A 56,986-nucleotide genomic window follows, 5' to 3' on the forward strand; every position below is an offset into this window, starting at 1 on the left:
CCGACCATTCGAACCGACCATTCGAACCGACCATTCGAACCGACCATTCGAACCGACCATTCGAACCGACCATTCGAACCGACCATTCGAACCGACCATTCGAACCGACCATTCGAACCGACCATTCGAACCGACCATTCGAACCGACCATTCGAACCGACCATTCGAACCGACCATTCGAACCGACCATTCGATCGGCTATCGGGTAGGTCACGACCGTTGGTCGTGACCCGCTTTCACCGGGTCGGCGTGATCGTCTGCACCGGCAACCGCTCCGCCGGTGGCGGATTGGGAACCCAGATGGCCACGCCGGCCGCGCGCTTCTGCGTGGTCGGAATGCCGATGCCCACGCCGCCGCCACTATGCGAACCGTAGCTGCCGCCGCCTACGGACAGGCCGCCGCCTGAGCTGCTGGACTCCACGCCCATCAGGATCACCCCGTTGGCACCGAGCGCGGCCGCTTCCTTCTTCAGCCGCATCACCGCCGCATCGGTCTGGCCCTGGGTGCCGAAGCCTGCCGCACTGGTGGACTCCAGCTGGGCGATTTCAATCGAACCCGGCGGTGGCGTGGAATAGATCTGCACCAGCGCCGGATCGGTCGGTGCACGGCTCTGGCCCAGCATCACCTTGGAAGTGCTGGCGCAGCCGGTCACGGCCAGCAGCACGCCGAGCAGCGGAAGGAGTCGAATGTTCATGGGTTCACCCTTGTTCGGCCTGGTCGGCCTGCGCCTGGATCATCCGGGCCGGCCACTGAATCGGCGCCAACCCCGTTCTGGCGAACGTTAACACCGCCGGGGTGAGCCTGCCGCATCCCGATCTTGCCGCCGCCATCACGCGCCACTGGCACGGGGGTCGCTACGCTGCCGCCAGCATTTTCAGGTAAGGGGAGCGGGGCATGGGATTGATCAGTTTGTTGTGGGGCGTCGTGGCCCTGTTGTGGATGATCCTGGCCCTGATCCCGCTGCTGGGCTGGGGCAACTGGTTCCTGATCCCCTTCGCCGCAGTCGGTGCGGTCATCGGCGCGCTCGGCATCCTGTTCACCCACCCGACCAAACGCGGCCGCGCGTGGACCGGCCTGCTGCTCAACGCGGTCGTGGTGGTGGTGGGCATCGTGCGCCTGTCCATCGGCGGCGGGATCCTCTGACTGCGACACCCCGTCGCACCTGCCGGGATGTCGCGGGCAAGGGCGTAGAATGACCGCCCCATGATCATTCGTCCCCGCCCTCACGGCTGGCAGCTGCTGTACATCCTGCGCGGCTCCATCGTGCCTGCCATCGCGCCGAAGGTGGCCGCCATCTTCGTGCTGGCCGTCGCGGTCGCCACCTTCGCCGAACTGGCCCACCCGCCGGGCATCGAGCGCGTGTCGGTGGCGCCGTTCACGCTGCTGGGCCTGGTGCTGTCCATCTTCCTGAGCTTCCGCAACAACGCCTGCTTCGACCGCTGGTGGGAAGGGCGCAAGCTGTGGGGCCAGCTCATCTATGAATCGCGCAGCCTGGCGCGGCTGTGCAGCACGCTGCTGGCCGAAAAGCCGGCGCGCGCCGACCGCATCTGCCGCCTGGCCATCGCCTTCGCGCATGCACTGGCCGCGCGCCTGCGCGGGCAGGATGCCGCGCTGGCCGGGCTGCCCTGGGTGCCCGAGGCCGACCGCGAGCGCTACGCGCAGCGCCAGAACGTGCCGGACCAGCTGCTGGCGATGATCGCGGTGGAAACCACCGCCGCGCTGCATGCCGGCGAGATCGACAGCATCCTGTATGCCCAGTTCGAAACCCGCCTGCATGCGCTGTCCAGCATCCAGGCCGGCTGCGAACGCATCCTGCTCACCCCGCTGCCGTTTGCCTACACCCTGCTGCTGCACCGCTGCGCGTGGATGTTCTGCGTGCTGCTGCCGTTCGGCCTGGCCAGTTCGCTGGGCTGGGCCACTCCAGTGGTGTCAGCGGTGCTGGCCTATGCCTTCTTCGGGCTGGACCAGCTGGGCGAGGAAATGGAAGAACCGTTCGGGCTGGAACCCAACGACCTGCCGCTGGATGCGATGGTCCGCACCATCGAAATCGACCTGCTCGACAGCCTGGGCGTGCGCCCGCTGCCGGAACCCCTGCAACCGCAGCGCTACCTGCTGCAGTAACCGAATACCGTCTGGAGCATCCCATGGCCCACCCCGACTATCGCCCCCGCCGCATGCGCCACGACGAGTTCTCGCGCCGGCTGATGCGCGAAAACACGCTGACCACCGACGACCTGATCTATCCGGTGTTCGTGCACGAACTGGCCGGGCGAGCCCCGGTGGCGTCGATGCCGGGCGTGGAACGGCTGTCGATCGATGAGCTGCTGAAAGTGGCCGAGGAAGCGCTGGAACTGGGCATCCCGGTGATCGACCTGTTCCCGGTGATCGACCCGGCCGGCAAGAGCGTGGATGCGGCCGCCGCGTGGGACGAGAACGGCCTGGCACAGCGGGCGATCCGCGCGCTGAAGTCGCGGTTCCCCGAGCTGGGGGTGATGACCGACGTAGCGCTGGATCCGTACACCACCCACGGCCAGGACGGGATCATCGACGACAAGGGCTACGTGCTCAACGACATCACCGTGGCCGCGCTGGTCAAGCAGTCGCTCTCGCACGCCGAAGCCGGCGTGGACATCATTTCGCCGTCGGACATGATGGACGGCCGCATCGGCGCGATCCGCCGCGCGCTGGACGCCCAGAACCACGTCAACGTGCGCATCATGGCGTACTCGGCCAAGTATGCCTCTGCGTTCTACGGCCCGTTCCGCGACGCGGTGGGCAGCTCGGCCAGCCTCGGCAAGGCCGACAAGAAGACCTACCAGATGGACCCGGCCAACGGCGACGAGGCCATGCGCGAAATCGCGCTGGACCTGGAAGAGGGCGCGGACATGGTGATGGTCAAACCGGGCATGCCCTATCTGGACCTGGTGCGCCGGGTGAAGCAGCAGTTCGGCGTGCCGACGTTCGCGTACCAGGTCAGTGGCGAGTACGCGATGATGAAAGCGGCCTTCGCCAATGGCTGGCTGGACGAACGCGCCTGCGTGCTGGAGTCGCTGATCGGCTTCAAGCGGGCCGGTGCCGATGGCGTGCTGACCTATTTCGCACCACAGGTGGCGCGTTGGCTGCGCGAACGCTGACAATACGCGTCAACACGCAGACAGGAGCAGAATGATGCAGACGATGGGATGGGTGCAGTGGCTGACCTGGGGCACCGGCGTGCTGGTGTTCGCGGTGGTGATCGGCCTGGTCATCCGCGGCGTGCTGCGTGCCGCCCGCCGCGCGCCCGAGCAACCCTCGGCCGCCGCCCGCCTGGCCCGCGAAGCCAACCTGCCGCCGGCCGTGCAGGCCCAGCTGGCCGCGCTGAACCAGCGCAAGGACAACGGCGAGATCAGCGAAACCGAGTACGAGCAGCAGCGCGCCGCCTTGCTGCGCGCGCACTGAACATCGCGCAGCCACGCAGGGCGTGGCTCTACGCCGACCTATAACGGTAGAGCCACGCCCTGCGTGGCTGCACCCTCACCGACAGCCAGCAACGGCCGGTGTGCGCAACCGATACAGATCCAACCCGCCGGCCTTCGGCGACTTTGCCTGCCCGGCCACCACCATCTCGCTGGGCTTGGATGCATCCACCACCGGCGCGCCGGTCTGCCCGTCGGCGGTATTGAACGACAACCCCAGCGGCACCGCCGCCGCGCCGTAGTCGCAACCCACCTGCCACACCTGCGAATGCCCACCCGCCACGCGGGTGAACACAAGCGCCCCGCCATTGCCCAGCCAATCACCGCCCAGCTCGTCGGCCGCGCTGTTGAGCGGCGCCGGCAACGGCGTCGCCGCGTTGAACCCGCGGCCCTGCGCGGTCGCCACGAACAGATCGAACCCACCCTGGGTGCCCTTGCCATTGCGGGCAAACAGCAGCACCTGTCCATCCGGCCGCAGCGCCGGGCGGCGCTCGTCGGCCGCCGTGTTGACCGTCACCGGCATCGCCAGCACGGTGCCGAAGCTGCCGTCCTCGCGGATCATCACCCCATACAGGTCGAACCCACCGCGCCCGCTGCCGCCGTTGGAGGCGAAGTACAGCCAGGCCCCGTCGTGGCTGAAGAACGGATCCACCTCATCCCCGGCAGTGTTGAACGCCAGCGGCACCGGGTCCTGCCAGCGCCCGTCGCGCAGCGTGGCCTGCCACAGGTCCCAGCCGCCGGCGCCGCCGGGCCGGTCGCTGGCCCAGATGATGCGCTTGCCATCCGGCGCGATGGTCGCCTGGGCCTCGTTGGCCTTGGTCGACACCACCCCCATGCCTTCGATGCCGAACTCGGAAAGCGCCATCGCGCCCGGTGCGGAGAGTAAACTCAGGCTCAGCGCGAGCAGAGACAAGGGAGTGCGCATAGTCGCTTCCATTGGGGTTTGCGTTTCAATCCAGGCCCGGAGTTTAAGACACCCATGACCGCCCGTTACGCCGTATTCGGCCAGCCCATCGCCCACTCGCAGTCGCCGCACATCCATGCCGCGTTCGCCCGCCAGGAGGGCATCGCGCTGGATTACCGCGCCATTGAAGCGGCACCGGCCGATTTCCCGGCTGCGCTGGAGGCGTTCGCCGCCGACGGTGGCGTCGGTGCCAATGTCACCGCGCCGCTCAAGGAAATCGCCTTCGGGCTGTGCAAGACCTTTACCTCCCGCGCCATGCTGGCCCAGTCGGTCAACACGCTGCTGCGCAAGGGTGACGGCTGGCACGGCGACACCACCGATGGCGTGGGCCTGGTTCGCGACCTCACCGACCGCCACAGCCTGGACCTGCGCGGCCGCCGCGTGCTGCTGCTGGGTGCCGGTGGTTCGGCGCGCAGCGTGGCCCCGGCGCTGTTGGATGCCGGCATCCGCGAACTGGTGGTGGTCAACCGTACGCCCGAGCGTGCCGACGAGCTGAGCGATGCGATCGGCGAGCCCGGCCGCGTGCTGACACAGTACTGGGACCGCATGGACGAACTCGGCGACTTCGAGCTGATCGTCAACGCCACCTCTGCAGGCCGTGACCGCAATGAAGAGTTCAAGCTGCCGCTGTCACTGGTCAACAGCATGACCACCGCCGTGGACCTGAACTATGGCGAGGCCTCCTTCGCGTTCCTGGCCTGGGCCCGCGCGGCACAGTGCCGCAACATCGTCGACGGCCTCGGCATGCTGGTCGAACAAGCCGCCACCAGCTTCCAGCAATGGCACGAAGTGCGCCCGGAAACCGATCCGGTCTACGCCGAACTGCGCGCCCGCAACGCCCTGGCGGGTGAAGAGTGAGCAGCAGCATGGACCTGCTGCTCAGCCTGCTGGGCATGGTCGCGATGCGCCTGCCGGTGCTGATCGCGCTGGCGGTGTCGCTGGTGTGGGTGGTGGATACCCCGCGCGGCGCCATCCGCAGTGTCGCCCTGTGGGCGCTCGGCCTGCTGCTGGCCGGCACCCTGGGTGGGCTGGCGCTGAACATCGTCCCGACCTGGCTGGTCCAGACCGGCGACTACGGCAACGTGCAGATGCTGTCGTACTGGCTGCGCGGCGGCCACTTCGCGCTGGGCCTGGTGGATGCCCTGGCCACGGTGCTGCTGGTGTGGGCGATGACCCGCGCGCTGCGCAACCGCGCCAACCCGGCCGCCTGATCGGGCGAACCCGGTCACGGATCTGAACCGGCGCGGAAAAATCCGCGCCGGTGCCGGCCCCGGAGCATGAGAAAATACCCGCCTGATCCAGGCAGGACCTCCCCGGCGTGACCGAAAAAGTTGAAGCCCCGCGTGCGCTGAACGACGAGCTCAAGACCGTCATCCGCGATGCCTACGCCAAGCTGCAGGCCAATACCCCCGGCTTCAGCACGCGGCGTTCGCAGAGCCAGATGATCGGCGTGGTCTCGCGTGCGCTGTCGCAGAGCGGCGGGGTAGGGGTGGTCGAGGCGCCCACCGGCGTGGGTAAGAGCCTGGGCTACCTCACCGCCGGCGTGCCGATTGCGCTGGCCACCAAGAAAAAGCTGGTGATCAGCACCGGCACGGTGGCGCTGCAGTCGCAGCTGGTCGAGCGCGACATCCCGAACTTCCTCAAGGCCACCGGCCTGGAGGCGACCGTGGCGCTGGCCAAGGGTCGCACCCGCTACCTGTGCACGCGCAATGCCGCTGAAGCGCATGGCGATGGCGCGCAGGAAGGCATGTTCGAGGACGAACAGCCGCTGTTCGACCGCCCGCTGGCGCCGATTGAAATGGACCTGGCGCAGAAGCTGAGCAGGGACTTCGTCGAAGGCCGCTGGAATGGCGACCTGGACAACGCGCCCGACACCATCAGCCCCTCGCTGCGTTCGCGCATCACCACCCCGGCCTCCGGCTGTGCGGGGCGCAAGTGCGCCTACTCCGCCCAGTGCGCCGTGCTGCGCGCGCGCAACACCGTGCGCGACGCCCAGATCGTGGTCACCAATCACGCGTTGCTGCTGTCGGCCCTTTCCATTGGCGAAAGCGACAACGGCCAGCCGCTGATCGCCCCGCCCTCGGACATGCTGCTGGTGCTCGACGAAGGCCACCATATCGGCAACGTGGCCATCGACCAGGGCGCGGCCAGCCTGGCCCTGGATGAGATGGCCAAGCGCACCGGGCGCCTGCAGATCCTGATCGCCGCCGCCTACCGCGCGGTGGACAAGGACAAGCTGGGCAACCTGCTGCCCAATGAAGCCATCGACGTGGCCGCGCGGGTCAGCAAGCAGCTGCGCGCGTTCCGCGACGTGATCGACCGCAGCTGGCAACCGGACCCGACCGCGCAGGAACCGATGTGGCGCGCGCCGAACGGGCGCCTGCCGGACATCTGGATGGCCGATATCGAGGCCCTGGCCGATGACACCCGCGCGCTGTTCAACTGGGCCCACGCCGCGCAGTCGCAGGTGGCCAAGGGCAAGCCCGAAGACGCCGCGCGCGAGCGCCTGCAGCGCACGCTGGGCATGGCGCTGGAAATGATCGAACAGCAGCACAACCTGTGGACCGCCTGGCGCCGCGAAGACAAGGAAGGCCAGCCGCCGTTCGCGCGCTGGGTGACGCTGTCGCGCGATGGCGACCTGATCCTGCACGGCTCGCCCGTGTCGGCCGCCAACGTGTTGCGCAAGCTGCTGTGGGATGAAGTGGATTCAGTGGTGATGACCTCGGCCACGCTCACCGGCGGTGGCGATTTCCAGGCGCTGGCGATCGACAACGGCATTCCCAACGAAGCCGAGATGGTCTCGCTGGCGTCCCCGTTCGACCTGCCCAACCAGGCCGAGCTGATCGTGCCCAACTTCCCCGTCACACCCGACGACCGCGACCGGCACCCGAAGGAAGTAGCCAAGTACCTGGTCAAGGAACTGGACTGGAGCAAGGGCAGCATCGTGCTGTTCACCTCGCGCTGGAAGATGGAAAAGGTGGCCGAACTGATGCCCGCCGCGCAGCGCAAGCAGGTGCTGGTGCAGGGCGAAACGGCCAAGCAGAAGATGATCGACGAACACCTGCGGCGCACCTCGGCAGGCGAGGGCTCGGTGCTGTTCGGGCTGAATTCGTTCGGCGAAGGCCTGGACCTGCCCGGTGAAGCCTGCACCACGGTGGTGATCACCCAGGTACCGTTCGCGGTGCCGACCGATCCGCAGACCTCCACCCTGAGCGAATGGTTCGAAAGCCGCGGGTTGAACGCCTTCAACCTGATCGCCATCCCGCACGCGCTGCGTACGCTGACCCAGTTCGCCGGCCGCCTGATCCGCACCTCCACCGACACCGGCCGCGTCATCATCCTCGACTCGCGCCTGATCAGCCGCCGTTACGGCAAGCGCATCATCGATGCGTTGCCGCCGTTCAAGCGCGTCATCGGCTGACGAGCACGCTCTACGCGCGTCGCATCGGCAGCCACTGCCACTCGCTCAGGCTGCGCCACAGCCACTCCGCCGGGCCGTAGTATTACCGCCGCAGCCACCAAGCACTCAGCCACAGCTGCAGCGGGGTGGCCCCATGGCGTAGAGCCACGCCATGCGTGGCTGCGTATCAACAGGCCCCCAGTAGAGCCGGGCCCAGCCCGGCTGTCCAGCTACAGCTTGCCCAGATCCCGCACCGCGCCCTTGTCCGCGCTGGTCGCCAACAATGCGTAGGCCTTGAGCGCCCCGGTCACCTTGCGCGGCCGCGCCTCCCGTGGCTTCCACCCCAACGCATCCTGCTCCGCACGCCGCGTCGCCAAGGTAGTGGCATCCACCAGCACATCAATCCGTCGCGCCGGAATATCGATCCGGATCCGGTCGCCATCGCGCACCAGCCCGATCGTGCCGCCCGCTGCCGCTTCCGGTGACGCGTGTCCGATCGACAGCCCGGACGTACCGCCCGAGAACCGCCCATCGGTCAGCAGCGCACACTGTTTGCCCAGCCCCTTCGATTTCAGGTAGCTGGTCGGGTACAGCATCTCCTGCATGCCCGGGCCGCCACGCGGGCCTTCGTAGCGGATCACCACCACGTCGCCGGCCTGCACCTGGTCGGCCAGGATGCCCTGCACGGCCGCGTCCTGGCTTTCGAACACCTTCGCATTGCCCTCGAACACGTGGATGGACTCATCCACGCCGGCGGTCTTCACCACGCAGCCATCCTCGGCCAGGTTGCCGCGCAGCACCGCCAGCCCCCCTTCGGCCGAATAAGCGTTCGCTACATCGCGGATGCACCCCTCGGCGCGGTCCAGGTCCAACGAAGGCCAGCGCGTCGCCTGGCTGAAAGCCACCTGGGTCGGAATGCCGGCCGGGCCGGCACTGAAGAATTCATGCACGCCCGCATCGTCGGTCACCGCCACATCCCAGCGCGCAATGGCGTCGGCCAGGGTGCGGCTGTGCACGGTCGGCACATCGACATGCAGCAGCCCGCCGCGTGCCAGTGACCCGAGGATCGCGAACACGCCACCGGCGCGGTGCACATCCTCCATGTGGTACTTCGGCGTATTCGGCGCCACCTTGCACAACTGCGGCACCCGTCGCGACAGCGCGTCGATGGCATGCAGGTCGAAGTCCACCTCCGCTTCCTGCGCGGCCGCCAGCAGATGCAGGATGGTGTTGGTGGAACCGCCCATGGCGATATCCAGCGTCATCGCATTCTCGAATGCCGCACGCGTGGCGATCCCGCGCGGCAGCGCGCTGGCATCTTCGCCGCCATACCAGCGGTGGCACAGCTCCACCACCAGCCGACCGGCACGGCGGAACAGCTGCTCGCGGTCGGCGTGGGTGGCCAGGGTCGACCCGTTGCCTGGCAGCGACAGGCCCAGCGCTTCGGTCAGGCAGTTCATCGAGTTGGCGGTGAACATGCCCGAACACGACCCGCAGGTAGGACAGGCGCTGCGTTCGTACTCGGCCACCTTTTCATCGGAGGCGCTGGCATCGGCGGCGATCACCATTGCATCCACCAGGTCCAGCTTGTGCTCGGCCAGCCGGGTCTTGCCCGCTTCCATCGGCCCACCGGAGACGAACACCACCGGAATGTTCAAACGCAGCGCGGCCATCAGCATGCCGGGGGTGATCTTGTCGCAGTTGGAAATGCACACCAGCGCATCGGCGCAGTGCGCGTTGACCATGTACTCCACCGAGTCGGCGATGATCTCGCGGCTGGGCAGCGAATACAGCATGCCGTCGTGGCCCATGGCGATGCCGTCATCCACCGCGATGGTGTTGAACTCCTTGGCCACCCCGCCGACCTGTTCGATCTCGCGCGCCACCAATTGGCCCAGGTCCTTGAGGTGCACGTGGCCGGGCACGAACTGGGTAAATGAATTGGCGATGGCGATGATCGGCTTGTGGAAGTCCGCATCGTTCATGCCGGTGGCGCGCCACAGGGCGCGGGCGCCGGCCATGTTGCGGCCGGCGGTGGAGGTACGGGAGCGGTATTCAGGCATGGGGGCTGGCAGGATCTGGCGGGCCGTGGGGGCGCGTTGCTACTCGATTCTGCCCAAAAATTCCGGTTGCTGTTGCAACCGTCGGCGCGGCCGATCCTGAAACGCCGTTCATCTTTTCGACTTTGCCGGTTTTGGTTGTTGGCGGCGATCAGGCATGATTGAGGGGATACCGAAAGGGGGGCACACCGCCATGAAACGTTCCAGGACCACCGCACTGCTGCTGATGAGCGCTGCGCCGCTGCTGTTCACCGCCTGCCAGAAGGATCAGGCCGTGCAGGTGCAGGAGGGGCTGTACACCTCGGTGCAGGCCTGTACCGACGCCACCGGTGACCCGTCCGCCTGCCGCACGGCATTTGCCGAGGCGCAGAAGCAGTCCGCCGACGCCGCCCCCAAGTACGCCTCGCGTGCCGAATGCGAAGCCGAGTACAACGCCGAGCAGTGCGTGGAACAGAAGACCTCCACCGGCCATTCGTTCATCGGCCCGATGATGATGGGCTTCTTCATGTCGCAGATGCTCAGCAACCGTGGCGCCGGCCTGGCGCAGGCCCCGGCCGCGAGCCCGGCCTACCAGGACAAAGCGAAGGGCTGGGCACGCCCGGCCCCGGGTGGCAGCGGCGGGCTGAACACCGCCAGCGGCATCGGCGCCGGCAAGGCCGGCCTGGCCCCGGTCACCAGCACCCCGAACCGCGCCGTCACCGCCAGCCGCGGCGGCTTCGGCAACACCAGCAGCAGCCGCAGCAGCTACGGCGGTTGATGCAATGAAGCGTGTGCGAATCGACGAGCGCAGCCAGTGGCGCGCGCGTGCCGCCGAGTCCGGTTTCCGCTTCCACACCATCGACGGCCTGCCGTACTGGGATGAAACCGCGTACTACGCCTTCACCCTGCGCCAGATCGAGCAGGACATCGAAGACCCCAGCGCCGAGCTGCATGCGATGGCGATGGAGTTGGTGGACGAGGTGGTGCGCAGCGAACAGCTGATGGACCAGCTGGCGATTCCGCCCGCGTTCCGCGACTGGATCGCCGAGAGCTGGCGCCGCGGCGAGCCGCACCTGTACGGACGGCTGGACTTCGCCTATGACGGCACCGGTCCGGCCAAGCTCTACGAGCTCAATTACGACACGCCGACCTCGCTGTTCGAGGCCTCGTTCTTCCAATGGCAGTGGCTGGAAGACCAGCGCAACCAGAACCGCCTGCCGCCGCAGGCCGACCAGTTCAACGCCATCCATGAGGCGCTGGTGGAGCGCTTCGGGCAGCTGTCGGCGCAGTTGCCGCCGCCACTGTACTTCAGTGCCGTGGGCAGTTCCGAAGAAGACCAGGGCACCGTGGCCTACCTGCGCGACTGCGCGGCCCAGGCCGGGCTGCGTGGCGAAGCGATCGCGATCGAAGACATCGGCCTGTCCGAAGACGGGCGCTTCACCGCGCTCGACGACACGGTGATCGGCAGCCTGTTCAAGCTGTACCCGCTGGAAGACCTGATGACCGAATCGTTCGGGCAGGCGCTGCCCACCTCGGGCGTGCAGCTGCTGGAACCGGCGTGGAAGGCGATCCTGAGCAACAAGGGCGTGCTGCCGCTGCTGTGGCAGCGCCACCGTGGCCACCCGAACCTGCTGGCGGCCGAGTTCGATGACGGCAGCGCGCTGCCGGCCGGCTGGGTGCGCAAGCCGTTGTTCTCGCGCGAAGGTGCCAACGTGGCCATGCATTTGGCCGACGGCAGCTGGCAGGAGAGCGAAGGCCCCTACAACGGCCCGGCGATCCGCCAGGCCGCGCATCCGCTCACGTCGTTCGACGGCGGTTACCCGCTGATCGGCAGCTGGATCGTGGGCGACCAGGCCTGCGGCATGGGCATCCGCGAAGATGACAGCCGGATCACCCGCGACAGCGCCCGGTTCGTCCCGCACGCCATCATCGACGAAGCGCCAACGCGCATCTACGTGTGACGGGGCAACGGCGTCACGACCAACGGTCGTGACCTACCGGCGCACACCAACCGTTCAACCCGGTCGCGTAACGTGGCCGGTAGGTATCGACCGTTGGTCGATACGTGCCTACAGCAACCCGTCGCGTTTGACGGCGAGGTAGCGCTCCACGAGCGCCCCGGGCAACGCATCGGCCGTCACGTCCAGAACCATCACCCGGTGGCTGCGCAGTGCTTCATGTGCATCGTTGCGCTGCTGCAGGTAGCGTGCGATGGCGCCGGCCTGGGTCGCATCCTGCAGCGTCTCCACTTCCTGCTCCAGCGCCACGTCCAGCTCGCGCTCGCGGAGGCTGGCCACGCACACCAGGTGTTGCCGCTGCAGCAGCCGAACCGCGACCAGCAGGTCTTCGATGTCCTCATCGCGCACGTTGGTGACCAGCATCACCAGCGAGCGCCGGCGCTGGCGCAGGCTCAGTTCGGTGGCAGCAGCAAGATAGTCGGTGGCCACCGGCTGCGCCTGCAGGTCGTAGCTGGCGCGCAGCAGCGCGTCGATCGCGCCCATGCCGCGCTGGGGTGCCACCCAGCGGCTCTCGCCACCGGTGGCGAACAGGCCCACGCCATCGCCCTGGCGCAGCGCCAGGTAGGACACCACCAGCGCCGCGTTGAGCACATGGTCGAAGTGCGACAGCCCGCCTTCGCTGGCCATCATGCGGCGGCCGGTGTCGATCATCAGCACCAGCTGCTGGTTCTTTTCATCCTGGTACTCACGCGAGATCAGCTTGCGTGCGCGCGAGGTGGCTTTCCAGTCGATCTGGCGCAGGCTGTCGCCGATGCGGTACTCGCGCATCTGGTGGAAATCGGTACCCTCGCCACGGCGGCGCTTGAGGTGCGCACCGACCAGGCGCGAGGCCTGTTCGGCACTGAACAACGCGAAGCGGGTGAGCGGGGCGAAATTGGGATACACGCGTACGGTCAGCGCCGGCGGCAGCAGGCGGCGCTGGCGCCACATCCGCCACGGTGCATGCAGGCGCAGGTGCACGCCGTCGAACACGAAGCGGCCGCGCGCGGTCGGGGTCAACGTGTACTCCACGCTGCTGGCCACCAGCGGCTTGAGCGTCAATGCACGCGGCAGGCCCTGCAGCGACCACGCTCCCGGCACCAGGTCGAACACCTCCACGCGCTGGCGGCGGCTGGACTCGAAGCGCAGCGTGGTGCGCCGCTCGACGTTCAACGCCAGCGCCTCGGGAAGTTCGCGCTGTACCGTGGGGGAAGGCTGCGCGCGCAGCCGCAGCAGGTCCACCAGTGCCAGCACCGCGATCGCCGCTGCGGACGCCCACCACGCCGACACCGGCAGCAGCCCGAACGCCACCGGCAGCCCGAGCAGCGCCCAGCCGACCAGCAGTATCAGCAGCAGCGGGCCTGGCCTCATTTGCGCGGGGCTTCCACCTTGGCCAGCAACGCGGTCAACGCATCGTCGGCCGACTGGCCTTCGATCTGCAGTTCCGGGGCCAGCGCAATACGGTGGCGCAGTGCCGGGCGGGCGATCTCGCGCACGTCATCGGGAGTGACGAAGTCGCGGCCGGCCAGCACCGCCTGCGCACGCGCCGCACGCACCAGCGCGATGCTGCCGCGCGGGCCGGCGCCGAGCGCGATGCCAGGGAACTGGCGGGTGGCCGCCACGATGCGCACCGCGTAGTCCACCACTTCCGGATCCACCGTGATCGCCGCGGTCGCCTGCTGCAACGCGATCACCTCGGCGGCGTTGAGCACGCGCGGTACCTGCGACAGATCGAAGTCGGCCGCGCTGCGGCCGGTGGTGATTGCATCCACCATCCGCTTCTCATCCTCCAGCGCCGGGTAATCGATGATGACCTTGAGCAGGAAGCGGTCCAGCTGGGCTTCGGGCAGCGGGTAGGTGCCTTCCTGTTCGACCGGGTTCTGCGTGGCCAGCGCCAGGAACGGCGGGGTCAGTGCGAACGCCTTGCCTTCGATGGTGACCTGGCCTTCCTGCATCACTTCCAGCAGGGCCGACTGGGTCTTGGCCGGGGCGCGGTTGATTTCATCGGCCAGCAGCAGGTTGGTGAACACCGGGCCGCGGCGGATCTTGAAGCTCTCCGATTTCGGGTCGTACACCGCGTGGCCGCTGACGTCGCTGGGCATCAGGTCCGGGGTGAACTGCACGCGGCCGTAGTCCAGCTCCAGTGCCTGCGCCAGGGCCCGCACCAGCAGGGTCTTGCCCAGGCCGGGCACGCCTTCGATCAGCACATGGCCACCGGCCAGCAGCGCGATCAGGATCTGGTCGAGCACCTCGGGTTGGCCGATGAAAGCGCGGCCGACGGCGTCGCGCACGGCATCGACGCGTTCAACCAGGCTCTGCCCGGTCAGCGCGGGCGGGGACAACGGCGGCGGAGCGGAGTGGTCGGTCATAGCAGGTTTCTCATCTGGATCAGCAGGCGGATGCGCTCACGCAGGGCCACCACATCCTTCGATGGCGGCACCTGCAAAGCGGTCTGGACACGGGAATGCGGCCACTGCAGCAGGCTGGCGATGGCGTGCACCTGCGCCTCGCCGCTGAGCGCGGCAGCGGTGGGTGCGCGCCGCCGCAGCCGGGCCAGGAAGGCGCGTCGGGTGGCGTCGTACAACAGCGGTGCCTTGCCATAGCGCAGCAGGTGCTCGCCGCTGGCACGAACATGTTCCAGCAGCGAACGGCGTTCGGTGGCCGGCGCCGGCAGCAGGCTGCCCAGCCGCTGCGCGCGCTGCCACAGCCATGCCAGCAGGGCCAGCAGCAGGGGCACCCACACCGGCCAGCCCTGGTAGAAGATGCGTGACCACAGCGTGGGCGGGCGGGAGCCGTAGATCAGCCACACCGTGCCTTCGGCGTAGTTCGGGTCGAGCACATGGCGGGTCAGGTCGCGGTGCGCGAGGTCGTGCAGGCCGTCGGCCAGGCTGCCCTTGGGATCCTCGGCGTTGAAGATCCTCGGCGTGCCCTTGAGGAACTCCATGTCCGACAGCACGTCCACGCTTCCTTCGCCCTTGCGCAGCCGCGCGAACACCAGGCCCTCGTCATCGCCCCATTCGCGTTCGACGCGAACGCCGTCGGGCACGTCCACGCCGAAACGGCGGCCACTGCAGAACTCGGAATGGCCGGGATCGTCGGCAATGTGGAAGGCCTTGCAGTTGCTCTCGTAGTACCCGGTATCCACGCCCAGCGCGTCCAGCAGCGGCCCCTGCGCGGCGTCTTCGTCCTTGAACGGCGGCGGCGTGCGCAGCAGCAGGTGGCCGCCGCGTTCCACCCACGCCAGCAGCGCCTGCGCGGTGGGGGCGGGCACATCGGCGGTGTCCTGCAGCAACAGCACGGTATCGGCCGGCTTGAGCTGCATGCGCGGCAGGTCGAGGCGCGGGCTGGAATGCACGGTGATGCCGTCGGCACGCAGCGCCTGGCCCAGCACGTACAGCGGGTTGTAGCTGGCCTCGCCTTGCGGCGGCAGGTGCTCGGTATGGACCACGCGCTCATGGCTGCGCAGGAACAGGATCGCCAATGGCACGCCCACCACCAGCAGCACGGCCAGCACCACCAACCAGCGCAGGCGGGCACTCATGCGCGCCATCGGAACTGGGTCTGCAGGGTGGTGGCCAGATCGTCGAACGCGTCCGGCTCGGGCAGGCGGCCGGCGTACGCGGCGTACTGCCAGACCCGCACGATGCGGGCGAACAGGGTGCGGTCAGCCTCGACCGGCATGCGCCGCGAGGCGCGCAGGCACTGTGCTTCGGTCGCGCCCGGTGGCAGCACCACCTCGGCGCGTTCGCTCATCGATTCCACGCTGGCCCGGTACAGCAGCGCCAGCGCCTGACGCGGCCGACCCTGCTGCCACAGCTCGCGCGCGCGCGCGGCGGGATCCGGCGGAATCACTTCGGGCAGTTCCACCGCTTCCTCGACCACCGGATCGGTGGCCTTGCGCCGCCTCACCCCGGTGCCGCGCAGCCAGCGCAGCCACCACGGCGCGGTGGCGATCAGCCCCAGCACCAGCAAACCGACCAGGCCCCACAGGATCCATTCGGCAATCTGCGCGGGCAGGCGCGGGCCGCGCCCGAGCGGATTGCGGTTCTTGTCCGCATCGTCCTTCTTCTTGTTCTTCTCGGCCTCGCTCAGGGTGCGCTCCCAGCGTTTCACTTCGCGGGTAGGCGCCACCAGGGGATCTTCGTACGCGCGCTGCACGGCCTGGCGGAAGCCGGCGGTGTCGGGCGTGCCACCGAAGATCACGGACGGGGTGTTCGACGGATCGTCGGCGGGCACTGCATCAGCCGCTTCTTCTTCCTCATCACCAGCATCGTCATCCGTGCCAGTGGGTGCAGCGCAGCTCGGCGCCTGCGCAGATTCTTCCGCATGCAGCCCACCCATCGGCCAGCACAGCACCAGCGCCAGTACCAGCAGCGGCGCGGCCTGCTGCAGCCGATCACGCATGCGCCGGAACGCGATTTCTACGTCCCAGGCTTCCATTTCCGTGCGGCGGTTGAGATACAGCGCGAAACCGGCGCCGGTGTAGAACGGCCCGATCAACGTGGCGGCGAGCCAGAACAGGGCATTCACCCCCAGCTGTGCCCACGCCGGCATGGTTTCGCTGACCATTTCCCACGCCGCGCGCCAGGAATCGGACAGCAGTTCCAGCGGCACGAACAGGAAGATCGCCGCGATGCAGCCGCTGACAATCACCAGCTCGAACACCATGCACATCAGGGTGAGCAGCACGGCATGCCCGAACGTGCCGCTGAGCACGGCGCGGCGGCGCACGCTGCGCTGCGAGGCATCGCTGCCTTCCAGCAGGTTCACCGGCAGCAGCAGCGAGCGGAACGGGCTGAAGCGGCGCCAGCCCAGGTAGCCCCAGAACCCGCTCCAGCCCCAGTGCCGCTGCGCGCGCAGGGTCTGCAACGGACGTGGTTCGTCGCCGAACACGCCGCGTGAGATCACATACAGCGCGATCCGGTCCGATACCGGCTTGAGCCACCACATCAGCAGCCAGGCCCAGCCGAACGCATCGGCCCACCATGCAGCGGCATTGATCACGGCGAACAACGGCAGCGACACCGCGATCAGCGGCAGCCAGATCGCCCGCGAGTGCCGGCGCACCAAGGCGGTGCCCAGCTCCATCGCTTCCCATTCGGAGCGCGCCCGCAGGGCGACGTTGAGCTGGTCAATCCGCATGACCGCTCCCGCGCCCACCGCGCCACAGCCACACGAACACCAGCGTCCACAGCACCGCAGCCACGCTGTACTTGCCCCAGGCCGGGATCGCGGCGATGGACGACCAGAACGCTTCGATGAAGGCGGCGATCAGCAGCATCGCGGCGATGCCCAGGCAGAGTTTTGCACCAATCACCCCGCCCTCGACGAGTGCATCGATGCGTCGGCGGCGGCCGGGCGCCAGCAGCTTCATGCCCAGCTGCAGGCCGGCACCGCCGGCGATGACGATGGCGGTGAGCTCGAACGCGCCATGGCCGCAGACGAAACGCCAGAACGGGTCGCCATGGCCGATGTGCTGCAGGTGGCCGGCCGCCGCACCGATGGTGAGCCCGTTGAACAGCAGCACCAGCACCGTGCCCAGGCCGGCCAGCAGCCCGCTGGCGAACGTACGCAGGCCGATGCTGATGTTGTTCATGATGTAGTAGCCGAACATCATCCAGTCCGTGCCGCTGTCGCGGCCCAGGTTCGGCGATGCCGGGTTGTACATGCGCTCCAGCGAGGCGATCGCGCCGTTGTCCATCAGCATGTGGATGACATCCGGGTGCCACTGGATCACCGCGAAGCTGCCCACCAGCGGCAGCACGAACAGCGCGGTGGCCACCCACATGCTGCGCGCCTGGCTGCGCACCAGCTGCGGGAAATCGGCCAGCAGGAACTCCAGCGCGCGGCGCCAGCGCGGCGGCGGCGTGCGGTACAGCAGGCCATGGCCCTGCTGCATCAGCAGCTGCAGGCGTGCCACCAGCTGCGGGCTGTAGCCGCGCTTGCGCGCAAGCGCGAGCTGCTGGCACAGCCGGCGGTAGTGCTGCGGAATGTCTTCATCGTTGAGCGCGGACGCATCGGGCGAACGGCCCGCATGCCGCGGCCGGTCACCGCGCAGCGCCAGCCAACGTTCCAGCGCCTGCCATTCGGCCTGGTAGCGGGCAACGAACTGTTCCTGCCTCATCGGCGCCCCAGCAGCCAGTTGGCCATGGCATACAGGCGCAGCACGCCCACCTGGCCCTGGCCACCGCTGATCGGCGCGGCCACTGCGGCGAGCTCCTGCTGGCGCGGGCCGGACAGGCGCGGCGCACGTTCGGCGAAGGCAATGATCGCCGCCTGTTCGGCCGGCTGCAGCGGCTGCGGCGGGGCCAGCACGGTATCGATGGCCACGCTGGCCGACCACGGCCGGCCGCTGTCATGCACCACTACGGTGCCGGCCACCAGGTCGCCCAAGCGCCGGCCATTGCGGTCGAACAGGCTCGACAGCAACCCCAGCGCATAGCCGAACGGCAGCATGTCCACGGTACGCAGCAGGTTGCGGGTGATGGAGGCCATCCAGCCGATCGGTGCGCCGTCCTGGGCCACCACGCGCAGGCTCATCACCCGCTTGCCCAGGGTGCGGCCCCAGCAGGCCTCCTGCACGATGGTGTACGCCCACATCAGCAGGAACATCAGGCCCAGGTAGAGGCCCTGGCCGAATTCGCCCAGCAGGGCGAGCGGAATGCTCAGCAGCATCAGCGCCGCCACGCGGATCATGAAGTCGATGGCCCAGGCCAGCGCACGCGGCACCGGGCCGGCTGCCGGCAGGTGCAGCGGCACGCCTTCGGGCGTGATCACTTCACGGTAGGTGTCCAGCATGGGTGCGCTCATGCGCACGCGTCCCTCCGGACGGCTGCCAACGGCATGCGGTTCTCGACTGCTTCCTGGGTCGGAGACCGACTTTACCGTGTGCGGGGTCACATCCCCAAGTACTTGTCCTTCAACCGCACGTAGTGGTCGGCCGAGTAGTGCAGCGACTCGATCTCCTGATCGCTGAGCGTACGCACCGGTCGGGCCGGGTTGCCCACCCACAGCTCGCCTTCGCCCACCACCTTGCCCGGCCCGATCACCGCACCGGCGCCGACAAAGCTGTGCCGGCTCACGGTGGCGCCATCGAGGATGCACGCCCCCATCCCGATCAGGCTGTACTCGCCGATCGTGCAGGCATGGATGATGGTGCCGTGGCCGACGGTGACGCCCTCACCGATCAGGGTCGGGTAGCCGCCCTTGTTGTAGGGGCTGTGGTGGCTGACATGGATGATGGTGCCATCCTGGATGTTGCTGCGCGCGCCGATCCGCACATGGTTGACGTCGCCGCGGATCACCGTGCCCGGCCACACCGACACATCGTCCCCGAGCACCACGTCACCGATGATCGTGCAGGCCGGGTCGATCCAGGCGCGCTCGCCAACGACGGGGAAGGTATCGAGGAAGGGACGAAGGGGGGACATGGTGACGCTCCACGAGGCAGGCCACCATGATACCGCCGTGGTTACGCCACCCGGCTGCGCCGGGCCCGTTCCAGGTGCACCAGCAGCAGCGAGATCGCCGCCGGGGTCATGCCCGGGATGCGCTGGGCCTGGCCGATGGTCTGCGGGCGCACCCGCTCCAGCTTCTGCTGCACTTCGGCCGACAGCCCGCGCACGCTGGCGTAATCGAACGCCGCATCGATGGCGGTGTTCTCATGGAGCTGCTGGCGTTCGATCTCCTCGCGCTGGCGGTCCAGGTAGCCGGCGTACTTCACCCCGATCTCAACCTGCTCGGCCACCTTCGCATCCGCCACGCCCGGGCCCAGCGAGGGCACCTGCATCAGCTTGGCGTAATCCAGTTCCGGGCGCTTGATCAGGTCCAGCACGTTGGTTTCGCGGCTGACCGCCACGCCCAGCGTGGCGTCCACTTCGCGGCCCAGCGCGTTGGCCGGGGTGGCCCACAGCGCACGCAGGCGCGCCGATTCCTGCGCCACCGCCTCCTGCTTGGCCTGGAAGGCGGCCCAGCGCCGGTCGTCGACCACGCCCAGCTCACGGCCGATGCCGGTCAGGCGCACGTCGGCGTTGTCTTCGCGCAGCTGCAGCCGGTACTCGGCGCGGCTGGTGAACATGCGGTACGGCTCGGTGGTGCCATGGGTGATCAGGTCATCCACCAGCACGCCCAGGTAAGCCTCGTCGCGGCGCGGGCACCAGCCCGCCTCGTCGCGCACGCGGCGGGCGGCGTTGAGGCCGGCCAGCAGGCCCTGCGCGGCGGCCTCTTCATAACCGGTGGTGCCGTTGATCTGCCCGGCGAAGAACAGCCCGGACACCGCCTTGGTTTCCAGCGTGTTGTTCAACCCGCGCGGGTCGAAGAAGTCGTATTCGATGGCGTAGCCCGGCCGCGTGATGTGCGCGTTCTCGAAGCCACGGATGCTGCGCACCAGCGCCAGCTGTACATCGAACGGCAGCGAGGTGGAAATGCCGTTGGGGTAGATCTCCACCACGTCCAGCCCTTCGGGCTCGACGAAGATCTGGTGGCTCGCCTTCTCGGCAAAGCGCACCACCTTGTCTTCGATGGACGGGCAGTAGCGCGGGCCGATGCCTTCGATCTGGCCGCTGTACAGCGGCGAGCGGTGCAGCGCGCTGCGGATGATCTCGTGGGTGTGCTCGCTGGTGTGGGTGATCCAGCAGCTCACCTGGGCCGGGTGCTCGGCCACGCTGCCCAGGAAGGACATCACCGGGCGCGGGTCGTCGCCGGGCTGCTCGTCCATCACGCTGTAGTCCAGCGAGCGGCCATCGATGCGCGGCGGGGTGCCGGTCTTGAGCCGGTCGATCGCGAACGGGCGCTCGCGCAGGCGCGCGGCCAGCGTGGTGGCCGGCGGGTCGCCCATGCGGCCGGCGGCGTACTGGGTCTGGCCGACGTGGATCTTGCCGGCCAGGAAGGTGCCGGCGGTAAGCACCACGGCCGGGGCGTTGAACTGCAGCCCGGTCTGGGTGATCACGCCACGCACGGCGTCACCGTCGATGACCAGGTCATCCACGGCGGCCTGGAACACGGTCAGGTTGGGCTGCGCCTCGACCATCGCCCGGATGGCCATCCGGTACAGGTTGCGGTCGGCCTGGCAGCGGGTCGCGCGCACGGCCGGGCCCTTGGAGGCATTGAGCGTGCGCCACTGGATGCCGGCGCGGTCGGCGGCATGCGCCATGGCGCCGCCCAGGGCATCGATTTCCTTGACCAGATGGCCCTTGCCGATCCCGCCGATGGCCGGGTTGCAGCTCATCGCGCCGATGGTTTCCACGTTGTGGGTCAGCAGCAGGGTACGTACGCCGCTGCGGGCAGCTGCCAGCGCGGCTTCGGTGCCGGCATGGCCGCCGCCGATCACGATGACGTCGTAGCCGTAGAAAGAATCGGTCATGGGGTGCTCTGGGGCAGGGCCGGTACGGCCCGGAACCGCCCTGGGACAGGGCGCGGTGGTCATTTTAGCGCCGTTCGCGCCGGGTCCGTGAACGGGGGCCTGCAAAAAAATTCGCACGCAACCCTAAAGTTGGCACGTTCTCTGCAGATAACCCAATAGCACCCAGGATGGCAGGCGCCGAAAGGCGCTACGGATCGGAATTGGAACAGGGGCCGATCCATGCGCATCCCGGGGAAGCAGAAGGGCCGGCAGTCGGGGGACTGTCGGCCCTGTTTTTATCCCCCGGAAGACAAAAGGCCCCGCCATTGGCGGGGCCTTCTGCGTTGTAGGTGCCGACATCCGACAGGGCCGGAACAGGGGGGATCCAGATGTTCCTGTCGGATATCGACATAGAGCTCAATGTGACGCCGTATGTCGTTTTTGTCACTTTTCGACCGAGGCCGTCACTGCCCGGCTAGATTGACCTGCCGGGCAGGTGAAAATCAAGCGGTCTTAGTTCTCATGTGTGCGCTGGTTCAACTTATTCATATTTCGCCAGGGAGAGCCATTGCTGCGCTGGGCCGGCTGGCTGGGTCGGGACTGCGGCGCGCTCACCGGGCGCTGCTGCTGCTGAGGCTGCGGGCGATGCTGCGGCGGGCGGTCCGGACGCGGTGGGCGCCCGACCGAATCCATGTTTCGCCACGGCGAACCGCCGTTGTAGGGCGGGCGCGGGCGGTCCGGCGGGCGCACCTGGCCACCATTGCCGTTGCCCGGGCGTGGCGGCGGGCGGTGGTTGTGCGGCGGGCGGTAGTTCGGGTACGGCCGGTAGATCGGGTAGTTGCTGTAACCACCGTAGCCGCCATAACCGTAATAGCCACCGCCACCGTAGTAGCCGCTGCCGTAGCCGTACGGATAGCCGGCCGGATAGCGGTACTCCACCGACGGGGCGCCATGGTAGTAGCCGTTGCCACCACCACCGCCGCCCACGTAGTCGTAAGTCGCGCAGCCAGACAGCGTCAGCAACAGGCTGCCGGCAAGCATGAGGCGCATTTTCATGGAAGGGTCCCCCTGGGGTATGGCCCAGCTTCAGGCCGCCGCATTGAATCGGCCCTTAACTTTGCCCAGGCCGGATGAACGGTTGCCATCGTGGCACGTTAATCTTGTGTCATGACCGATTCATCCTTGCCCTGCGTCGATGACCTGCTGGCCGCCGCCGCGCGCATCGCGCCGCATGCCAGCGTCACCCCGGCGCTGCAGTCGCAGGTGCTGGACGCGTTGAGCGGGGCGCGGCTGGCGTTCAAGGCCGAGCATCTGCAGCGCGGCGGTGCCTTCAAGTTCCGTGGCGCCTGCAACGCGGTCTGGGCGTTGCCCGAGGCCGTCGCCGCACGCGGAGTGGTCACCCATTCGTCGGGCAACCACGGTGCGGCGCTGGCGCTCGCCGCGCGCACCCGTGGCATTGCCTGCCATGTGGTGGTGCCGGAAGGCGCGGTGGCGGCCAAGCTGGCCAACATCGTGCGTCATGGCGCCACCCTGTGGCGCTGCGACCCAACCATCGCCGCGCGCGAGGCCATGTGCGCCCAGGTCGAGGCCGAGACCGGCGCCACCCTGGTCCATCCCTATGCCGATTCCCACGTCATTGCCGGGCAGGGCACGGCGGCGCTGGAGCTGCTGGGCAGCCAGGGTCCGCTCGATACCCTGGTGGTCCCGGTGGGCGGCGGTGGCTTGGCGGCCGGAACCCGGCTGGCGCTGCAGGCGGTGAGTCCGGTCACGCGGCTGGTACTGGCCGAACCGGAGGGCGCCGCCGATACGGCCCGTTCGCTGGCCGCCGGCGAGCGCCGGCTGGACTTCACCCCCGACACGATCTGCGATGGCCTGCGCGGCACGCTGGGTGCGCCGAACTTCGCGCTGCTGCAGGGCGCGGCCGAGGTGATCACCGTGGACGATGCGGCCACCGTCGCGGCCATGCGCCTGCTCTGGCAGGTGCTCAAGCAGGTGGTGGAACCGTCCTCGGCGATTGCGCTGGCCGCGATCCTGTCCCAGCCCGCACGGTTTGCCGGGCAGCGGGTGGGCGTGGTGCTGTCCGGCGGCAACGTCGACCTGGATGCCCTGCCCTGGGCCGCGGCATGACCCGGCGCGCACGGGTCGGGCTGGGGGGCTGGCTGTGGCGGCTGTGCATGCTGTTGGCGGCTTGGCTGCTCTGTGTCACCGCATGGATCGTCTGGGTCGGTGAGCGCGACCAGGCGGCCAAGGCCGATGCGATCATCGTGCTGGGCGCGGCGGCCTACGACGCCAAGCCGTCGCCGGTGTTCGAAGAGCGCATCCGGCATGGGCTGGATCTGTACCGCCAAGGCTACGCGCCATTGCTGATCTTCACCGGCGGCTACGGCGGCACCGGCGCGCGCTTTTCCGAATCGCAGGTCGCGCGCCGTTACGCCTTGAAACAGGGCGTGCCGGACGACGCGATCCTGATTGAAACCGCCTCGCGCACCACCCGCCAGAACCTGGCCGAAGCGCGGTTGTTGATGGACCAGCACAAGCTGCACCGGGTGATCATCGTCAGCGACCCGCTGCACATGGCGCGCGCGCTGCGCCTGGCCCGCGAGCTGGGCATCGATGCGCTGGCCTCGTCAACGCCGAGCACGCGCTTCCGCAGCTTCCACACCAGCTGGAAGTTCCTGGCGCAGGAAATCTATTTCTTCCATCGGGACATGTTCCCGTCCGCGAACGGTTCCTGACCGATATTTCTGGTTGGTCAGGTGGTCTTGCGCCGGATCGGAATCGCCGACACGGGGACGCTGGCCACATCCTGCCCGCGCTCGCGGATCGGCGCGCCCGCATCCGGCGCCCACGCGTGCGCGTAAATCACTTCCCAGCTGCTCGGCAGCGTGCCGTCCTCGCGACGCAGCGGTTCATAGGCGGCGCGCGCTGCAGCGAACCTGCCGCGCCCGGTCAACGTATGCCGGCGATCCTGGCGTGCATTGGTTGCGCCAATGGCGCGCAGCTCGCGCATCAGTGCATCCATGTCGGCATAGGTGAGCGTGAACAGGTCGCGGTCCAGCACCGGGTCGCGGAAGCCGGACATCATCAGCGCGTCGCCGAACTGCGCAATCGGTGGGAACCGGCTCACGTGCGAGGTGTCATCGGCGCTGGCGAACGCGTCGCGCAGCTCGATCAGCGTTTCCGGGCCGAACGTGGAACACACCAGCAGCCCGCCCGGCTTGAGCACGCGACGGAACCCGGCGAACACCGCGGGCAGGTCCTCCACCCACTGCAGGCACAGGTTGCTGTAGATCACATCCACGCTCTGGTCGCGCAGAGGCAACGCCTGCGCATCACCGCACACCCGGGTGAAGGGCTTCCACCAGCCGGCCTGCTTCTTCGCTTCGCGCAGCATCGGCTCGGCCATGTCCAGCGCGATCACCTGCGCCTTCGGCCAGCGCTTCTTCATCGCCGCACTGGCGTGGCCGGTACCGCTGCCCACGTCCAGCACCACCTCCGGCTGCCGGCTTTCGAGATAGTCCAGCGATTCGAGCAGCCGCTTCTCCACCTCGCGCTGCAGGGCGGCGGCGGCGTCGTAACTGCTGGCGGCGCGCGAAAACGCGCGGCGGACGTGCTGGGGATCAAAGCTGGCGGTCATGTAAGGCTCACTATGCGGTAGCGCACGACCGTTGGTCGCGCGCCGGAAACTCAGAACGTACCGGGGTAAGCCCCGCCATCAATCAACAGGTTCTGCCCGGTGATGTAACCCGACTGCGCACTGCACAGGAACGCGCACGCCGCGCCGAATTCATCGGCGGTGCCGAAGCGCCCGGCCGGAATGTGGGTGCGCTTGCGCTCGGCGATCTGCCCCGCATCCACGCCCTGCTGCTGCGCCATGTAGGCGAAGTTGCCGCGCAGCCGGTCGGTGTCGAACTGGCCGGGCAGCAGGTTGTTGAGCGTGACGTTGTGGGCCACGGTGCGGCGCGCCAGCCCGGCGACGAAGCCGGTCAGGCCCGAGCGCGCGCCATTGGACAGGCCCAGGATGTCGATGGGTGCCTTCACCGACGAGGAGGTGATGTTGACCACGCGCCCGAAGCCACGTTCGATCATGCCATCCACGGTGGCACGGATCAGCGCGATCGGCGCCAGCATGTTCGCGTCCAGCGCAGCGATCCAGTCCTCGCGCTCGAACTGGCGGAAGTCGCCTGCCGGCGGCCCACCGGCGTTGTTGACCAGGATGTCCACCTGCGGGCAGGCGGCCAGCGCCGCCGCACGGCCGGCTTCGGTGGTGACATCGGCGACCACCGTGATCACCTTGCCGGCGCCCGGCAGCGCCCGGAGTTCTTCACCGGCGTGGGCGAGGGCTTCCTCCCCCCGGGCGGCGATCACCACGTTCACGCCCTCGCGCGCCAGCGCGCGGGCGCAGCCCAGTCCCAGGCCTTTGCTGGCAGCGCAGACGAGGGCCCAGCGGCCGGCGATTCCAAGGTCCATGCATCAGTTCCGTAGTGGGGGACAGGCGTACATGATCGGCGATGCGCGCGCCGGTGGGTCAGGAAAGCGAGGCAACAAAGTGTTGCAGCTGCGCCGCCACCTCGTCGGTGTGGCCGAGGAACGGCGCGTGTCCGCCATGGGCCACTACATGCACGCTGGAACGCGGTGCGAGCGCGGCAGCGGCCTGCATCGCCCGCGCCGACACCAGCCGGTCGCGCTGACCGGCCAACCACAGGCTGGGCACGGGCAGGCGGGGCAGGGCGCCACGCAGGTCAGCGCTTTCCAGCAGGCGAAGGCCTTCCTGCAGGGCACGCGGGGCGGGCTCACCGCGCGCTACCAGCGCCGCGCGCAGGCTGCGCAGTTCCTGCCGGGCGTGTTCGGAGCCCATCGCATCCAGGGCCAGGAAGCGCTCCAGCGTACCGCGATAGTCCTGCGCCAGGTCCTGGCCGAACTGTTCGAAGACGGCGGTTTCCACGGCGTATGGCCAGTCCTCGCCACGCACGAAGCGCGGTGTGGCCGCGATCATCGCCAGCCCACGCACCTTGGGCAGCGTGGCCGCCGCATGCAGCGCGAACAGCCCACCCAGCGACCAGCCACACCACACGGCCGGCGGGGTCGCGGCGGCAATCGCACCGACCACGAACGGCAGGCGCAGCGGGGTGGCATCGTCGCGGCTGTTGCCGTGCCCGGGCAGGTCGACCAGGTGCAGCTCGAACTGCGCTGAGAGCCGCTCGACCAGCGGCGCGAACACACCGCCATGCAGGGCCCACCCGTGGATCAGTACCAGCGCCGGCCCGCTGCCGACCACCTCGATATGCATGCTCACACCCAACCGCCGTGCATCACGCGCTCAGCGCATCCAGTGCCTGCTGGCGCAGCACCTGGTCGCGTGCGTGGGCGATGGCATCGGTGAGCGCACGTACTTCCGGCACCGTGTGCAGCGCCGACAGGGTCACGCGCAGGCGTGCCTTGCCCTCGGGCACGGTCGGCGGACGGATCGCGCTGACCAGGAAACCAGCCGCTTCCAGCGCGGCCGACAGGCCCATCACCGTCGATTCGGCCCCGCACAGCAGCGGCTGGATCGGCGTATCGGAGGGCATCAGTTCCAGCCCATGCTGGCGCGCGCCGGCACGGAACACGCCGACCAGTTCGGCCAGCTTCTCGCGGCGCCAGTCGTCGCGGCGTGCCAGCTTCACGGCGGCCAATGCCGCAGCCGCCTGCGCCGGCGGCACCGCCGTGGTGTAGATGTAGGGGCGTGCGGTTTCGGCCAGGTGCTGGATCATCGCCTCGTCGCCCACCACCAGCGCGCCACTGCCACCCAAGGCCTTGCCCAGCGTGACCAGCTGCAGCGGCACGTCGGCCACGCCCAGCCCGGCGTCGGCCACGCAGCCGCGGCCGTGCTCGCCGATCACGCCCACGCCGTGTGCGTCGTCCACGTACAACACCGCTTCCTGCATGCGCGCCACCAGCGAGAGCGAGCGCAGCGGGGCGATGTCGCCATCCATGCTGAAGACACCATCGGTGACCAGCATCGCCGCGCCGTCGGGCGCGTGCTTGAGCTGGCGCAGCGCGCCTTCGGTATCCAGGTGCGGGTAGCGGCGCAGGCGGCAGCCGGCCAGGCGCGCGGCATCGAGCAGGCTGGCGTGGTTGAGCCGGTCCTGCACGCACACATCGTCTTCTTCGCTGAGCAGTGCCTGCTGCACCGCCAGGTTGGCGGCAAAGCCGCTGCCAAACAGCAGCGCACGCGGGTAGCCCAACCAGTCGGCCACTTCCTGTTCCAGCGCTTCATGCAGCGCATGGTGGCCGCAGATCAGGTGTGAGGCGCCCGCCCCGGCGCCTTCGCGCGCGGCGGCATCCTGCAGCGCGCTGACCACGCCAAACTGCTGGGACAGGCCCAGATAGTCATTGCTGCAGAAGCCGGTGAGCCACTGGCCATTGACCTCCAGGCGCACGCCATCGCGCCGGGTTACCGTGCGGCGCACGCGGATACGGCCCTGCGCTTCGCGAAGCTTGCGCTGGGACTGGATGCGGTCGTGCAGGTCGGTACGGGCCATGGTCGTCAATGTCATGGGCTGGCAGGGCAGCTAGCGTACCCGGTTGCCGGGCGCTGCGCTGCACCGCCCGGGGCAGGGCTCAGGCCGCTTGTCCGCAACCAGCGCCACAGGTGATGTCGGCATGCACGGTGCCGGGGTGGTCATGCCCGGCCGCCTCCACCTGCACCGCCATCGGGCGCAGACCCAGCCGGCTGAACAGGGCCAAGTCGCGCTCGGTATCCGGGTTGCCGGTGGTCAGCAGTTTTTCGCCGTAAAAGATCGAGTTGGCCCCGGCCAGGAAGCACAGCGCCTGCAGCTCATCGCTCATTGCTTCGCGCCCGGCCGACAGCCGCACCATTGCCTTGGGCATCACGATGCGGGCCACGGCGATCATCCGCACGAACTCGAACGGGTCCAGTTCGGCACTGCCATGCAGCGGCGTGCCGGCCACCTGCACCAGCCGGTTGATCGGCACCGAATCGGGGTGCGCCGGCAGGTTGGCCAGCGCCAGCAGCAGCCCGGCGCGGTGCGCGCGGGTTTCGCCCATGCCGACGATGCCGCCGCAGCAGGTCTTCAGCCCGGCCTCGCGAACGTGCTGCAGGGTATCCAGCCGGTCCTGGTACTGGCGGGTGTGGATGATCGAGTCGTAGTAATCCGGCGCGGTATCCAGGTTGTGGTTGTAGTAGTCCAGCCCGGCCTCGCGCAGGGCCGCGGCCTGCGCGCCGTCGAGCATGCCCAGCGTGGCGCAGGTTTCCAGCCCCAGTGCCTTCACCTCGCGGATCATCGCCGCCACCTTGGGGATGTCGCGGTCCTTGGGCGACCGCCACGCCGCGCCCATGCAGAACCGCGACGCCCCGGCGGCCTTGGCCTGGCGGGCCTTGGCGACCACGTCGTCGGTGGCCATCAGTTTCTGTGCGCTCAACCCGGTGTCGTAGCGCTGGGCCTGCGGGCAGTACGCGCAGTCCTCCGGGCAGCCGCCGGTCTTGACCGAGAGCAGGGTCGAGACCTGCACCTCGGTGGGATCAAAGTGCTCCCGGTGGACGCCCGCCGCCCGGTACAGCAGCTCCGGGAAGGGCAGCTCGAACAGCGCCAGCAGCTCCTCGGGGTGCCAGTCGTGGCGGATGACAGAAGCCATGGGAGTGTCCTGACAGATTGGAGAACGAAGGGGCGGCAGTCTGGTGAAACGCAGCGCAGACTGTCAACCTGCAGGATCTATCAATGGTTTACATGGCTGCGCGGAGGTATCTGTATGATGAATAAAAGCAACCTAAATAGATGTTATGTAGCTTTAATGCTACATCAGCGCGGCTAATTGGCTCATGCGCTCAGAATGTGAGATAAAAGCAACGTAATCCCGCTAAGTGATGGATATATTTGACATGGCAAAGCGAGTGCCCGCTGTCAGGCCGCAACACGCCAAACGCATCGAAGCGCTGGGGCAGCGGCTTCGTACCGCCCGGGTCGCAAGGGGGATGACACAGGTCAACCTTGCCGAACGCGTAGGCGTTGATCGGACCACGATCGGCAAGCTTGAAGCAGGCGATCCCAGTACCAGCCTTTCAACCGTGTTGCGGGTGTTGTCGACGCTTGGGCTCGACCAGGACATCGACAGGATCGCGGCAGATGATGACGTGGGGCTGCAGCTGGCCACCCGCAGTCTGCGGCGGCCCTCCTCCAGGCAGCGTAAGCCCGCCCACGCGGTCCTCCCGCAGGCACTGACCGCAGCTCCACTGCCCCAGACCCACGCGGTAGCAGAGCCGGAAGCTGAAAGGTACGCACTGCGCGCCAGCCGCAGACCGTCGCCGATCAACGTTCCGGCCATTCCCGTGCGAGGCTCGAAACCTCGTGGCGGCAAATAGCGATGGCAGCGTCTGAGCAGGTTGACCGGGAGGTCTGGCTGGATGCGCCAGCGCTTTGCCGTCCCGTGCAGCTGGGCTGGCTCAGCAAGAGCGCAGGCCGGGCAGGCGACATCGTCGCCTTTGAGTACACCGACCTCTGGTTGAGTGGGGCAATGGGCATCAACCCGTTTGCGCTCGATGGAAATCTGCCGCTCGTAGAGGGCCGGCAGTATGCCCGTAGAGATGCAGGAGAGGTGTCTCCGGCTTTCCACGACAGCGCGCCTGATCGATGGGGGCGACTGCTGATGGACCGCCGTGAGGCAGCAAGGGCCCGTCGCGAAGGTGAAAAACTCAAAAGCCTGCGTGCGTGGGACTACCTGATGGGTGTGGATGACGCGACCCGCATGGGCGCCATCCGGTTGTGCGACCCCGACACGCGAACCTGGTTGGCATCCGTCCATCCTTCTACACCTCCCATCACCGATCTGCGTCGGCTGGAGAGCATTGCGGGCAAGATCGAGTCTGGAGCCAAGCTGACCCGGGACGAGGAGGACCACGGGTTGGCGCAACTGGTCGCACCCGGCGCTTCGCTTGGCGGGGCACGGCCCAAGGCGGGTTACCAGGACGCCGACGGCTCGTTGTGGCTGGCAAAGTTTCCCGGCCGCGACGATGGTCATGACGTTGGCCTTTGGGAATACATCACCTACGAACTCGCCACCGCAGCGGGTGTCGTCATGCCGCCGGCAGCGCTTTTGAACCTCTCGCCCCGGGGACATACCTTCGCAGTCAAACGTTTCGACAGGACCGGGAACGATCGCATCTACTTTGCGTCCGCACACACCCTGCTCGACGCCGAGCACAGCGAAGACCACAGCTATCTGGATCTCGCGGGTATCATCGAAGAAAGTGGAGCCCAAGGTCAGATCGTGGAGGATCTGGAGCAACTGTTCCGAAGAGTGCTGTTCAACGTACTCATCGGCAATCGCGACGACCACCTGCGCAACCATGGTTTCATCCGCAGACAGACAGGCTGGGTGCTCTCTCCGGCTTACGACATCAATCCGAATACGGCAAGCGAGACCCATGTGCTTGCACTCGATGCTGCAGACCCTACTCCCAGCACGGGACATGTAATGGCGACCGCGGCGTACTACCAGCTGACCTCAGAACGAGCGGCTGGCATCGAAGCTGAAGTGCGCCGCGTTGTAGAAACGTGGCGCGGCGTGGCACGCGCGCACGGCGCCACGCGAGGCGAGATCGATCGAATGGATGCTGTCATCGACCCTCACCGCTGAGATTGTCGCCGTTGAGACTGCGCGCACGGACCTCCGTGACGCTCGGTAGGGAACTGTCCTGATACCGCCATTTGGGCGCGGCCCAGAAGCTGGGCGGCCGGGCCAGGTTGGACCAACTGCATGTTCCCAAAACTGCTTGATGCACTTTCGTGGCTGACATTGCAGGCGCTGCCGCTACGCTGCGTGGTCTGCGCCAATCCGGGAAATGACGTGCTGGATCTGTGTGCCGCCTGCTACGCCGAGCTTCCGTGGAACGACCATGCCTGCCCGTTGTGCGCGCTGCCGCTGCCGCCCGATGAACCGGCCAAGGTGTGCGGTGCCTGCCTGGCCGAGCCGCCGCGGCAGGCCGGCGCGGCGGCGACCTTCCTGTATGCGCCGCCGATCGACCGGCTGGTGCTGCGCTTCAAGTTCCACCAGGACCTGGCCGCCGGGCGGCTGCTCTCGCAGCTGATGCTGCACGCCGTGCCGGACTTCGCGGAGTACCCGCTGCTGCCAATGCCGCTGCATGGGCGCCGCCTTCGCGAGCGGGGCTACGATCAGGCCCGGGAACTGGCCCGCCCGTTGGCGCGGGAGCTCCAGTTGCCGCTCTGGACCGGGCTGTGCCGCAGCCGGGCGACCCTGGCTCAATCCACGCTGGACGCGGACGCACGTCGCCAGAACCTCAAAGGCGCCTTCGCCGTGCGGGCCACCCCGCCGTCCCGGCTGATCCTCGTGGATGATGTGATGACCACCGGGGCCACCCTCGACGCCGCCGTGAGGGCGCTGCGCCGGTCCGGCCTGCAGGAGGCCATGCTGTGGGTCTGCGCCCGGGCGCCGTGACACCTTGCCGCCGCCTGCACACGGGGCGGGCCTAGCATCGCGGTTGACTCTCCTCCCAGGAACACCGTCATGAGCCAGGCTCCGGAACTGCGCACTACGTCGCTGTTGTCGTTGGTGGGCCGCAGCTGGTGGGTGGTGCTGCTGTATGGCCTGATCGCCATCGGCTTCGGCCTGATCGCCATCGCCCGGCCGCTGTCCGCCGCCGCCGGGCTGGCCTGGGCCATCGGCGTGATGGCGCTGGTGGAAGGACTGGTCAGCCTGTTCGCGGCATTCAGCGGCAACAGCGGCGCGCCGCGCGGCTGGGCATTGGTCTACGCGCTGGCCTCGATCGGTTTTGGCGCGCTGGCAGTGATCAACCCGCTGGTGACCGCCAAGGTGCTGGTGCTGCTGCTGGCGATCTGGCTGATACTGGCCGGTGTGTACCGCATCGTGTTTGCCATCCGCGTACGCAGGCAGATCGAAGGCGAATGGCTGCTGATCGTCAGCGGCGTACTGGCCATCGTGCTGGGCGTCATGATGTTCGGCAACCCGCTCGGCGGGGTGGCGGTGACCACGCTGTGGATCGGTATCGGCAGCCTGATCTACGGTGTACTTCAGGTCGTGGTGGCGTTCCGGCTCAGGAAGTTGCGCTGACGGCTCCGGTTCGGGCCACAATGCTTCAAACAATGGGAGTACGGCAATGCGCAACGGATGGCGATGGAGCCTGGCGGCAGCGAGCCTGCTGCTGGCCACGGCATGCAACCAGCACAACGACGCGGCGTTGAACCCTGCAGCGCAGGGCAACCCGCCGCTCGCCGATGTACGCATCGAAATGCGCCCGGTCGCCAAGGAAGGAGAGCCGGGTGTCGAGGTCCGCTTCGCACACGGGGAGACCGTCAAGCTGGCCAACCCGCCCGTGTTCACGACCGGCGCGATTGCCAGCGTGCGCCAGGAGGTCAACGAGGACGGAAAGGCCAACGTGTACTACGCGTTCACCGACGCCGCCGCGCCCCGCATCCACAGCGCCACCGAGCGCCTGGTCGGACGGACGATGGTGCTCACCGTCGATGGCGAACCGATCTCCCGGGCGAACCTCAGCGGCCCCTTCGGCGAGAGCATGATGACCTCGGGCCTTGAGGCGGACGAAGCCACCGCGCTGGTTACCCGGATCACCGGGCGACCGTAGCGCTGTCTAGCGGAACCGCGCTTCGATCTCCTCCAGCGTCTTGCCCTTGGTTTCCGGCAGCAGGAACGCGGCCACCAGGAAGTACAGCAGCGTGCAGCCGGCCCAGAAGAAGAACATGCTGGCGTAGCCGTGGTGGCCCACCGTGGGCAGGAAGATCGCCGCGATCACCGTGGATACGAACTGGTTGATCAGCAGCGCGATGCTCATGCCGTTGGAGCGGATGCGGGTAGGCATCAGCTCCGACAGCGCCAGCCACACGCATACGCCCGGGCCCACCGCGAAGAACGCCACGAACAGCAGGATGCAGCCGGCCACCAGCCAGCCGTGCGTGGGCGAGGGCACCGGGCCGATGACCGCGCGCTCGATCACCAGCGGTGCCTTCACGGCGGCGGCCGGATCCGGGAACGGGTTGAGGTTGAGGCGGCGGAAGAACGCGCCGATCACGCTGTCAGCCGACACCGCGTCTTCGCGGCGGATCTGCAGCGTGGCGTCGATGGGGTTGTCGCTGCGCAGCGAACGCACGTTGCTGAAGCCGCCGTAGGCGTAGGACACCGTGAGCTGCAGCGGCTGACCGTCGGCGTTGCCATCCAGCCGGCGCCACTGTGCGGCATCCATCGGCAGCGACAGCGACTGCCCGTACACCTGCTGCTGCAGCGCGGGCTGTACATCCAACCGCCCGTGTTCGCTGCGAACGAACAGCAGCGCGGCGCCCAGCAGCGCGAGGGTGATGCCGCCGGTGCCCAGCATCAACAGGAACCTGCGGCCCTTGCGATCCACCAGCACCAGCGCGACGATGGTCATCAGCGCATTGAGCACCTTGATGGAGACATCGGCCCAGTTGGCCACCGCGCCGGGCAGCCCGGCCTGGTGGAGGATGTTCACCGCATAGGCCAGTACCGAGTTGATGCCGGTCGCCTGGGTGAAGGCCAGCACCAGGCAGGCCAGCACGAAGGGCCACACATAGCGGCGGCTCAGCAGCGGATCGCGCCTGGCCGGGCTGCCATCGCTGGCCGGTGCATCGGGTGCCTGCATGCGTGCCAGCGTGGCTTCCACCTCCGCCGGCGCCACCGTGCGCTGCAGGGCGCTGCGTGCTTTCTCAATGCGGCCGCGCCGCACCAGCCAGCGGGGCGATTCGCTGATCAGCAACGCGCCGCCGGTGAACACCAACCCGGGCAGCAGGCAACTCCAGAAGATGGTGCGCCAGGCGTGATCCTTCACCGCAAACAACAGGCGCTGCTGCTCCTCGCCCGGCAGGTGGCGCACGGCGGCAGTGGCGGCGTCCACGCTGTGGGCGTGATACAGCCCGATCACCGCCGCCAGTACCAGTCCGATGGTGAGCAGCAGTTGGAACATCGCCGCGCCACGCCCGCGCCGTTCGGGACTCAACACTTCGGCGAGGTACAGCGGCACCACCACGCCGATCAGGCCACCGCTGATGCCCTGCAACAGGCGCCCCATCAACAGCGGTCCATAGCCTTCGGACAGCGCCATCACCGGAATGCTGGCGGTGAACAACACGCCGGCCAGCACCATCGCGCCGCGCCGGCCGATCAGGTCGGCCACGGCGCCGGCAAACAGCGAGGACAGCACGCTGCCCAGCAGCACCGCGGCCACCACGAAGCCGAGCTGCTGCGTGGTCAGGTGCCAGCTGGCGGTGGCCGTGGCCTCGAGGTAGGGCAGGGCGCCGGCGATGATGCCGATGTCGATGCCGTAGAGCAGGCCGCCCATGCCGCCGATGAAGAGCAGATAGCGCACCGGCCAACGCGGCGCGTTGGCGGAAGCGGGCACGGGCATCACGGCGGAAGCGTCGTTCATGGTGCGGTCCTGTCTACGTTGGAACGCGCCGCACGGGGCGCGGAATCACTCAGTCAAGCGTGATGCGTTCGCCTTCCACCACTACCTGCTGCACGCGCAGGTCATGGTCGAGCACGACCAGGTCCGCCCACGCGCCCGGTTGCAGGCGGCCGCGGTCATCCAGGCCCAGATAGTCGGCGGGGTAGCGTGAAACGCGGTTGGATGCGTCATCCAACGCCAGACCCAGCGCAACCAGGTTGCGCAGTGCCTGGTCCATGGTCAGCGCGCTGCCGGCCAGCGAGCCACTTTCCAGGCGCACGCAGCCCAGGCACTTGTGCACGCGCTGCACGCCGAGTGCGTATTCGCCATCGGGCATGCCGGTGGCCGCGGTGGCGTCGGTCACGCAGTACAGGCGCGGAATCGCGCGCAGCGCGGTGCGGATCGCGCCGGGGTGCACGTGCTGGAGGTCGGGAATGAGTTCGGCGTACTCGGCATGCGCCAGCGCCGCCGTGGCGATGCCGGGGTGGTAGTGTTCCACGCCGGTCATGCCGTTGAACAGATGGGTGAAGCCGGCGGCGCCTGCCTCCAGCGCGGCCACGCCCTGCTCGTAGCTGCCTGCGCTGTGGCCCAGCTGCACGCGGATGCCGAGCGTGTTCAATGCGGGGATCAATGCAAGGTGCTGGCCGATTTCCGGTGCCAGGGTCAGCACCTTGATCGGTGCGAGGGCGTGCAGGCGGCGCACATCCTCCAGCGTGGCTTCCACCACCAGCGGCGGCTGCGCACCCAGGCGCTCGGCGCTGATGAACGGGCCTTCCAGGTGCACGCCCAGCACGCGCGCCATGCCGGTATCGCGCTGCGCAATCGCGGTGGACAGGCCCTGCAGCGCACGCACGATGTCGCCTGCCTCGGCGGTCATGGTGGTGCCCAGCAGCGCGGTGGTGCCATGCCGCGCGTGCGCGCGTGCCACCGTCTGCGCGGTATCTCCGCCCTGCATGATGTCCACCCCGGCACCGCCATGCACATGCAGGTCGATGAAGCCGGGCAGGATAAGCGGCACTTTCTCATCGCCACGCGGGTCAGCGTGGACGCTGTTGATCGACACGATGCGCTGGTCAAAGGCGATGTCGCCGCGCACCCACCCGGACGGGGTCAGCACGCGGCCATGCAGGGTGGAAACCGGGTTCAAGGCGGCGACTCGGCAATGATCACTTCGATGCCCAGCTTCTGCAGCCCTTCCAGGTACTCCGCATCGATGCTGGCGTCGGTGATGATGGTATGGACCTGGTCCAGGCGGGCGATGCGGTGCAGGCTGACGTGGCCGAACTTGGAGGCGTCGGTGAGCACCACCACGCGCCGTGCGCGCTCCACCATGCGGTGGTTGAGGCGGGCCTCGGCTTCATGGTGGGTGGTGAGCCCGAACTGCAGGTCCAGCCCGTCCACGCCCAGGAACAGGGTGTCGAAACTGTAGGTATTGAGGCTGGCCTCGGCCTGGCTGCCCTGCAGCGACAGTGACTGCTTGCGCAGCAGGCCCCCGGTGAGCAGCAGTTCCACCCCCGGTGCATTGGCCAGCTCCCAGGCGATGTTCAGCCCGTTGGTCATCACCGTCACGTCGCGGTGTTCGCGCAGGTGGCGCGCCAGCGTCATGGTGGTGGAGCCGGAATCGATGATGATGTTGTCGCCAGCGCGCACCAGCCGCGCGGCATGCGCGCCGATGCTGTCTTTCAGCGGCAGGTTCAGCGTGTCCTTTTCATGGATGTCCTGCTCCAGCGGTGGCTTGCGCACCAAGGTGGCGCCGCCGTGGGTACGCGTGGCCAGGCCCTGCGCTTCGATGTGGGTCAGGTCGGCGCGGATGGTCACTGCCGAGACGCCGAAGCGCTCCACCAGTTCGCTGACCTGCACGTTGCCGTGTTCGACGAGCAACTGCAGGATCTGTTGGCGGCGCTGCCGTGTGTTGCGCATGGGGCGATTCCGTTCGGAAGGAAAGCCGAAGCTTACCGTTCCGAAAGCTCCGTGGCAGAAAAAGCTTCGTTATCCGCACCGAACGCATTGCGAGCGCAAGCCCGGGCGTATTCCGCCAGGCGCAGCCCCACCTTGTGCCGGATCAGCGCCAGCGGTTCGGCCGCCAGCTCACCTGCCTGCACCGCGCGCAGCTGTTCGGGCAGGTACTGGCTGAGCAGCATGAGCGGGGGTGCCTGGCGGGTGAGGTTGTCGACCAGGGTGGTCAGCGCGGCCTGCACGTCCGGTTCGCCCCAGTAGTAGCGGCTGCGGTCGCTCAGGGAATAGGCGCGCAGCAGGCGCTGTTCGTGCGCATCGCCCTGGTAGTAGCTGGCCCAGCTGGCCGGCTTGTCGAGCATGCAGCGGTCCAGGACCTCGATGATCCGTGACGCTTCCTCACCGGGAAGGAGCTCGCGTTCGATCATCGCCAGCGCGAACACCGCCTCGCGGAACGCGTAGGTCGCCGCCGGGCCCACCTTGAGGATGGCGAAGTGGTCGCGCACCAGCGCATGCAGGCCGGCTTCGGTCTGGTAATCGGTGGAATGGGCTTCGAACACGATGCGCGGCTGGGTTTCCACGAACGCCGAGAGCTCGCGGGCGGCGGCCGGGTCGTAGTGGTGCACGCTGCTGTGGTCGAAATCCACGCCGGGCTGCACCACCATGGCGATCACGCGCTCCCAGGCCGGCAACAGGTCCGGTGCGGAAAATGCCTCGCGGTGAATCGCCAGCGTGACGGCGGCAGCGGTGGGCGTGGTCACGGCCAAGCCACCTTCCAGGGAGGCTTCGCCACCGGGAACAGGCACTTCGGTACCGATCACGTAGACCGGTGGCGGCAGCCCGTTCTCCGCGGCCGTGCGTTCGGCAATGCGCGCCAGTTCGGCCGAGCGCGCGGCCACGACCGCATCCGGCAGCGGGGTCGGGTCGTCGGCGCAGGACATGCTGCAGTCCAGGTGGATCTTGTGGAAGCCGGCGGCCACGTAGGCGGCAACCAGCGTGCGCGCGTTGGCCATCGCGACGTCGGCCGGCCCCTTCTGCCAGGCGTTCGGGCCGAGATGGTCGCCGCCCAGGATCAGCCGCTCCGCCGGGAAGCCCTGGCTTCGCGCCAGCTGCAGCACGTAATCGCGGTACTGCGGCGGGGTCATGCCGGTGTAGCCGCCAAACTGGTCCACCTGGTTGGAGGTGGCTTCGATCAGCAGCACCGTGTCGTGTTCGCGCGCGACCTGCATGGCGGCCAGCAGCACCTGCTCGTTGCTGCAGCACACGCTGTACAGGCCAACGGGCTGGCCCTGGCGATGGGCGGCGATCAACGATTGGACGGCAGACATGGCAACACTCCAGGTGCAGCGGAACGGAAAGAAGGGATTCAGGGCGCGGGATGGTGCTGGCGCGCCAGCAGCGCCGCGCCGCGTGCACCGCCGGCATCGCCGAAGGCTGGCGGCAGGATCGGCGGCATCCGCACCCCGTTGAACAGGTAGGGCGCAATGGCGGCAGGCAGGTCGCGGTACAGCTGCTCCAGTTTCGACAGCCCACCCCCCAGCACGATCACGTGCGGGTCCAGCGCCAGGATCAGGCTGGCGAAGCTGTAGCCGAGAAGGTCGCGGTGGATGGCCAGCGCCTGCAGCGCGATCGGATCGCCGGCCTGCGCCTGCTCCACCACGGCGGTGGCGTCGCAGGCCAGGCCGCCATGGCGTTCATGGATCAACGCCAGGCCGCTGCCGGAGACATAGCGCTCCAGGCAGCCGCGCAGCCCGCAGCCGCAGTCCAGCAGCGGCAGGTCATGGCGCAGCTGCAGCGTGGCCGGCAGGCTCCAGTGGCCCCACTCACCGGCAATGCCGTTGTTGCCCGCGACGAGCTTTCCGCCCAGGCAGTAGCCACCGCCCGCGCCGGTGCCGAGGATCACCCCGAACATGCTGGGGTAGCCGGCGGCGGCGCCGTCGTGCGCTTCGGAAAGGGCAAAACACTGCAGGTCGTTACCCAGTGCCAGCGGGCGCTGCAGCCGTGCTTCCAGGTCATGCCCCACCGTGTGGCCGCTCAGCGCGGGCACGTTGGCGCTCAACTGGCGGCCGCTGTCGCGATCGCGCACGCCGGGCAGGCCCAAGCCTACCGCAACGGAACGCGTGCCCAGCGCGGCATCCGCATCGTCGACCAGCTGGCCGACGGCAGCCACAAAGGCCGCGTAGTCACTCGTGGGCGTCGCCACGCGCTGGCGATAATGCACGTTCAGCGCAGCGTCGCAGGCCACCAGTTCAATCTTGGTGCCGCCGATATCGATGCCGTACCAGGTCTGCATGCGCTGCTCAGCCATGGTCGTGGATCGTCACGCCCTGCACCACGCGGTTGACCGTGCCATCCGGGAAGGGGTTGTCCGGGGTCAGGCCGAGCGCGGCCGAACGCTGCAGCGCGAAGCACTGCGCCATCACCAGCCACAGCGGGGCCAGCCACGGATCGGGCAGGGCAGGTACCTCAAGCAGGAAATCGCCATCGGCACTGTCGCTGCCGGCCGGGCCGACCGAGATCACGCGGGCGGCGATGCCATCGCGGCGCAGCTCTTCCAGCAGGTCCTGCTCGTAGCGTCGCGCCAGCGGCTGCGCGCTGCGCAGCACCACCACCAGCGTGGTGCCATTGAGCGTGGATTTCGGCCCGTGGCGGAACCCAAGCGGGGTGTTGGCCAGCGCCAGCACCCGGCCGGCAGTGAGTTCCAGCACTTTCAGCGCCGCTTCGCGCGCGGTCGCTTCCAGCGGGCCACTGCCCAGGTAGATCACCCGCGAGATATCGGTACGCGCGAGCGCTGCGACCGGCGCGTCCCAGTTGTTTACGGCCTGTGTACCGCGCTCGGCCAGGCTGCGCAGGCGCGCGATGCGCTCGGCCCACGGCGCGCCATCGAACACGCTCAACGCGGCCAGCAGCATGCAGCTCAGGCTGCTGGTCATGGCAAAGGCGCGGTCGCAGCTGGCCGGCGGCATCAGCAGCGACAGCGTGTCGCTGCGGCCCTGGCCGCGCTGTGCCAACGCGCCATCGGCATTGCAGGTGATGTCCAGGAAGCGCGCGTCGTCCACCTGCGCCCGCACCAGGTCCACCGCCGCCACGCTTTCCGGGCTGGAGCCGCTGCGCCCGAACGACACCAGCAGGGTCGGGCGGTCGCGCTGCAGGTACAGCGCCGGGTGGGTGAGCAGGCTGGTGGTGTGGATGGCGCGGACCTCTGCCGGCCACTGCGCATTGATCTGGTCGGCGACCATCTCGGCGATGAAGCCCGAACTGCCGGCGCCGGTGAAGATGACCCGCTGGCCCGGCTGGCGCAGCGCGTCACCCAGGAACGCGTCGATGCGCTCGCGGGCGGCCTCCAGCACGTCGGCCAATGCCGACCAGAGGGCCGGTTGCTGCGCGATCTCTTCTGCGGTGTGCGCGCCACCCAGGCGCTGCCAGGCGGGCATATCGGGGAGCAGAGTGACGTCCATTCGCTATTCCTGTTGGGCGACCGCACGATCAGCGTTTTCTTTCGAAATGTCAAATATCGAAAGATTAAAATAAGATATATGGATCACATTCCTCACTATTGCTGTCGGTTCTTGCGCGATTGACCGTGTCTATCTGCGCGTTCTGCAACGGAAAAATCATCGCATTCAGCCGGCAGAAAGAAAGTGGTGCTTTGCATCATCTTTCGTTTTGATAGAATTTCTAATCTTTTTTCTTTTCAATTTCTTGACATCTTTCGATCGCCTGCTCCATAGTCGGCCGCACTGGTTTCGGACACCCGCCGAACGCGGGCTTTGGGGGCGAAGTGGTTACCCGTTGTCGACGCACCGTACTGGCCATCTCTCTTCTGTCGCTGCTGGCCGCCACGCCGGCGCTGGCAGCGCCGTTGGGCAACCTGAGCGCACTACGTGCCGAGCCGGCCGCGTCGGCCACTGCCTGGACGCTGACCACCGATAACGGCATGACCGTGCGCGTGGACCTGCTGCGCCCCGACCTGCTGCGCGTGCAGGCCAGCCGCACCGGCAAACTGCTGCCGGCCGGCGACAAGGCCGCCCCCATCGTGCTGCCGCAGGCTACTGCGGCCGTGCCATTCCAGCTGGAAGAAGACGGCAACGAAGTGCGCATCCGCACCGATGCGCTGGTGCTGCACATCCAGCGCCAGCCGCTGCGCCTGGCACTGGACCGGCGCGAGGCCGGCAAGGACGTGCCGCTGTGGCGCGAACTGCAGCCGCTGGACCTGGATACCGCACAGAGCGTGCAGGTCCTGAGCAGCCAGGCCGACGAACAGTTCGTCGGCGGTGGCCAGCAGAACGGGCGCTTCGCTTTCAAGGGGCGTGAGCTGGAGGTCTCCTACTCCGGTGGCTGGGAAGAGGGCGACCGCCCCAACCCGGCGCCGATGCTGCTCAGCTCACGCGGTTGGGGCATGCTGCGCAACACCTGGAGCGATGGCAGCTACGACCTGCGCCAGGCCGACCAGGCCACGCTGCTGCACCGCGAAGACCGCTTCGATGCCTACTACTTCGTCGGCGCCGGCCTGCCCGCGCTGCTGGACCGCTACACCGCACTGACCGGACGCGCCGCCTTGCTGCCGCGCTGGGCGTTCTCGTACGGCGATGCCGACTGCTACAACGATGGCGACAACATCAAGAAGCCCGGCAGCGTGCCCGAAGGCTGGAGCGATGGCCCCACCGGCACCACCCCGGACGTGGTCGACAGCGTGGCAAAACAGTACCGCGCGCACGACATGCCCGGCGGCTGGATCCTGCCCAACGACGGCTACGGCTGCGGCTACAAGGCCTTGCCGGAAACGGTGAAGGGCCTGGCTGGCTACGGCTTCAAGACCGGGCTGTGGACCGAGAACGGCGTGGACAAGATCGCCTGGGAAGTCGGCACCGCCGGCAGCCGCGTGCAGAAGCTGGACGTGGCCTGGACCGGCAAGGGCTACCAGTTCGCGATGGATGCCAACCAGTCCGCGTTCAACGGCATCCTGCACAACTCCGATTCGCGCCCGTTCCTGTGGACGGTGATGGGCTGGGCCGGCATCCAGCGCTATGCGGTCGCCTGGACCGGCGACCAGAGCAGCAGTTGGGATTACATCCGCTGGCACATTCCCACCCTGGTCGGATCGGGCCTTTCGGGCATGGCCTACGCCAGTGGCGATGTGGATGCGATCTTCGGCGGCAGCGCCGAAACGTTCACCCGCGACCTGCAGTGGAAGAGCTTCACCCCGGTGCTGATGGGCATGTCGGGCTGGTCGGGCAGTGCGCGCAAGCACCCGTGGTGGTTCGACGAGCCCTACCGCAGCGTCAACCGCGATTACCTCAAGCTGAAAATGCGCATGACCCCGTACATGTACGGGCTGGCACACGACGCGGCGACGACCGGCGCGCCGATCCTGCGCGCGCTGATGTGGGATTACCCGCAGGACCCCAATGCGTGGAACGAAACCTGGAAGTACCAGTTCCTGCTCGGCCGCGACCTGCTCGTGGCGCCGGTGTACCGCAGCCAGGCCGCCAGCCGTGGCTGGCGCCGCGACATCCACCTGCCGCAGGGCCGCTGGATCGATTACTGGGATGGCCGCGCGCTGCAGGCCGGTGCCGAAGGCCGTCAGCTGGACCGGCCGGTCGATCTGGCAACAATCCCCGTGTTCGTGCGGGCCGGTGCCATCGTGCCGATGTATCCGGAGATGCTGTACGACGGCCAGAAACCGCTGGATGAGGTCACCTTCGACCTCTACCCGCAGGGCAGCTCGCAGTACACGCTGTACGAAGACGACGGCAACACGCGGCGCTACGAGAAGGGCGAATCCAGCCAGCAGCAGGTCACCATGCAGGCCCCGGCGCAGGGCAGTGGCCGGGTGCAGGTGAACATCGATGGCGTGCGCGGTCAGTACCAGGGGCAGCTGGCACAGCGCCGCTACGCGCTGCGCGTACTCAGCCGGCAGAAGCCGGCAGCGGTAATTCTTGATGGCCGCGCGCTGCCGATGCTCACAGATGCCGCCTCGTGGCAGGCCGCGCCGGAAGGCTGGTACTTCGATGCAGGCGAACGCCGCGGCACCGTGCATGTTCGTACCGTACCCACCGATATCCGCCAGCCGCTGGCCTTCCAGCTCGATATCGCACAGGCACCGGCAGCTGCCGATGATGTGTTCCCCGCCGCACCGGTGTTGGGCCGCGCATTGCCGGCCGACAGCCTGCTGGTGGTCAACCGCCCGGCCGAAGAGCGCGGCTACGAACTGGAAAAGGCATTCGACGACGACCCGGCCACCTGGTTCCGCACCGTGCGCAACCAGGCCGTGCGCACCGGCGCCCACGAATGGGTGATCGGCTTTGGCGAGCGCCGCCTGATCGACGGCATCGCACTGGCACCCCGCAATGACCAGCACTGGAAGAGCGGGCAGATCCGCGACTACGAGATCTACCTGGCCGACACCAATGGCGAATGGGGCGAGCCGATCAAGCGCGGCCGCCTGGCGCTGAAGCAGGACCTGCAGCAGATCGACTTCCCCGCCCGCGCCGGCCGCCTGCTGCGCTTCCGCGTGCTCAGCGTGCAGAACCCGGACGGTGATGGGGCCGCTGGCAGCGACCCGATGGTCACTGCGGCGCAGGGCAACGTCGCGCGTGCGGTGGATGCACTGCAACCGCGTGATGTCGGTCCGATCACCCTGTCCACGTTCCAGATCCTGGAACACCAGGTGGCCGAACGCCCCGCGCAGCAGCGCTACCTGTCCGAACTGACCTTGCCGGCCGCGGCCAACGCACAGGTGCGCGCCGACCTCGCCTTCCAGGGCGGGCAACCCATGCGCATGAACGGCCTGCTGTTCCGCCGTGGCCTGGGCGTGGGCCCAGCCAGCCGCATCGACCTGCAGCTGCAGGGCCAGTGGCGCCTGCTGCGCGCGGACCTGGGCATCGACGATGCGTGCCGCAGCGCCGGCGGCATGCAGTTCCAGGTCTGGGGCGATGACCGCCTGCTCTACGACAGCGGCCTGGTGAAGGCACCGGGCGTGGTCAAGCCCGAACTGGACATCCGCGGCCTGCAGCGCCTGAGCCTGCGCACGCTGGGCGCACAAGGCACGCAGCCCGCACAGGTGTGTGGCAACTGGGCCAACGCCGCACTGATCGGACAGGAGGGCGATACCGCCACCATCGTGTCGCCGTAACCAAGGGACGTACCGAAAAACAGAATTCCCCACCGTTTCCCGACTACGGCCCGCCGGCCGTGGTGCGGGTGACTGTTGCCCGAAAAAACCCACCCAGGCAGCCCCACGCTGCGGAAGCACAAGGAGCCAAAGATGTTGAACGAACGCCATCGCCATCGCCGCATCCCCGCTACACCCTTGTCCGTCGCGCTGGGGCTTGCCCTGGCCGTCACCGGTCCGGCGTTTGCCCAGGACGACGACACCGCCGTTGATGCCAAGGCAAAAGCCAGCGCCACCGAACTGGCGCGCGTGCAGGTCACCGGGTCCAACATCCGCCGCAGTGATGTGGAAACCTCCTCGCCGGTGCAGGTGATCAGCAAGCAGGACATCGAGAACATGGGCGCGCGCACGCTCCTGCAGGTGCTCGACAACCTGCCCGCCGCCCGCCCGGGCCAGCAGGATTCGCGCTCGCTGTTCACCGGTTCCGACGGCGCTTCGCAGGCGAACCTGCGCGGCCTCGGCGCGCAGGGCACGCTGGTGCTGCTCAACGGCCGGCGGCTGTCGTACTACGGAGCGCCGGCCGGCTTCCAGACCCAGTTCGTCAACATCGACGCCATTCCGGCCGCTGCCATCGAACGCATGGAAGTGCTGACCGACGGCGCCTCGGCCGTGTACGGCACCGACGCGGTGGCCGGCGTGATCAACGTGATCACCAAACGCTCCTACCAGGGCGCGGAGATCAACATCACCGCCGACAAGTCCTCGCGCATCGATTCCTACGGCGAGCAGCAGGGCAGCATCACCGCCGGCTTCGGTGATCTGGACGAAGACCGCTACAACGTTTATGCCTCGGTGAACCTGTATCGCCGCAACGCGATTCCCATCAGCGACTTCTACGACAAGCGGCCCAGCCAGTTCTACGTCAACAACCCCAATTACATCAGCAACTTCCGCCTGGGCGTCGGCAGCCGACCGGGTGAGTTCAACCCGGGCACCTACTTCGCGTTTGATCCGGTGACCAACGCGCGCCGCCAGGAAGCGGCGCCCGGCTGCACCACTCCCATCACCCAGGCCGCCGGCACGAGCTGCGCGTGGGAACAATGGATGAACCGCGAAGTCGACGCGGGTGCAAAGACCGAGCGCGCCACGGCGTACATCAGCTCGCACTTCCTGATCGGCGACAGCACCGAAGCCTTCGCCGAGGTCACCTACACCGACATCGACCTGACTGCCAACGGTGGTACGCCCTCTGCCTACAACACCACGACCGGCAATCCGTCCAGCTGGTACTCGCGCAACACCGGCAACGTGGTCAACCAGTTCCGCACGCCGTATCTGGGACCGAACAACGTCTACAACCTGGCCAGCCCGGAACTGAAGGCGCTCATGGGCGGCGTGGTGGGCCTGAACTACCTGATGCAGGATGTAGGCGATGGCCACTTCGGCCAGCGCAACACCGACCAGAGCTACCGGGTGCTGGCCGGCCTGCGCGGTGCCCTGGGCGACGACTGGAACTGGGAAACCGCGTTCGCCACCGCCGGAAGCCATTCGGTCACCTACCAGACCGTCAACGTGAACCTGGAAGGCTTTGAGCGCGCGTTCGGCCCGTACACCATCGACCCGGGCACCGGGCGGGTGATCATCTCCGACAATCCGGCCTACCAGTTCGGCGTCATCAGTGACGCCAACGCCAAGCTGATCCGCGAGGCATACCCCACCTTCGACATCCAGTCGTGGACGCGCCTGCATACGTTGGACGGCAAGATCGAAGGCCCGCTCTTCAGCATGCCGGCCGGCGACGTGCGCGCCGCGTTCGGCTTCAATGCCACCCGCGAAACCTTCTACACCCCGGGCAACGAAGACGCCGCCAACGGCCTGATCACCCAGCAGGGTGGCTCGTGGTTCGATGGCAAGCGCAACACCTACGCGCTGTTCGCCGAAGCCGTGGCCCCGCTCACCGACAAGCTGGAACTGGATGCCGCGCTGCGCGTGGACAAGTACCCGAACTTCAGCGCCAACCTGGCCCCGAAGATCGGCCTGAAGTACCAGGTGCTGCCGCAGCTGTTGCTGCGCGGCACCTATTCCGAAGGCTTCCGGGCGCCCAGCCTGGCCGAAGCGGGTACCGGCGGCGTATTCGCCCAGCTCGGTGGCTTTGAAGACGACATCCGCTGCGATGAGACCAATGCCATCGCCAACCTGCTGCGCCAGTCCAACCGCCCGGGGGACGTGGACCTGGGCAACTCGCTGCTCAACGCCGACTGCAGCCGTACCGTGGCGCGCATGACCCAGCCCAATCCGGACCTGAAGCCGGAGAAGGCCAAGATCTCCACGCTGGGTTTCGTGTACGAGCCGGCGAGCTGGATGTCGATCTCGGCCGACTATTGGTTCATCTACCGCCGCAACGAGATCGCCGCGCCGGACTACAGCAAGGAACAGGACATCCTGTCGATGACCCGCAACCCGATCAGCGACTCCGATCGGGCGGCCGAGGCTGTGCTTGCGCAGATGTGCGCCGACCCGGCCAGCGGCGTGAGCTGCCCGGGCGCGTTGCCCGGCTACAGCGTGGGCAACGTGGCCGCCGTGGTGGGCCAGTACAAGAACCAGGGCCGCACCCTGGTGGACGGTTTCGACATCGACGCGCGCGGTCGCTTCATGCTCGGTGAGTGGGGCGCGCTGAACATTGGCGTGGCCGCCACCATCGCGCGGCGCAAGGAAGCCTACATCGACGACACCGATCGCTGGTACTACGGCAACACCATCGGTTACTACGGCAACCCGCGCATGCGTGCCACGTTCAACGCCGACTGGTCCTACAAGCAGGTCACCACCAGCTTCTTCGTCAACTATGTGGGCGGCACCAAGTGGGCGTGGGACCGCGTCGATGCCGAAGACAACAACCCGGACACCTGCACCGCCGGCTCGCTGCCGGTGAACCCGGCCCAGTGCGATGGCGTGCCGTCGTGGTGGACCGCCAACCTGAGCGTGGGCTGGCGCCCGGATGACCACTGGAGCCTGGGCTTCACGGTCAAGAACCTGTTCAACCGCCTGCCGTTCTACGACCCGAACAGTTTCCTGGGTGACTCCAGTGACTATGCCAGCATCTTCGGCCGCAGCTACAGTCTGCAGGTCGGCTACAAGTTCTGATTGTTCCAGCGCGCCGGTCCCGGCCGGCGCGCTTCCAAAGGGAGTAACGTTCCATGAAGCGTAGGGAATTCATTGCCGCCGGTGCGGCCCTGGCCGCCACCAGCCTGCTGCCGGAAACGCCGGCCTGGGCACGCGGGCGCACGCTGCGCCTGGGCCTGATTGGCACCGGCATGCGCGGGCAGGTGCTGCTGAAGGAGCTGGTCCGCCGCGACGACGTTGAAGTGGTCGCGCTGTGCGACATTGAACCGATCATGCTCAAGCGCGGCATGGACATGGTGGCCAAGGCCGGCAGGAAGGCGCCTACCGCCTACGGCCAGGACGGCGACCGCAATGCGTGGAAGCGCCTGCTCGAACAGCGCGGCCTGGATGGCGTGATCATCGCCACGCCGTGGGAGTATCACGCCCCGATGGCGATTGCCGCCTTGCAGGCCAAAATCGCAGTGGGTTGTGAAGTGGTCGCCGGCATCACCCTGCAGGACCACTGGGACGTACTCAAGACCCAGCTCTCCACGGGCACCCCGTACATGCTGCTGGAGAACGTCTGCTATCGCCGCGACGTGATGGCGACCCTGCAGATGGTGCGCAACGGCCTGTTCGGTGAACTGGTGCACCTGCAGGCCGGCTACCAGCACGACCTGCGCGGGGTGAAGTTCAACTCCGGCGATCCCGCCCAGCCGTATGACAGCGGCGTGGAATTCGGCCCGCATGCGTGGTCCGAAGCGCGCTGGCGCACCCAGCATTCGGTGGACCGCAACGGCGAGCTGTACCCCAGCCACGGCATCGGCCCGTGCGCCATGTATACCGGCATCAACCGCGGCAACCGTTTCACCCATATCAACGCGTTCGCCAGCAAGGCGCGCGGCCTGCACGAATACACCGTGGCCAAGAGTGGCGGCACCACCCACCCCAGCACCAAGGTGAACTTCAAACTGGGTGACATCGTCACCACCACGCTGGCGTGCGAGAACGGCGAAACCATCCTGCTGCAGCACGACACCTCGTTGCCGCGCCCGTACTCGATGGGCTTCCGCGTGCAGGGCACCAAGGGGTTGTGGATGGACGTGAACCAGTCCATCCACATCGAAGGCCGCAGCCCGCCGCACAAGTGGGAAGCGTTCAAGGCCTACCAGGACCAGTACGAACACCCGCTGTGGAAGCAGCACGCCGACACCGCAGCCAGCGCGGGCCACGGCGGCATGGACTGGTTCGTGATCCACGCCTTCGTCGAAGCCCTGAAGGCCAAGGCCCCGATGCCGATCGACATCTACGACGCCATCACCTGGAGCGCGATTACCCCGCTGTCGGAGCAGTCCATCGCCAACAGCTTCCAGACCCTGGAGTTCCCGGACTTCACCGCAGGCCTGTGGAAGCAGCGCAAGCCGATCTTTGCGTTCGACGGGACGTATTGACCCAACGCGTGGCCTAGTGCGTGGAACGAACCGGCGTCAGGCGCCCAAGGGGCGCCCGCAGATGCGGCACTTTGAAGATGCTGCCGGGGGCGGCGTCCTCCGCCTTGCGCATCATCTCGGGCCACCATTCAAGCAGGCGCGCAGCGGAATGGTAGAGATCAAGCGTGTTCCAGCCTTTGGAAAGCACGAAGACGATCAACCCCAGATGCTGGATGGCGTCGCGCTCTTTCGTGCGCCGATGGTGCTGATCCAGGGTGACGTGGACCCGGACGCCTTGTTCCACCGCGATGTGGAACAACGCGATATCCGACGTTCCAGCATCGACGAAGTCCCGCACATGAACCACCTCGTGGTCATGCTCGCGCGCGACAGGGTCTATCGATCTGGCCAGGGAAGAGGGGAGATTCTCGTCGATCTGTGCTTTCAAGACGCGATCTGCCGCTCGTAAGACACTGCCACATGCACGGCGGCCTCCGGAATCTCGTAGATCCGGGCGACATGTCGGGCGTTGCTGCCCCTTGGCCTGAGTGAATCCACGATCGCAGCGGTGGGCACCCCGAAGCGGGTCAGAATGGGTTGTCCGAACCTGCGGTCAGGATCCAGCACGACCTCGCGCGAGCCGTGCACCGGGAACCATCGCGCTGCCATGTCATCCATCCCGAGCTCGACACCTGAGCGGAGCGAGGGGGCAATGACGCGCTTCATCACGTCCTGGCGCCTGGCGACATCCACCAGCGAACTGCCCCCGCTCTCGCCCAGCAGTTCCATGAAGATGCGGCGACCATCGGTCTTGAAGCGGGTACTGGTAAAGGGGTACTGCACGCCCAGACGTTCACGCAGTTCGTCAATCGTGTGGCGGATCACTTTCAACGGAACGCCGGTGGCGGCAAACGTCTGGATGAAGCGCGCTTCGATCAGGTCGCGGAATCCGAGGCCATCGATACCTATCTCTGCCAGCTGGGACGTCCACAGGGGTGCATGGGCGGGTTGGCCGTCATGGCGTGGGCCGTAGCCCTTCAGCCATCGTCGCAGCTGCGCGGGCTTGCCCCCGATGAAGCGGGCGGCGTCTGCATACGAGTACAGGCCGATGCCAAAGCCAAGGGATTCCAGTGATTGCGCGGCGATACCCACGGTAAAGATCCTTCCTGAAACAACCGACGTCCAGCCGATCCTACGCCGGGACATCGGGTAGCAAGTGCGACGCCCGGCTACCTTCGCATATGAAGACAGCGCCTATGACCGAAAACGGGTGCGCCGTCATGGAATGCGGGGGAAGATGGTGCGCCCGGAGGGATTCGAACCCCCGACCAATGGCTTCGGAAGCCACTACTCTATCCGGCTGAGCTACGGGCGCATCTTGAAGAACCGCCGCACCACCGGCGGGCCGGGGCGGGCATCGCAGCGCCATGAGGCGGTGCGGGACGGGCATTCTATCCGTAAACGCGGCGCAGGTCTGCCCCCTTGGACGAAACAGCGCTTCCGGCGCCGGGGAAGGGGCCTTGGCGGTATCCTTTGCGCATGGCTTACGAACGTTTTGACGCCCCCGCGGGCGCACCGCCCTCGCGCTGGGGCCAGTACTGGAAACTGATGCGCGCCGATCGCCCGATCGGCACCCTGCTGCTGCTGTGGCCCACCTGGTGGGCGCTGTGGCTGGCCGCCGGCGGGCTGCCGCCGCTGTGGATCCTGTTCGTGTTCACCGCCGGGGTATGGCTGACGCGTTCGGCCGGCTGTGTGATCAACGACTACGCCGACCGCTGGCTGGACCCGCACGTGAAGCGCACCAAGGACCGCCCGCTGGCCAGTGGCCGGGTGTCCGGCCGCGAGGCGCTGCTGCTGTTCGCCGGGCTGATGCTGGTCGCCTTCGCACTGGTGCTGACCCTGAACGCGCTGACCATCGGCATGAGCTTCATCGGCATCTTCCTGGCCGCCAGCTACCCCTACCTCAAGCGCTACACCCACCTGCCGCAGGTGTACCTGGGCATGGCCTTCGGCTGGGGCATTCCGATGGCGTTCGCCGCCATCCAGGGCGAAGTGCCGGTGATCGGCTGGCTGCTGTATGGCGCCAACATCCTCTGGTCCACCGCGTACGACACCTGGTACGCCATGGTCGATCGCGACGACGACCTGAAGATGGGCTCGCATTCCACCGCCATCCTGTTCGGGGATCTGGACCTGGTGATCCAGGGAATCCTGTACACGCTGTTCCTCGGCACGATGGCGCTGGTGGGCGTGCGCGGCGGGCTGGGTCTTTACTACTGGTTGGGCGTGGCGGTGGCTGCCGGGCTGATTGCCTACGAATTCTGGATCGCGCGAAAGCGTGAGCGCGACCCCTGCTTCAAGGCGTTCCTGCACAACAACTGGGTGGGCGCGGCGTTGTTTGCGGGTATTGCGGCGGCACTGGCGCTGGGTTGAGCTGCCGGGTCGCCCGACCAACGGTCGGGCGCTACCCGATCCGTGCGCGCTGGCGCCTGGCCGGTAGGTCACGACCGTTGGTCTTGACGCCGCGGTCCGGCCGCGTTCGTGACATCGGGTTGCTACCAATAGGTGACTGACAGCCTTGTCCCCCTCCTGCACACTGCCCCCCAATGAACCTGGGAGGGTAGGGCATGGCGAGCAACGCAGCGGCGGCACCACGCGACGGCTGGATGGCACGCGCAGCGCTGCGGTCGGCGGCCTGGGCGGAAAAATGGTTCCCCGACGCGTATGTGTTCGCGGTGCTCGGCGTGGTGATCGTGGCAGTGGCCGCCATGGGCTTCGGCGCCACCCCGCAGGCCACCGCCAAAGCGTTCGGCGACGGCTTCTGGAGCCTGATTCCCTTCACCATGCAGATGGCCTTCGTGGTCATCGGCGGGTATGCCGTGGCCACCGCCCCGGTGGTGGCGCGCTTCATCGAACTGCTGGCGCGGGTGCCGCGCACCGGCCGGGGCGCAGTGGTGTACGTGGGCCTGATCAGCATGCTGGCCTCGCTGCTCAGCTGGGGCTTTTCGCTGGTGTTCGGCGGGCTGCTGGTACGTGCACTGGCGCGCCGCCAGGAACTGCAGATGGATTACCGCGCCGCCGGCGCCTCGGCCTACCTGGGCCTGGGCGCCGTGTGGGCGATGGGCCTGAGCTCCTCGGCCGCCCAGCTGCAGGCCAACCCGGCCAGCATGCCGCCCGGCCTGGTGGAAATCACCGGGGTGCTGCCTTTCACCGAAACCATCTTCCTGTGGCAGTCCATCGCGCTTACCGCCGCGTTGATCCTGGTCTCGCTGCTGATCGCGTGGCTGACCGCCCCCGGTCCAGCCACCGCACGCACCGCCAGCGATTTCGCCGGGGCCGCGCAGGCCGAACCGGAACCGCTGCCGCCGCGCACGCGCGCCGGCGAATGGCTGGAGTACAGCCCGCTGTTGACCGTGCTGCTGTCGCTGCTGGCCTTCGGCTGGTTGTTCAGCGAATTCGCCAGCAAGCCGGTGGTGACCGCCATCGCCAACCTCAACACCTACAACTTCCTGTTCATTTCGCTGGGCCTGCTGCTGCACTGGCGGCCGCGCAGCTTCCTCAACGCGGTAGCCAAGGCCGTGCCCAGCACCACCGGTGTGCTGATCCAGTTCCCGCTGTACGGCGGCATCGCGATGATCCTCACCCATGCCGTTGGCAGTGGGGGAGAAACGCTGGCGCATCGGCTCTCCACCGTGTTCGTGCACATCGCCACCACCGACACCTTCGCGCTGGTGATGGGCATCTATTCGGCGGTGCTGGGCTTCTTCGTGCCCTCCGGTGGCGGCAAGTGGATCATCGAAGCGCCCTACGTGATGCAGGCGGCCAATGAACTGCATGCGCACCTGGGCTGGGCGGTGCAGGTCTACAACGCCGCCGAAGCCCTGCCGAACCTGATCAACCCGTTCTGGATGCTGCCGTTGCTGGGCGTGCTGGGGCTGAAGGCGCGGGATATCGTAGGCTTCACTTTCATCCAGTTGCTGGTGCACATCCCGCTGGTGCTGGGCCTGCTGTGGCTGCTTGGCATGACCCTGACCTACGTGCCGCCTGTCATGCCGTGACACGGCCAATGCGGTCCGCACAGCACCACCGCGTGGACCACGGCCGCCAGCTGCGGGTCCCGCAGGTGGCCGCGCAGCATCTGTTCCAGCCGGTCCCGAACATACGCGTCGAACTGGTGCAGCGGTTGTTGCTGCCCGATAGCGACCAACGCGTCGATCCGGCGACCCAGCTGCTCGTACATTTCTGTGTTCAGCGTGGTGTCGAACAGGCTGCGCAGCACCAACAGGCCGCGCGAGGACGGTGCGTCCGTGTCACGGGTCTGCGGTGGGTTCTCCAGCGCAGGCTCCAGCGCCTGCAACGCGGCAAACCGCGCCTGTGCGGTGCCGAAATCCACCAGCACCTGGCGCAAGGTGGTGCGGCCACGTTCCACGGCATCAGCGTCCAGCCCACCTGCCTCCAGGCGCTGGCGCAGGCGGGTGTACAGCTGGTTGGCGCTCTGCGCCGCCGTTGGTTCGACCGGCTCGATCGGACCCAGCAGCTGGTAATCGATCGGCTGCTCACACACCTGCGCGGCCTGCTCGCGCGCCCAGTGGCGCACCCTTCGGTCTTCGGCGTTGAAGCGGTCGTCCTCCAGTGCCAGCCGGCTCACCGCATCGCGTAGTAACGAGAACCGGTGCAGCAGGGCGCGGTACTGTCCGCCCAGCAACGATGGTTTGCCGGTCAGCGCGGTCTCGGCCGAGATGGCCACCTGCAGCCGCTGCCCGAATGCAGTGACCCGGCCATGCAGCAGGTCGCGCCGGTGCCGGTGTAGGTCGATGTCATCACCATGCGGGCCGATGTCCCAGTCGGGCACGAGGTAATCACGACAGGCGTGGAAGTCCTCGGCGCCATCGGCCGGCAGCAGGCTGTGCAGGCGTTGGCGCTGTATGCCCAATGCCGGATGATTGTCCTGCACCGGCAACGGCAGCCACTCGGGTGGCGCTGCCGCCGGGCGGTCGTCGGAGTGGAAATCCACCAGCATGGCGGTGCGCTTGTCGGGATGCGGCGCGTTGATCATGCCCACCGCGCGCAGCCGCTCCGGTGCAGTGAGGGCGCGATCCACATACAGCACGGCCCATCGCGCATCCTGGGTTGCCGGCAGCTCACCATGCACGATCACCAGTTCCACCTCCGGCGGGATGCGCTCCGAGCCGCGGTCCATGGGCAGGCCGCGGTTGTCGAAGCCCGCCACATGGGTCTTCAACCGCCCATCCACCGCGAGCGCGCGCTGGTAGCCCAACGCCTGGTGGACCGTTCTCACCAGAAGCGCGGCGCGCAGACCGCGTTCCGCCAGCCGGACCAGATCGTGGAAATGCTGGCTGATGGCGGTGGCGACCTGGGCCACGCGTCGGGAGGGCGAATCGCCCTCGGGCTTCGGGCCGACGTCGCGCCATGCCTGCACCACCACGCCATCGGCGACGGCATGCTCGGGCGGATACTCGTACAGCCTCGGGCCAGGGTCCAGACCGGGCACCGGTGCGGCAACCGGTGCGGCCACCAGCGTCAGCCAGGTCGCCTGCGGCAGGCAACGGCGCAGACGACGCAGAAGGACGGGATCGCTGTCCCAGAAATCGGCATCCACCAGCAGCACGATGTCGTCGTCGGTGGCGGCCATTTCATCATCGGCGCCGGGCAGCCTGGTCCTGCGCGCCCAACCACGCAGGATGCGCAGCGGCACCTCATGCAGCGAGGGCCCCCTGCCGGCCAGGAACTCGGTGAGCTGGTCAGCAGGCAGTGGACCAGGCCGCTGGCGCCGGTCCTCGGGGGGCGGTGTGAGCCGGGTCAGTGGCTGCAGCACGCGAATCGGCCTGAACGCCGCATCGGCCCGCATGGCCTGCAACAGCCACTGCCGCGTCCGCTGCAGCCCGCTGCCGGTTGCCAGGCACAGCTGGCCGCCGGTACGACGGTCGCTGGCGTCGCGGGTGCTTAGTGCCTGCAGCGCGCACTGCACCGCAAAGAACTGGTGGGACCGGACCAGACAGCGTCGGCCACTTCGGCCCTCTCGCAGGAAATGCCGTATCAGCTGCAGGAACCGGGGCGGCGACAGCACGCCATGCAGCAGTTCGGCATGCGTGGCCCACGGTGGGTCCAGCGGGACATCGGAGAAGGGCAACGCGGTATCGCGCAGCTGGGTCTGCGCGGCCGGGCTCCAGCCATGCTCCCGCCATTTCACCCACGCATGTGAAGGGGTGCCGACAGCGGCATGGCGGCCGCCACGACGGTCCAGGCTCAGCAGCAGCTGCGCGTGCTGCACCGGAGGATTGATCGGCATGCTGCCCAGGCCGCGCAACAGGTGCCGGATACCATCCTCCACGGTTCCCCATCGCTTGTACGCATCGCGCTCCACGCAGGCCAGCACCACCAGGGGAATGCCGTTGACGTAACCGACCAGCTCGCGAACATGGCCGTCGGACGGATCTCCGGGCGCTGCCAACCGCAGGTCGGTACGCATCGCGTCAGCCACATCCCAATGGTTGCGTTGCACATGCTCCCAATCGATCAACGGAACCGGGACCGAGATCCGGCGCCCGTTGGGCAATTCCAGTTCGGTATGAACGCCGTGGACCAGCAGCCGGTGCACAGCGCTGCTCGACGCTACCCAATCCAGGCTGTGGCAGCACGTTTCGGCCTCGGCAATGATCCGGTCGAATGAAGTGGGCGAAAGCGCCACGCGCTCGCCTTCCCACTCGTACCGATAGCGACGCAGCCACGGCAGCAGCCGCTTCTCCAGCAATGCGCTGTGATGTTCGCCGCGTAACGCCGCCACCGCACCCTCATCCAGAGGGTTCCAGCCCAGCCGCCGCAGCCAACCCAGTACGGAATCGCGCACACCGAACCTGCTGTGGGGGGTGTTCATGCGCGCCCTCCATGTTGTGAACCGAAGACAAGCACGCAGAGAGCGTCGAATTTCTGGCGAATGATGTTCATGGCACCAGTCTGGACGAACGAATGCTGCCGTTGCTGTGTGCATCATTCCGTTTCATGCGTTCGGCGAGCGCAGCGCGTAACGCATTCTCGATGCATATTCCAATCGAGATAGCTTCGGTCAATTGATGAGACGTTGACGCGGCGGCTTCAGGTCAGATCCGACAGTTCACGCTCCAGCGCGTCCAGCTCGGCATTCAACGCCGCCTGGAGGGCCACGAACCGCGCGGACAGCTCGGCGCGCTGCGCACGCAATGTCGCAAGATCCGCAGCGGGGCAGCGGGCCACCGGCTGCACATAGCGGGCAACACTCAGGTTGCCGCCATTGCGGGCCAGCTCCTCGGAAATGGCCAGATACGCCACGCCGGGTACGGTTCTGCGCTCGCTGCAAAGGCGGTGCAGGGTGCGCGCCGCCTGATCACCAAGCCGCGGACCGCGCTTCCCACGCGTCGCAAGACCGCGCGCATCGACAAACAGCACGGCGTCATGCTGGCGCACCTTGCGCAACACCAGCAAGGCGGTCGCAACTGACGCACCGGCGAACAGCCGGTCAGGCAGGCCGATCACCATGTCCACCAGGTTCGCGTCCAACCAGCACTGCCGGATGCGCGCTTCCTCGCCATCGCGGAACAGCACGCCATGCGGCACCACGATCGCCATGCGCCCACGCACCGGCTCCAACGTAGCCAGCATGTGCTGGATCAGCGCGGTATGCGCCCACTGCCGGGACGGAACGCCCTGCAGGAAGCGGAAGTAGGGATCGTGGCTGGCCTGCGCTGGCGCCCACTTCAGCGAAAGCGGCGGGCACGCCAGTGCCACATGGAAGCGCTGCAGCTCGCCGTCCTGCAGCAGCGGTTCCTCCAGCGGGTCGCGGACATGGAGGCGCGGGGTATCCGAGCCCTGCAGCAGCAGGCGCAGCCGGGCCACCGCGCATTGCATGGCATCCGGCTCCTGGCCATACAGTGGGTAGCGGGCCGGGCCTGCCGGGCCAATCGCACTTTCCGCATCGCGCATCCAGCTGGCGGCTGCCCGCAGGACGGCCCCCTGCCGGCAGCTGGGATCGTAGACCGCCTCATCCACGCAGGGGTGGGTGAGCGCAGCCATCAGCCAACTCACTCCTGCGGGCACCTGCGCGGGAAGCAGGGCGTCCACCGCGTCGCCAACGTCCGGACGGGGTACCCCGCGCTGCTGGCGGAAGTCCAATGCCGGCAGTGCAAGCCGCTCCAGCACCTGCAGCAGCACGGCATCGCGCACCAGCGGGTCGTCGGGCAGCGCATCTTCCAGCTTCAACGTCGGGAACAGGCCACCCAGCTTGCGCGGATTGGCCAGGGTGAACACCCGCAGCGCGTTCATCACCCTCAGGCCATTGCCTTCCGCATGACGCTGCCGGAACAGCGTGTCGAAGCGGGCCTGGAGCGGAACGCTGTAAGGCACGCAGCGCGGCGGCTCGCCCGGCGAGTACGGAATGTCCGGGTTGCCGTAGTACGTGGCGTCGCTGGCCACTTTCAGCAACAGCAACGAGAGAACCAGGAAGGTATCGGCGTCGGGCCGTTTGCCCCCATCGAGCGCGTCGCGGGCGTGGACGAGGGCGGCGAGCGTGGCGGGAACGTTGCACGCCATCACCCTGGCCGCTCGTCCAGGATGTGCGCCGCATAACGGGCGACCTCCTGGTGCCTTGCGGCGATCATCTGCTCGCAGTGAAGCTTCTCAAGCTGCGCTGCCCGCGCGATGGACACGATGCGTTGCTGGAGGAGCAGGGGCGGCAGCTGCACGCG

The 56,986-nt window shown here is 67.7% G+C and carries 49 protein-coding genes and 1 tRNA gene (1 of these 50 cut by a window edge); 21 read left to right on the forward strand and 29 right to left on the reverse strand.

Annotated features, from left to right (window positions below):
• Positions 1 to 236 precede the first annotated feature (236 nt).
• On the reverse strand, positions 237 to 695 hold the full coding sequence (locus ACQG3P_RS09280) for a hypothetical protein (RefSeq protein ID WP_184125976.1): 459 nt from the start codon (positions 693 to 695) through the stop codon (positions 237 to 239).
• A 200-nt stretch (positions 696 to 895) separates the two neighbouring features.
• Here ACQG3P_RS09280 and ACQG3P_RS09285 point away from each other — a divergent pair, with 200 nt between their 5' ends.
• From ACQG3P_RS09285 to ACQG3P_RS09300, 4 genes are read left to right on the forward strand one after another with little or no spacing between them, the layout of a single operon-like run.
• Positions 896 to 1,144 carry a hypothetical protein gene (locus ACQG3P_RS09285; RefSeq protein ID WP_184125975.1) on the forward strand — a complete coding sequence of 83 codons (249 nt, stop codon included), beginning with the start codon at positions 896 to 898 and terminating at the stop codon, positions 1,142 to 1,144.
• Positions 1,145 to 1,204: 60 nt separating this feature from the next.
• Positions 1,205 to 2,122, forward strand: coding sequence for a bestrophin family protein (locus ACQG3P_RS09290; protein ID WP_426804870.1), 918 nt, complete (start codon positions 1,205 to 1,207; stop codon positions 2,120 to 2,122).
• Between the two features lie 23 nt (positions 2,123 to 2,145).
• Complete coding sequence (gene hemB / locus ACQG3P_RS09295) at positions 2,146 to 3,135, forward strand: porphobilinogen synthase (RefSeq protein ID WP_426804871.1); 990 nt, start codon at positions 2,146 to 2,148, stop codon at positions 3,133 to 3,135.
• A 31-nt stretch (positions 3,136 to 3,166) separates the two neighbouring features.
• On the forward strand, positions 3,167 to 3,439 hold the full coding sequence (locus tag ACQG3P_RS09300; RefSeq protein ID WP_426804872.1) for a gas vesicle protein GvpG: 273 nt from the start codon (positions 3,167 to 3,169) through the stop codon (positions 3,437 to 3,439).
• Between the two features lie 75 nt (positions 3,440 to 3,514).
• Here ACQG3P_RS09300 and ACQG3P_RS09305 read toward each other — a convergent pair whose 3' ends face one another.
• On the reverse strand, positions 3,515 to 4,381 hold the full coding sequence (locus tag ACQG3P_RS09305; protein WP_426804873.1) for a TolB family protein: 867 nt from the start codon (positions 4,379 to 4,381) through the stop codon (positions 3,515 to 3,517).
• Positions 4,382 to 4,435: 54 nt separating this feature from the next.
• Between ACQG3P_RS09305 and aroE the strand changes: the two genes are divergently transcribed.
• From aroE to dinG, 3 genes are all read left to right on the forward strand, one after another.
• Positions 4,436 to 5,278 (forward strand): shikimate dehydrogenase, encoded by an 843-nt coding sequence (gene aroE / locus ACQG3P_RS09310; protein WP_217538196.1) that lies wholly within the window; start codon positions 4,436 to 4,438, stop codon positions 5,276 to 5,278.
• 8 nt (positions 5,279 to 5,286) lie between these two features.
• On the forward strand, positions 5,287 to 5,631 hold the full coding sequence (locus ACQG3P_RS09315) for a hypothetical protein (protein ID WP_426804874.1): 345 nt from the start codon (positions 5,287 to 5,289) through the stop codon (positions 5,629 to 5,631).
• A 107-nt stretch (positions 5,632 to 5,738) separates the two neighbouring features.
• The gene (gene dinG / locus ACQG3P_RS09320) at positions 5,739 to 7,841 is read left to right on the forward strand and encodes an ATP-dependent DNA helicase DinG (protein ID WP_426804875.1); all 2,103 of its coding nucleotides are present in this window, start codon (positions 5,739 to 5,741) and stop codon (positions 7,839 to 7,841) included.
• A 209-nt stretch (positions 7,842 to 8,050) separates the two neighbouring features.
• Here the strand turns inward: dinG and ilvD are convergent, their stop codons facing one another.
• Positions 8,051 to 9,883: a dihydroxy-acid dehydratase gene (ilvD, locus tag ACQG3P_RS09325; RefSeq protein ID WP_426804876.1), complete on the reverse strand. Its 1,833-nt coding sequence runs from the start codon at positions 9,881 to 9,883 to the stop codon at positions 8,051 to 8,053.
• A 190-nt stretch (positions 9,884 to 10,073) separates the two neighbouring features.
• On the opposite strand from ilvD, the gene ACQG3P_RS09330 reads away from it, so the two are divergent.
• The gene (locus ACQG3P_RS09330; RefSeq protein ID WP_093532693.1) at positions 10,074 to 10,637 is read left to right on the forward strand and encodes a DUF1190 domain-containing protein; all 564 of its coding nucleotides are present in this window, start codon (positions 10,074 to 10,076) and stop codon (positions 10,635 to 10,637) included.
• 4 nt (positions 10,638 to 10,641) lie between these two features.
• Positions 10,642 to 11,820 (forward strand): glutathionylspermidine synthase family protein, encoded by a 1,179-nt coding sequence (locus ACQG3P_RS09335; RefSeq protein WP_426804877.1) that lies wholly within the window; start codon positions 10,642 to 10,644, stop codon positions 11,818 to 11,820.
• A gap of 108 nt (positions 11,821 to 11,928) precedes the next feature.
• Here ACQG3P_RS09335 and ACQG3P_RS09340 read toward each other — a convergent pair whose 3' ends face one another.
• From ACQG3P_RS09340 to ACQG3P_RS09380, 9 genes are all read right to left on the reverse strand, one after another.
• A complete protein-coding gene (locus ACQG3P_RS09340) occupies positions 11,929 to 13,227 on the reverse strand; it encodes a DUF58 domain-containing protein (protein WP_426804878.1) in 1,299 nt (432 codons plus the stop codon).
• Entirely contained in the window at positions 13,224 to 14,225 is a 1,002-nt protein-coding gene (locus ACQG3P_RS09345) for an AAA family ATPase (RefSeq protein WP_068854367.1), read from the reverse strand. The genes ACQG3P_RS09340 and ACQG3P_RS09345 overlap by 4 nt, the downstream gene beginning before the upstream one ends.
• A complete protein-coding gene (locus tag ACQG3P_RS09350; RefSeq protein ID WP_320457767.1) occupies positions 14,222 to 15,397 on the reverse strand; it encodes a DUF4350 domain-containing protein in 1,176 nt (391 codons plus the stop codon). The genes ACQG3P_RS09345 and ACQG3P_RS09350 overlap by 4 nt, the downstream gene beginning before the upstream one ends.
• Positions 15,394 to 16,998, reverse strand: a complete 1,605-nt coding sequence (locus ACQG3P_RS09355; RefSeq protein ID WP_426804879.1) for a DUF4129 domain-containing protein — start codon at positions 16,996 to 16,998, stop codon at positions 15,394 to 15,396. Before ACQG3P_RS09355 ends, ACQG3P_RS09350 begins: the two co-directional genes overlap by 4 nt.
• Positions 16,988 to 17,980: a stage II sporulation protein M gene (locus ACQG3P_RS09360; protein WP_093532697.1), complete on the reverse strand. Its 993-nt coding sequence runs from the start codon at positions 17,978 to 17,980 to the stop codon at positions 16,988 to 16,990. The genes ACQG3P_RS09355 and ACQG3P_RS09360 overlap by 11 nt, the downstream gene beginning before the upstream one ends.
• Complete coding sequence (locus ACQG3P_RS09365) at positions 17,977 to 18,666, reverse strand: RDD family protein (RefSeq protein WP_093532698.1); 690 nt, start codon at positions 18,664 to 18,666, stop codon at positions 17,977 to 17,979. The genes ACQG3P_RS09360 and ACQG3P_RS09365 overlap by 4 nt, the downstream gene beginning before the upstream one ends.
• Before the next feature lie 86 nt (positions 18,667 to 18,752).
• A complete protein-coding gene (locus ACQG3P_RS09370) occupies positions 18,753 to 19,286 on the reverse strand; it encodes a gamma carbonic anhydrase family protein (protein ID WP_068854363.1) in 534 nt (177 codons plus the stop codon).
• A 41-nt stretch (positions 19,287 to 19,327) separates the two neighbouring features.
• Entirely contained in the window at positions 19,328 to 21,217 is a 1,890-nt protein-coding gene (gene mnmG, locus ACQG3P_RS09375; protein WP_426804880.1) for a tRNA uridine-5-carboxymethylaminomethyl(34) synthesis enzyme MnmG, read from the reverse strand.
• 492 nt (positions 21,218 to 21,709) lie between these two features.
• Positions 21,710 to 22,252, reverse strand: coding sequence for a hypothetical protein (locus tag ACQG3P_RS09380; protein WP_426804881.1), 543 nt, complete (start codon positions 22,250 to 22,252; stop codon positions 21,710 to 21,712).
• Positions 22,253 to 22,363: 111 nt separating this feature from the next.
• Here ACQG3P_RS09380 and ACQG3P_RS09385 point away from each other — a divergent pair, with 111 nt between their 5' ends.
• Together ACQG3P_RS09385 and ACQG3P_RS09390 are read left to right on the forward strand one after the other, a co-directional pair.
• Entirely contained in the window at positions 22,364 to 23,323 is a 960-nt protein-coding gene (locus ACQG3P_RS09385) for a pyridoxal-phosphate dependent enzyme (protein ID WP_426804882.1), read from the forward strand.
• The gene (locus tag ACQG3P_RS09390) at positions 23,308 to 23,931 is read left to right on the forward strand and encodes a YdcF family protein (protein ID WP_068854872.1); all 624 of its coding nucleotides are present in this window, start codon (positions 23,308 to 23,310) and stop codon (positions 23,929 to 23,931) included. The genes ACQG3P_RS09385 and ACQG3P_RS09390 overlap by 16 nt, the downstream gene beginning before the upstream one ends.
• A gap of 17 nt (positions 23,932 to 23,948) precedes the next feature.
• Here ACQG3P_RS09390 and bioC read toward each other — a convergent pair whose 3' ends face one another.
• The 5 genes from bioC to bioB all read right to left on the reverse strand — a co-directional run bounded on the left by bioC (position 23,949) and on the right by bioB (position 28,834).
• Positions 23,949 to 24,833, reverse strand: coding sequence for a malonyl-ACP O-methyltransferase BioC (gene bioC / locus ACQG3P_RS09395; RefSeq protein ID WP_217538186.1), 885 nt, complete (start codon positions 24,831 to 24,833; stop codon positions 23,949 to 23,951).
• 50 nt (positions 24,834 to 24,883) lie between these two features.
• A complete protein-coding gene (locus ACQG3P_RS09400) occupies positions 24,884 to 25,666 on the reverse strand; it encodes an SDR family oxidoreductase (RefSeq protein ID WP_068854358.1) in 783 nt (260 codons plus the stop codon).
• 58 nt (positions 25,667 to 25,724) lie between these two features.
• Complete coding sequence (bioH, locus tag ACQG3P_RS09405; RefSeq protein WP_210131449.1) at positions 25,725 to 26,486, reverse strand: pimeloyl-ACP methyl ester esterase BioH; 762 nt, start codon at positions 26,484 to 26,486, stop codon at positions 25,725 to 25,727.
• A gap of 22 nt (positions 26,487 to 26,508) precedes the next feature.
• Positions 26,509 to 27,720 (reverse strand): 8-amino-7-oxononanoate synthase, encoded by a 1,212-nt coding sequence (bioF, locus tag ACQG3P_RS09410; RefSeq protein ID WP_426804958.1) that lies wholly within the window; start codon positions 27,718 to 27,720, stop codon positions 26,509 to 26,511.
• Positions 27,721 to 27,799: 79 nt separating this feature from the next.
• Positions 27,800 to 28,834, reverse strand: coding sequence for a biotin synthase BioB (gene bioB / locus ACQG3P_RS09415; RefSeq protein ID WP_426804883.1), 1,035 nt, complete (start codon positions 28,832 to 28,834; stop codon positions 27,800 to 27,802).
• A gap of 244 nt (positions 28,835 to 29,078) precedes the next feature.
• Here bioB and ACQG3P_RS09420 point away from each other — a divergent pair, with 244 nt between their 5' ends.
• The 5 genes from ACQG3P_RS09420 to ACQG3P_RS09440 all read left to right on the forward strand — a co-directional run bounded on the left by ACQG3P_RS09420 (position 29,079) and on the right by ACQG3P_RS09440 (position 32,816).
• Positions 29,079 to 29,558: a helix-turn-helix transcriptional regulator gene (locus ACQG3P_RS09420; protein ID WP_426804884.1), complete on the forward strand. Its 480-nt coding sequence runs from the start codon at positions 29,079 to 29,081 to the stop codon at positions 29,556 to 29,558.
• Between the two features lie 2 nt (positions 29,559 to 29,560).
• Entirely contained in the window at positions 29,561 to 30,832 is a 1,272-nt protein-coding gene (locus tag ACQG3P_RS09425) for a type II toxin-antitoxin system HipA family toxin (RefSeq protein ID WP_426804885.1), read from the forward strand.
• A gap of 120 nt (positions 30,833 to 30,952) precedes the next feature.
• On the forward strand, positions 30,953 to 31,651 hold the full coding sequence (locus ACQG3P_RS09430) for a ComF family protein (protein WP_426804886.1): 699 nt from the start codon (positions 30,953 to 30,955) through the stop codon (positions 31,649 to 31,651).
• Between the two features lie 69 nt (positions 31,652 to 31,720).
• A complete protein-coding gene (locus tag ACQG3P_RS09435) occupies positions 31,721 to 32,284 on the forward strand; it encodes an HdeD family acid-resistance protein (RefSeq protein ID WP_095363187.1) in 564 nt (187 codons plus the stop codon).
• Positions 32,285 to 32,330: 46 nt separating this feature from the next.
• Complete coding sequence (locus ACQG3P_RS09440; protein WP_426804887.1) at positions 32,331 to 32,816, forward strand: SecDF P1 head subdomain-containing protein; 486 nt, start codon at positions 32,331 to 32,333, stop codon at positions 32,814 to 32,816.
• Positions 32,817 to 32,822: 6 nt separating this feature from the next.
• Here the strand turns inward: ACQG3P_RS09440 and ACQG3P_RS09445 are convergent, their stop codons facing one another.
• Genes ACQG3P_RS09445 through ACQG3P_RS09470 form a run of 6 tightly spaced genes read right to left on the reverse strand, consistent with a single transcriptional unit; the run spans position 32,823 to position 40,060 of the window.
• Complete coding sequence (locus ACQG3P_RS09445) at positions 32,823 to 34,631, reverse strand: MFS transporter (protein WP_426804888.1); 1,809 nt, start codon at positions 34,629 to 34,631, stop codon at positions 32,823 to 32,825.
• A 49-nt stretch (positions 34,632 to 34,680) separates the two neighbouring features.
• Positions 34,681 to 35,796: an N-acetylglucosamine-6-phosphate deacetylase gene (gene nagA, locus ACQG3P_RS09450; protein WP_426804889.1), complete on the reverse strand. Its 1,116-nt coding sequence runs from the start codon at positions 35,794 to 35,796 to the stop codon at positions 34,681 to 34,683.
• Positions 35,793 to 36,569, reverse strand: a complete 777-nt coding sequence (locus ACQG3P_RS09455; RefSeq protein ID WP_068854349.1) for a DeoR family transcriptional regulator — start codon at positions 36,567 to 36,569, stop codon at positions 35,793 to 35,795. The genes nagA and ACQG3P_RS09455 overlap by 4 nt, the downstream gene beginning before the upstream one ends.
• A 32-nt stretch (positions 36,570 to 36,601) precedes the next feature.
• Positions 36,602 to 37,930: a D-tagatose-bisphosphate aldolase, class II, non-catalytic subunit gene (locus ACQG3P_RS09460; RefSeq protein ID WP_426804890.1), complete on the reverse strand. Its 1,329-nt coding sequence runs from the start codon at positions 37,928 to 37,930 to the stop codon at positions 36,602 to 36,604.
• Positions 37,931 to 37,968: 38 nt separating this feature from the next.
• Positions 37,969 to 38,910, reverse strand: a complete 942-nt coding sequence (locus tag ACQG3P_RS09465; protein WP_426804891.1) for an ROK family protein — start codon at positions 38,908 to 38,910, stop codon at positions 37,969 to 37,971.
• Entirely contained in the window at positions 38,903 to 40,060 is a 1,158-nt protein-coding gene (locus ACQG3P_RS09470; protein WP_426804892.1) for an SIS domain-containing protein, read from the reverse strand. Before ACQG3P_RS09470 ends, ACQG3P_RS09465 begins: the two co-directional genes overlap by 8 nt.
• 323 nt (positions 40,061 to 40,383) lie before the next feature.
• Here ACQG3P_RS09470 and ACQG3P_RS09475 point away from each other — a divergent pair, with 323 nt between their 5' ends.
• From ACQG3P_RS09475 to ACQG3P_RS09485, 3 genes are all read left to right on the forward strand, one after another.
• Complete coding sequence (locus tag ACQG3P_RS09475; RefSeq protein WP_426804893.1) at positions 40,384 to 43,737, forward strand: TIM-barrel domain-containing protein; 3,354 nt, start codon at positions 40,384 to 40,386, stop codon at positions 43,735 to 43,737.
• A gap of 132 nt (positions 43,738 to 43,869) precedes the next feature.
• Entirely contained in the window at positions 43,870 to 46,860 is a 2,991-nt protein-coding gene (locus ACQG3P_RS09480) for a TonB-dependent receptor domain-containing protein (protein ID WP_426804894.1), read from the forward strand.
• Between the two features lie 53 nt (positions 46,861 to 46,913).
• Positions 46,914 to 48,269, forward strand: coding sequence for a Gfo/Idh/MocA family protein (locus ACQG3P_RS09485; protein WP_426804895.1), 1,356 nt, complete (start codon positions 46,914 to 46,916; stop codon positions 48,267 to 48,269).
• Positions 48,270 to 48,282: 13 nt separating this feature from the next.
• On the opposite strand, the gene ACQG3P_RS09490 is transcribed toward ACQG3P_RS09485, so the two are convergent.
• The 3 genes from ACQG3P_RS09490 to ACQG3P_RS09500 form a co-directional block, all read right to left on the reverse strand.
• Positions 48,283 to 48,696 carry a DUF5615 family PIN-like protein gene (locus ACQG3P_RS09490; RefSeq protein ID WP_426804896.1) on the reverse strand — a complete coding sequence of 138 codons (414 nt, stop codon included), beginning with the start codon at positions 48,694 to 48,696 and terminating at the stop codon, positions 48,283 to 48,285.
• The gene (locus tag ACQG3P_RS09495; RefSeq protein WP_426804897.1) at positions 48,693 to 49,400 is read right to left on the reverse strand and encodes a DUF433 domain-containing protein; all 708 of its coding nucleotides are present in this window, start codon (positions 49,398 to 49,400) and stop codon (positions 48,693 to 48,695) included. The genes ACQG3P_RS09490 and ACQG3P_RS09495 overlap by 4 nt, the downstream gene beginning before the upstream one ends.
• A 146-nt stretch (positions 49,401 to 49,546) precedes the next feature.
• Positions 49,547 to 49,623, reverse strand: a tRNA-Arg gene (locus tag ACQG3P_RS09500).
• A 164-nt stretch (positions 49,624 to 49,787) separates the two neighbouring features.
• Between ACQG3P_RS09500 and ubiA the strand changes: the two genes are divergently transcribed.
• Together ubiA and ACQG3P_RS09510 are read left to right on the forward strand one after the other, a co-directional pair.
• The gene (gene ubiA, locus ACQG3P_RS09505; RefSeq protein WP_093532716.1) at positions 49,788 to 50,681 is read left to right on the forward strand and encodes a 4-hydroxybenzoate octaprenyltransferase; all 894 of its coding nucleotides are present in this window, start codon (positions 49,788 to 49,790) and stop codon (positions 50,679 to 50,681) included.
• Positions 50,682 to 50,875: 194 nt separating this feature from the next.
• Positions 50,876 to 52,306, forward strand: coding sequence for a short-chain fatty acid transporter (locus tag ACQG3P_RS09510; protein ID WP_426804898.1), 1,431 nt, complete (start codon positions 50,876 to 50,878; stop codon positions 52,304 to 52,306).
• Here ACQG3P_RS09510 and ACQG3P_RS09515 read toward each other — a convergent pair.
• The 3 genes from ACQG3P_RS09515 to ACQG3P_RS09525 all read right to left on the reverse strand — a co-directional run.
• Positions 52,282 to 55,143: a type I restriction endonuclease gene (locus ACQG3P_RS09515; protein WP_426804899.1), complete on the reverse strand. Its 2,862-nt coding sequence runs from the start codon at positions 55,141 to 55,143 to the stop codon at positions 52,282 to 52,284. The two genes, ACQG3P_RS09510 and ACQG3P_RS09515, sit on opposite strands and share 25 nt — an antisense overlap.
• A 218-nt stretch (positions 55,144 to 55,361) precedes the next feature.
• Positions 55,362 to 56,831, reverse strand: coding sequence for an N-6 DNA methylase (locus ACQG3P_RS09520; protein WP_426804900.1), 1,470 nt, complete (start codon positions 56,829 to 56,831; stop codon positions 55,362 to 55,364).
• On the reverse strand, positions 56,831 to 56,986 hold the 3' end of the coding sequence (locus ACQG3P_RS09525; protein ID WP_426804901.1) for a restriction endonuclease subunit S. It continues 480 nt past the right edge of the window; only the last 156 of its 636 coding nucleotides appear in the window; the start codon falls outside the window, past its right edge; its stop codon occupies positions 56,831 to 56,833. Before ACQG3P_RS09525 ends, ACQG3P_RS09520 begins: the two co-directional genes overlap by 1 nt.

The organism is Stenotrophomonas sp. SrG (genome assembly GCF_050031795.1).
Taxonomy (GTDB): domain Bacteria; phylum Pseudomonadota; class Gammaproteobacteria; order Xanthomonadales; family Xanthomonadaceae; genus Stenotrophomonas; species Stenotrophomonas rhizophila_A.

Bases quoted from the DNA above. Each gene is read 5' to 3' on its own strand.
- ACQG3P_RS09345 (WP_068854367.1), bottom strand. From the start codon at position 14,225: ATGACCGACCACTCCGCTCCGCCGCCGTTGTCCCCGCCCGCGCTGACC.
- ACQG3P_RS09285 (WP_184125975.1), top strand. From the start codon at position 896: ATGGGATTGATCAGTTTGTTGTGGGGCGTCGTGGCCCTGTTGTGGATG.
- ACQG3P_RS09485 (WP_426804895.1), top strand. From the start codon at position 46,914: ATGAAGCGTAGGGAATTCATTGCCGCCGGTGCGGCCCTGGCCGCCACC.
- ACQG3P_RS09440 (WP_426804887.1), top strand. From the start codon at position 32,331: ATGCGCAACGGATGGCGATGGAGCCTGGCGGCAGCGAGCCTGCTGCTG.
- ACQG3P_RS09480 (WP_426804894.1), top strand. From the start codon at position 43,870: ATGTTGAACGAACGCCATCGCCATCGCCGCATCCCCGCTACACCCTTG.
- ACQG3P_RS09435 (WP_095363187.1), top strand. From the start codon at position 31,721: ATGAGCCAGGCTCCGGAACTGCGCACTACGTCGCTGTTGTCGTTGGTG.
- ACQG3P_RS09300 (WP_426804872.1), top strand. From the start codon at position 3,167: ATGATGCAGACGATGGGATGGGTGCAGTGGCTGACCTGGGGCACCGGC.
- aroE (WP_217538196.1), top strand. From the start codon at position 4,436: ATGACCGCCCGTTACGCCGTATTCGGCCAGCCCATCGCCCACTCGCAG.
- ACQG3P_RS09455 (WP_068854349.1), bottom strand. From the start codon at position 36,569: ATGCGCAACACACGGCAGCGCCGCCAACAGATCCTGCAGTTGCTCGTC.
- ACQG3P_RS09355 (WP_426804879.1), bottom strand. From the start codon at position 16,998: ATGCGGATTGACCAGCTCAACGTCGCCCTGCGGGCGCGCTCCGAATGG.
- ACQG3P_RS09380 (WP_426804881.1), bottom strand. From the start codon at position 22,252: ATGAAAATGCGCCTCATGCTTGCCGGCAGCCTGTTGCTGACGCTGTCT.
- ACQG3P_RS09520 (WP_426804900.1), bottom strand. From the start codon at position 56,831: ATGGCGTGCAACGTTCCCGCCACGCTCGCCGCCCTCGTCCACGCCCGC.
- bioH (WP_210131449.1), bottom strand. From the start codon at position 26,486: ATGCATATCGAGGTGGTCGGCAGCGGGCCGGCGCTGGTACTGATCCAC.
- bioC (WP_217538186.1), bottom strand. From the start codon at position 24,833: ATGACCGCCAGCTTTGATCCCCAGCACGTCCGCCGCGCGTTTTCGCGC.
- ACQG3P_RS09330 (WP_093532693.1), top strand. From the start codon at position 10,074: ATGAAACGTTCCAGGACCACCGCACTGCTGCTGATGAGCGCTGCGCCG.
- ACQG3P_RS09470 (WP_426804892.1), bottom strand. From the start codon at position 40,060: ATGGACGTCACTCTGCTCCCCGATATGCCCGCCTGGCAGCGCCTGGGT.
- ACQG3P_RS09445 (WP_426804888.1), bottom strand. From the start codon at position 34,631: ATGAACGACGCTTCCGCCGTGATGCCCGTGCCCGCTTCCGCCAACGCG.
- ACQG3P_RS09360 (WP_093532697.1), bottom strand. From the start codon at position 17,980: ATGAGGCAGGAACAGTTCGTTGCCCGCTACCAGGCCGAATGGCAGGCG.
- ACQG3P_RS09335 (WP_426804877.1), top strand. From the start codon at position 10,642: ATGAAGCGTGTGCGAATCGACGAGCGCAGCCAGTGGCGCGCGCGTGCC.
- ACQG3P_RS09465 (WP_426804891.1), bottom strand. From the start codon at position 38,910: ATGGCTGAGCAGCGCATGCAGACCTGGTACGGCATCGATATCGGCGGC.
- ACQG3P_RS09280 (WP_184125976.1), bottom strand. From the start codon at position 695: ATGAACATTCGACTCCTTCCGCTGCTCGGCGTGCTGCTGGCCGTGACC.
- mnmG (WP_426804880.1), bottom strand. From the start codon at position 21,217: ATGACCGATTCTTTCTACGGCTACGACGTCATCGTGATCGGCGGCGGC.
- ACQG3P_RS09400 (WP_068854358.1), bottom strand. From the start codon at position 25,666: ATGGACCTTGGAATCGCCGGCCGCTGGGCCCTCGTCTGCGCTGCCAGC.
- ubiA (WP_093532716.1), top strand. From the start codon at position 49,788: ATGGCTTACGAACGTTTTGACGCCCCCGCGGGCGCACCGCCCTCGCGC.
- ACQG3P_RS09515 (WP_426804899.1), bottom strand. From the start codon at position 55,143: ATGAACACCCCCCACAGCAGGTTCGGTGTGCGCGATTCCGTACTGGGT.
- ACQG3P_RS09305 (WP_426804873.1), bottom strand. From the start codon at position 4,381: ATGCGCACTCCCTTGTCTCTGCTCGCGCTGAGCCTGAGTTTACTCTCC.
- bioF (WP_426804958.1), bottom strand. From the start codon at position 27,720: ATGGCCCGTACCGACCTGCACGACCGCATCCAGTCCCAGCGCAAGCTT.
- ACQG3P_RS09510 (WP_426804898.1), top strand. From the start codon at position 50,876: ATGGCGAGCAACGCAGCGGCGGCACCACGCGACGGCTGGATGGCACGC.
- ACQG3P_RS09430 (WP_426804886.1), top strand. From the start codon at position 30,953: ATGTTCCCAAAACTGCTTGATGCACTTTCGTGGCTGACATTGCAGGCG.
- ilvD (WP_426804876.1), bottom strand. From the start codon at position 9,883: ATGCCTGAATACCGCTCCCGTACCTCCACCGCCGGCCGCAACATGGCC.
- ACQG3P_RS09420 (WP_426804884.1), top strand. From the start codon at position 29,079: ATGGCAAAGCGAGTGCCCGCTGTCAGGCCGCAACACGCCAAACGCATC.
- ACQG3P_RS09425 (WP_426804885.1), top strand. From the start codon at position 29,561: ATGGCAGCGTCTGAGCAGGTTGACCGGGAGGTCTGGCTGGATGCGCCA.
- bioB (WP_426804883.1), bottom strand. From the start codon at position 28,834: ATGGCTTCTGTCATCCGCCACGACTGGCACCCCGAGGAGCTGCTGGCG.
- ACQG3P_RS09290 (WP_426804870.1), top strand. From the start codon at position 1,205: ATGATCATTCGTCCCCGCCCTCACGGCTGGCAGCTGCTGTACATCCTG.
- ACQG3P_RS09385 (WP_426804882.1), top strand. From the start codon at position 22,364: ATGACCGATTCATCCTTGCCCTGCGTCGATGACCTGCTGGCCGCCGCC.
- ACQG3P_RS09350 (WP_320457767.1), bottom strand. From the start codon at position 15,397: ATGAGTGCCCGCCTGCGCTGGTTGGTGGTGCTGGCCGTGCTGCTGGTG.
- ACQG3P_RS09315 (WP_426804874.1), top strand. From the start codon at position 5,287: ATGGACCTGCTGCTCAGCCTGCTGGGCATGGTCGCGATGCGCCTGCCG.
- hemB (WP_426804871.1), top strand. From the start codon at position 2,146: ATGGCCCACCCCGACTATCGCCCCCGCCGCATGCGCCACGACGAGTTC.
- ACQG3P_RS09370 (WP_068854363.1), bottom strand. From the start codon at position 19,286: ATGTCCCCCCTTCGTCCCTTCCTCGATACCTTCCCCGTCGTTGGCGAG.
- ACQG3P_RS09365 (WP_093532698.1), bottom strand. From the start codon at position 18,666: ATGAGCGCACCCATGCTGGACACCTACCGTGAAGTGATCACGCCCGAA.
- ACQG3P_RS09340 (WP_426804878.1), bottom strand. From the start codon at position 13,227: ATGAGGCCAGGCCCGCTGCTGCTGATACTGCTGGTCGGCTGGGCGCTG.
- ACQG3P_RS09460 (WP_426804890.1), bottom strand. From the start codon at position 37,930: ATGTCTGCCGTCCAATCGTTGATCGCCGCCCATCGCCAGGGCCAGCCC.